Source organism: Streptomyces sp. NPDC057486, assembly GCF_042802415.1.
GTDB lineage: Bacteria > Actinomycetota > Actinomycetes > Streptomycetales > Streptomycetaceae > Streptomyces > Streptomyces yanii.
In genome coordinates this window covers 20,086-77,756 of sequence record NZ_JBHVEE010000015.1, presented here as the reverse complement: position 1 = coordinate 77,756, position 57,671 = coordinate 20,086, and the positions used below count along the sequence as shown (strand labels likewise).

Here is a 57,671-nt window from a genome sequence, read left to right as displayed (position 1 = left end):
CAGCGGCGGACCTTCGTCGACCTCACGCACCACCAGCCCGGCCGCACCGAGTTCGGTCAGCCGGTCCGAGAGCATGCGCTCACTGATACCGGGAATCGCCCGACGCAGATCCGCGAAGTACACCGGCTGCTGCAGAAGCACGGAGACGATCGGGCCCGTCCAGCGCTTCCCGAACAGCTCGAAGACGCGCGTGATGCTCACGTCGACCCGTCGACACGCCTGCTCACCGTGGTCCGCCATGCACCCAGGGTACTGCGTCGCAGTGAGGTGCTTATGATTAGTAAGCCCCTATGTTATTACTAGGTGCGTACGAAAAAGTTGCCCTGCGTCCCTGGCCGGGCACAACCCTCTAGATATCCGTGGAGATCCCCCATGGCCACGCTTCTGCACCTCGACTCCGCCGTCTTCCCGCAGGGCTCCGCATCGCGCGAGGTCACCGCCACCTTCGTCAAGACCTGGCTCGAGCAGCACCCGGACGGACAGGTCGTCTACCGCGACCTTGCCGCGAACCCGCTGCCCCACCTGGACGCCACAGCGGCAGCCGCCGGCGCCGGGGACCCGCTGCGCAGCGAGCTCGCCGCCGAGCTGGAAGCCGCGGATGCCGTCCTGATCGGCGCCCCGATGTACAACTTCAGCATTCCGTCGACCCTGAAGGCCTGGCTCGACCAGGTGATCATCGTCGGCCGCAACGTGGGTCCCGACAGCCCGGTGGCGGGCACCCCGATCACCGTCGTCGCCAGCCGCGGCGGCTCGTACGCCCCCGGCACCCCGCGCGAGGACTCCGAGTTCGTCCAGAACTACCTGGAGAAGCTGCTGACGAGCATGTTCGGCGCCGAGGTCGACTTCATCGTCCCGGAGCTGACGCTGGCCCACTCCCAGCCCGCGATGGCCGAGCTCATCCCGCTCGCCGAGGCCTCCCGCGCCAGGGCGTTCACCGAGGCCGCGGAGAAGGCCAAGGCTCTCGCCACGCGCCTCGCCGCCTGAGTCGCGGCACGACGCAAAATCGGCCGGGGCTCGCGGGAATCGGACACTCCCGCGAGCCCTGGCCCGTCGTCGCATGGGGGCACACAAACAACCCGCCTCACAGAAACGTCCCGCTGTACCGAACGCCCCGAATCGGACGTTTCACGTGAAACACATCCTGGCGTTCCAGAGCCTCCAGAACGAGCCCACGGCACGCCTACAGCCCCGCATCCCTCGCCAACAGCGCAGCCTGCACCCGGTTCTCGCACCCCAGCTTCGCCAGGATCCGGCTCACATAGGTCTTCACAGTTGCCTTGCTCATGTGCAGCCGCCTGCCGGCGTCCGCGTTGGACAGCCCCTCGCCGAGCAGGACCAGCACCTCGCGCTCCCGCCCGCTGAGTTCCGCCACCCGCCGCCGCGCCCCTTCGCCCCGCTTGGCCGCCCGTCCCATGGCCGGCTGATCGACCACATGCCGAGTGGCACCGGGCGAGAGATAGGCATCACCGGCCGCTGCCGCCCGAACCACCTGGATCAGCTCGGCCGGCGCGGTGTCCTTGAGCAGGAATCCGGCGCCCCCTTGCTCCAGCGTCCGCAGGACGTTCTCCCGCTCCCCGAACGTCGTGAGTACGCATTGGTCAGTGCCTCCTGGACGATGCAGTAGCCGCATGGTCCGAGGCAGCCGCGAGCGCCCGGCGCTCTCCCGTGCGACGGAGCTCCACAGCACTTCCAGCGGCCCGCGCCGCCTGCGTCAGCTCCTCGATGCCCGCGGTCCCCCGCGCCGCCCGCTGCCCGTCCTCGCCACCGCGCCCGGGTCCCGCGACGTCGTCCCGCAGAATCCCGACGACTTCCCGCAACTCGTGCATGGCATGGACCGAGGCACCGCGCAGCACACCGACCACCTCGCGCTGCCGCACCGTCAGCTCCGGGTCGACCTCCAGTGCCCCCGTATGGACAGAGATCAGCGCCAGTTGGTGACCGAGGCTGTCGTGCATGTCCTGAGCGATCCGCCGGCGCTCCATGAGCCGGGCCTGCCCCACGATCATGGCCCGCTCCCGGATCAGCTGTGCATTGCGTTCCTGGAGGGCGTGCAGCAGGGTCCGGCGCTGCGTCCAGTACCGACTGGCGAGACCGGGCACGAGCGTCGTCGCCAAAAAGTAGAGGGTGGCGAACAACACCTGGGTCAGCGGCCGCAGCCCGGACCAGGTCATCGCAACGGTCACACCCACGTAGAGGATGTGCGAGGCGGTGAACGCCCCCAGCGCCCGTCCTGCTCCGGCGATCCGACGCCCGGAACTCCACGCCACCATCATCAGCAGCAACACGAATCCGCCGGAGAGCCCGGCCAGGGCGGACGTCACCACCAGCACGCTCACGGGCAGCCGGCGCCTGAGCAGCGACAGCACCACGACCATGGACGGCACCACCCACAGCCGCAGTTCCCCGCCGCGCAGCAGCTCTTCCGTCCCCGCAGCCAGCAGCCCGAGCACCACGGCCAGCACGGCCTCCCCGGCCGTCCTGCGGCGGGACCACAGCTCCGGCGCCGCACACCACTGCCACCCGGCCCGGAGTTTCGATATCGCGTACACGCCCCGCACCCTGGGCAGCCCTTCGCACACGCGACGCCTTTCTTTCGTTGTGCCCGCGCACGACGAAAGTCGCCCCGCCGCCGATCCCCTCGTCCGGGAACGAAGAAGCCCCACAGACCGTTGGCCTGTGGGGCTTCTCTCTTGTGCGCGAGGGGGGATTTGAACCCCCACGTCCCTAAGGACACTGGCACCTGAAGCCAGCGCGTCTGCCGTTCCGCCACTCGCGCATGAGTGGTGTTTCCAGACTCTCTCACCTGTTGGTGCGAGCGCCTGGCGACATCCGGAAGATTAGCACGCTGGACAGGGTGGATTCACATCCGTTGTTTTGGCGGGCGGATGACGGGAAGCGGCAACGCGATGCGGTCACCCCCACTCCTCCTCAGCACACCGCAGGTGCGGGACACTGTGAGGAGCGGTCACCTCTACGATCCGTGTGAGGGGTGACACTCATCCACTGGGCAGACAAGGGGAACCAGCCGATTTCCCGACGCGTGGATACGATCAGTAAGCAGTACAGGGACGAGAACACCGGAGGAGGTGCCCCATGGGAGTCATGAAGCGTTTCGAGCAGCGTCTCGAAGGTCTGGTCAACGGCACCTTCGCCAAAGTGTTCAAGTCCGAGGTCCAGCCGGTCGAGATCGCGGGTGCCCTCCAGCGTGAGTGCGACAACAACGCAACAATCTGGAACCGCGAGCGGACCGTCGTCCCCAACGACTTCATCGTCGAGCTCAGCGCCCCGGACTACGAGCGCCTGAGCCCGTACTCCGGCCAGCTCGGCGACGAGCTCTCCGGTCTGGTCCGGGACTACGCCAAGCAGCAGCGCTACACCTTCATGGGACCGATCAAGGTTCATCTGGAGAAGGCGGAGGACCTCGACACCGGGCTCTACCGCGTGCGCAGCCGCACCCTTGCCTCGAGCTCCTCGCAGCAGGGCCAGCAGGCCCCTCAGGGCCACCCCGGACAGCCCGGCCACGGGCGCTCCGCCGCCCCGCAGCCCACCGGCGGCTACGGCTATCCGCCCAGCTCCGTCCCGCCCATGCCCGCGGCCCCGCCGCCGGGCAGCGGCCGTCCCGGAGCACCCACTGCCGACCGGCGCCCGCCGGCCGCGCCCGGCCCCATGCCGAGCGCGCAGGTACGGCGCTGGATCGAGATCAACGGCACCCGCCATCAGATCTCCCGCCCGACGCTGGTGCTGGGACGCAGCACCGACGCCGACGTGCGGATCGACGACCCCGGCGTATCGCGCCGGCACTGTGAGATCCGGACCGGAACGCCCTCGACGATCCAGGATCTCGGGTCTACCAACGGCATCGTGGTAGACGGGCAGCACACCACCCGCGCTACGCTCCGCGACGGCTCGCGGATCGTCGTGGGCAGTACCACCATCGTTTACCGGCAAGCCGAAGGGTGAAGCGGGGGCAATGTCAGAGCTGACCCTGACGGTCATGCGGCTAGGTTTCCTGGCTGTTCTGTGGCTGTTCGTCATCGTGGCCGTTCAGGTCATCCGCAGCGACCTGTTCGGAACGCGCGTCACGCAGCGCGGCTCACGCCGCAACGCGGGCGACACGCGACCGCAACAGGCACGCCAGACCGCCGCGGCACCGCCGCAGCAACGCCAGCAGCCCGGCCGCCAGCGCCGTGGGGCACCCACAAAGCTGGTCGTCTCCGAGGGCACCCTCACCGGCACCACGGTGGCGCTCCAGGGACAGACCATCACGCTGGGCCGGGCCCACGATTCAACGATCGTGCTGGACGACGACTACGCGTCCAGCAGGCATGCCAGGATCTACCCCGACCGTGACGGCCAGTGGATCGTCGAGGATCTCGGGTCCACCAATGGCACGTATCTCGACCGGACCCGGCTCACCACCCCGACGCCTGTTCCGCTGGGCGCGCCGATCCGGATCGGCAAGACCGTCATCGAGCTGCGGAAGTAGTACGACAATGAGCGAGCGGAGCGAGGGGGCCGTAGCGGTCCGGGCAACGGACCCGGTCCTGCTCCCGACCGGAGGGTGGGCAGTGTGGCGCGAGACCGGCTGTACCCCGAGCCGACGGGCGAGGTGCGCATGAGTCTGTCCCTGCGCTTCGCCGCCGGATCGCACAAGGGCATGATCCGGGAGGGCAACGAGGACTCCGGCTACGCCGGTCCGCGCCTTCTCGCCATCGCCGACGGCATGGGCGGCCAGGCGGCCGGTGAGGTCGCCAGCTCCGAGGTGATCTCGACGCTCGTTCAGCTCGACGACGACGTGCCCGGCTCGGACATCCTCACCTCGCTCGGCACGGCGGTCCAGCGGGCCAACGACCAACTGCGCATGATGGTCGAGGAGGACCCCCAGCTGGAGGGCATGGGCACCACGCTCACCGCTCTGCTCTGGACCGGTCAGCGCCTCGGCCTGGTCCACGTCGGCGACTCACGCGCGTACCTGCTGCGCGACGGCGTGCTGACCCAGATCACGCAGGACCACACCTGGGTCCAGCGGCTGGTCGACGAGGGCCGCATCACCGAGGAAGAAGCCACTACCCACCCGCAGCGCTCTCTGCTGATGCGCGCGCTGGGCAGCGGCGACCACGTCGAACCCGACCTCTCCATCCGTGAGGTCCGGGCCGGCGACCGCTATCTGATCTGCTCCGACGGGCTCTCCGGCGTCGTCTCGCACCAGACGATGGAGGAGACCCTCGCCAGCTACCAGGGCCCGCAGGAGACGATCCAGGAGCTCATCCAGCTCGCCCTGCGCGGCGGCGGCCCGGACAACATCACCTGCATCGTCGCCGACGTCCTCGACGTGGACAGCAACGACACCCTGGCCGGGCAGCTCAACGACACCCCGGTCATCGTCGGCGCGGTCGCCGAGAACCAGTCCGCCCAGCTGAACGACGGTGCCGCCATGACCACCCCGGCCGGCCGCGCGGCCGGTCTCGGCCGCCCCGTCCCGCCGCCTGCGGGCGGCTTCGGCCCGCCCGGCAGCGGCGACGGCGTCGGCTACGGCGGAATGCCGGACGGCTCCTTCGACGCGTACACCGACGACGACTTCGTCAAGCCCGGCGGCGGTCGCAAGTGGCTGAAGCGGTCGTTCTACATCGTGCTCGCGCTGGCCGTCATCGGCGGTGGTGTGTACGGCGGTTACCGCTGGACCCAGAACCAGTTCTTCGTAGGCGCGAAGAACGACCACGTCGCGCTGTACCGCGGCATCAGCCAGGACCTCGCATGGGTCTCGCTCTCGAAGGTCGAGAAGGACCACCCCGAGATCGAACTCAAGTACCTCCCGTCCTACCAGCGCAAGCAGGTCGAGGTGACCATCGCCGAGGGCAACCTGGCCGACGCCCGCGAGAAGATCAGCGAGCTCTCGACCCAGGCGTCCGCCTGCAAGAAGGACGCACAGCGCCGCGCGGCCGAGGCAGAGAGCAAGCCCCGCACCGGCGAGGGTGAAGCCGGTGGCACGGGCTCGGACCTCTCGAAGACGTCCACCGAGTCCGGCTCCACGTCCACCACCAGCAAGACCAAGCCGACCACCGCGACTCCCACTCCCGGCCCCAGCCTCTCGGAGGAAGAGACGAAGCTGGTCCCGCAGTGCGGTAAGCAGTAAAGCCGTAGGGGGCCTTCAGCACCATGAGCGTTGTCACCAATACCACCACGATCGGCGCGATCGACGCACCGAGCCGTCGCAACACCGAGCTCGCCCTGATGGTCTTCGCCATCGCCATCTCGGTGTTCGCGTACGCCAATGTGGGCCTTGCCATGGACGGCACGCTGCCTTCCGGCATGCTCGGATACGGGTTCGGCCTGATCCTGCTCGGCGGCGTCGCCCACCTCGTGGTGCGCAAGTTCGCTCCGTACGCGGATCCGCTGCTGCTGCCACTGGCGACTCTGCTCAACGGGCTGGGGCTGGTACTGATCTGGCGCTTGGACCAGTCGCCCCGGCTGATCGCGACAGCCAAGTACCAGTACGGCGTCTTCACCCCCTCCGCCCCCAGACAGTTGCTGTACTCGGCGGTCGGCATCGCTCTGTTCGTCGCCGTCCTGTTCCTGCTCAAGGACCACCGCATCCTGCAGCGCTACACCTACATCTCCATGGTGGGGGCGCTGGTCCTGCTGATCCTGCCAATGTTCTTCCCGGGCAAGTTCGGCGCCAAGATCTGGATCACGATCGCCGGCTTCTCCATCCAGCCCGGCGAGTTCGCAAAGATCATCATCGCGATCTTCTTCGCCGGCTATCTGATGGTCAAACGCGATGCGCTGGCCCTCGCCAGCCGCCGCTTCATGGGCCTCTATCTGCCCCGTGGCCGTGACCTCGGACCGATCCTCGTCATCTGGGCGATGTCGATCCTGATCCTGGTCTTCGAGACCGACCTCGGTACGTCGCTGCTGTTCTTCGGCCTCTTCGTGATCATGCTGTACGTCGCGACGGAGCGGACCAGCTGGATCGTCTTCGGTCTGCTGATGTCGGCGGTCGGCGCAGTCGGCGTCGCCACGTTCGAGCCGCATGTCCAGCAGCGGGTCGACGCCTGGCTGGACCCCTTCGGGGAAAAGACCATGGCCCATTCCGACCAGATCGCCCAGGCCCTGATGTCCTTCGGCTCCGGCGGCACCCTCGGCACCGGACTCGGTCAGGGCCACTCCGACCTGATCGGCTTCGCCGCCAACGCCGACTTCATCCTCTCCACCGTCGGTGAGGAGCTCGGTCTTGCCGGAATGATGGCCGTCCTGCTGATCTACGGTCTGATCGTCGAGCGCGGTGTCCGCACCGCGCTCGCCGCCCGCGACCCGTTCGGCAAGCTCCTCGCGATCGGTCTCTCCGGCGCCTTCGCGATCCAGGTCTTCGTCGTCGCCGGCGGTGTCATGGGTCTCATCCCGCTGACCGGTATGACGATGCCGTTCCTCGCGGCCGGTGGTTCGTCCGTGATCGCCAACTGGGCCCTGATCGGCATCCTGATCCGGATCAGCGACACCGCACGCCGCCCCGCGCCGGCCCCCGCCCCGTCCTCCGACGCCGAGATGACCCAGGTGGTCCGACCGTGAACAAGCCCCTGCGCCGGATCGCGATCTTCTGCGGCGTGCTCATCCTCGCCCTGCTCGTGCGGACCAACTACCTCCAGTACGTCCGCGCCGACGAGCTGAACACCCGCGACGAGAACCGCCGCGTCCGCATCGAGCGGTACGCCCACGAACGCGGAAACATCATCGTCGACGGCAACCCGGTGACCACCTCGGTCGAGACCAAGGGCAGCGACTTCAAGTACAAGCGGGCCTGGAAGAACGGCCCCATGTGGGCGCCCGTCACCGGCTATTCGTCGCAGGCCTTCGACGCCTCGCAGCTCGAGAGCCTTGAGGACGGCATCCTCACCGGCAACGACGACCAGCTCTTCTTCAACCGCACCCTGTCGATGTTCACGGGCGAGAAGAAGCAGGGCGGCAACGTCGTCACCACCCTCAACGCCGCCGCTCAGAAGGCAGCCTTCCAGGGGCTGGGCGACAAGAAGGGTGCCGTCGCCGCGCTCGACCCGCAGACCGGCGCCATCCTGGCCCTCGCCAGCACCCCCTCGTACGACCCCTCGACCTTCGCGGGCAACTCCGACAAGGACACCAAGGCCTGGAAGAAGCTCCTGAAGGACAAGGACAAGCCGATGCTCAACCGGGCATTGCGCGAGACCTACCCGCCCGGCTCGACGTTCAAGGTCGTCACCGCCGCCGCGGCCCTGGAGAACGGCCTCTACACCGACATCGACGGCAAGACGGACTCACCGCTGCCGTACAAGCTCCCGCAGACGACCACCGTCCTGCAGAACGAGGGCAACATCCCCTGCGAGAACGCCTCGCTCCGGGAAGCGCTGCGGATGTCCTGCAACACCGTCTTCGGCAAGATCAGCGACGACCTGGGCAACCAGAAGATGATGGACGAGGCCGCCAAGTTCGGCTTCAACAAGGAGATCTTCACCCCGGTCCGCGCCGACGCGAGCGTCTACCCGAAGGACAACCGGCCGCAGAACGCCATGGCGGGCATCGGCCAGGCCTCCAACCGCGCCACCCCGCTCCAGATGGCCATGGTCGCCGCCGCAGTCGCCAACGACGGCAAGCTCATGCAGCCGTACATGGTCGCCGAGCGGAAGGCGCCCAACCTCGACGTGATCTACACCCACGAGAAGGAGGAGCTCAGCCAGCCCCTCTCGGGTGAGAACGCGCAGAAGCTCCAGCAGATGATGGAGACCGTCGTCAAGAGCGGCACGGGAACCAAGGCCCTCATCGACGGCGTCACAGTCGGCGGCAAGACCGGTACCGCCCAGCACGGTCTGAACAACAGCGAGAAGCCGTATGCCTGGTTCATCTCGTACGCCAAGACCAGCAGCGGCTCGCCCGTCGCCGTGGCGGTCGTGGTCGAGGACAGCAGCGCCAACCGGGACGATGTCTCCGGCGGTGGTCTGGCCGCTCCGATCGCCAAGGCCGTGATGGAGGCGGTTATCAACAAGAGGTGACGCCCATCACATCGGGGGCCATACCTGCACATTGGGATACCGGTCAGATATCAGCTCACGGCTGTGGGCCGATGAGGTAGTGCGTGGCCGGTACCGTATGCGCGAGCAGCACACCGCCGGACCACACACCGGTGCGGTCGGGACTGACGGAGAGGGCTGGAACAGTTATGGAAGAGCCGCGTCGCCTCGGCGGCCGGTACGAGCTGGGCTCGGTGCTCGGCCGTGGTGGCATGGCCGAGGTCTACCTCGCGCACGACACCCGGCTCGGCCGCACCGTCGCTGTGAAGACGCTGCGGACCGATCTCGCCCGCGACCCGTCCTTCCAGGCCCGGTTCCGCCGTGAGGCCCAGTCCGCCGCCTCGCTCAATCACCCGGCGATCGTCGCTGTCTACGACACCGGCGAGGACTACGTCGACGGTGTCTCCATCCCGTACATCGTGATGGAGTACGTCGACGGGTCGACGCTCAGAGAACTTCTGCACTCCGGCCGCAAACTGCTGCCCGAGCGCACCCTCGAAATGACGGTCGGCATCCTCCAGGCGCTGGAGTACTCGCACCGCGCAGGCATCGTCCACCGCGACATCAAGCCGGCGAACGTCATGCTGACGCGCACCGGCCAGGTCAAGGTCATGGACTTCGGTATCGCCCGCGCCATGGGCGACTCCGGCATGACGATGACCCAGACCTCGGCCGTCATCGGCACCGCCCAGTACCTCTCCCCGGAGCAGGCCAAGGGCGAGCAGGTCGATGCGCGCTCCGACCTGTACTCGACCGGCTGTCTGCTCTACGAGCTGCTGACCGTCCGGCCGCCGTTCGTCGGCGACTCGCCCGTCGCGGTCGCCTACCAACACGTGCGGGAAGAGCCGCAGCCCCCCAGCAGCTTCGACCCCGAGATCACGCCCGAAATGGACGCGATCGTGTTGAAGGCCCTGGTCAAGGACCCGGACTATCGCTACCAGTCGGCCGACGAGATGCGTGCCGACATCGAGGCCTGTCTCGACGGCCAGCCGGTAGCCGCTACCGCGGCGATGGGCACGGCCGGTTACGGGGGATACGACGGGTACGGCAACGACCAGCCCACCACCGCGCTGCGCGCAGCCGACCCGAACGGCGCCCAGACCTCCATGCTGCCCCCGGTCAATCCGGACGACGGCGGCTACGGATACGACGAGCGCCCGGACCGCCGCCGCCAGAAGAAGAACAACACCTCGACGATCCTCCTGGTCGTCGCGGGCGTCCTGGTGCTGATCGGCGCGATCCTGATCGGCAAGTCCGTCTTCGGCGGCGACAACAGCGACAACGGCAGGGTCGACGTGCCGAACATGGTCGGTTCGACCGTGGATGAGGCGAAGGATCTCGCGAGGAACGCCGGTGTCCTCGTCAAGGTCGGCTCACGCGAACCCTGCGAGGACCAGGACAAGGGCAAGATCTGCAGCCAGACGCCCAAGGACGGCAAGATGGCGGAGAACGAGACCGTCACGGTCGTCGTCTCCACCGGTGCGCCGAAGGTCGAGGTCCCGGACGTCACGGAGAAGTCCGAGGAGAACGCCCGCAAGCTCCTGGAGGAAAAGGGCTTCTCGGTGAAGGTCGTCACGACCGAGTCCTCCACCGCGGATCCCGGCACCGTGCTCGACCAGAACCCCAAGGGCAACACGAAGGCCGAGCGGGAGTCCGAGGTCAAGATCACGGTCGCCAGGCAGTCCACCCAGAACGTCCCCGACGTCAGGGGCAAGCAGTACGACGCTGCGGTGGCCCAGCTCAACGGCGTCGGCTTCCAGAACGTCTCGCGAACCGACGAAGACTCGGACAAGCCGGTGGGTGAGGTCATTGATCAGACCCCGGCACCAGGCGGCAAGGAGCCGAAGGACACCCAGATCGTCCTGAAGGTCTCCAAGGGCCCGACGCAGCCGGCGACGGTCCCGGTCCCCGAAGTCAGGGGTAGCACAGTCGCCCAGGCCAAGCAGGCCCTGGCCGCGCAGGGCTTCACTCAAATCCAGTTCGCGCAGGGCAGCTCGGACGACGACAACGCCAGGGTCGCCAACATCGATCCGCAGCCGGGCACCCAGGCCGACCCCGCGACCACCGTCATCACCCTCACCACGGTGGGCGGCAAGGGCAACGGGGACGGCAATATCTTCGGCGGCCCATCGGGCTCGCAGAACTGAGCCCCACCGCACACACGCGAAGGGCCCCGATCACCGCCTCGGTGATCGGGGCCCTTCGCTGTGCCTGCCGCACCGCGCATCCCGCATACCGCACATGCGGCCGCAAAACGATCGTGTCTTCATATGTGCCGACTCGTTGATCGAATGAGGTGACGTGGGGGGATCAAACCACCTCATTCACGGCGATTGTGGATGAGCCGAAAGGACATGAGCGTGATCAACGATGCAGTACTGCTGGAGTCGAGATCTCTACGAGCAAGTGTCGTGGAGCAGACGGACGCGTTGGACAAGGTCAAGGTGCTGTCGCTTCTGCCGGGCGGCATGCATGTGACGACGGCGATGGTGGCGGCGTACTTCCGGGTCGGAATCAAGGCCATCCGGTCGCTGGTACTGGACCATAGGGACGAACTGGAGGCCAGCGGCTACCGCGTTCTGACAGGTACAGAACTGAGCTCCTTCAAGGAGCTCAGTGGGATCCAGTCGCGCACCCGCACCCTCGCGCTTTTCAGTCGCCGCGCCGTCCTCAACGTCGCCATGCTCCTCCGGGACAGCGAAGTCGCACGTCAGGTGCGTACGTACTTGCTCGACAGGGAGTACGTGGCGCGGACTCAGCCTGTGGATAACTGTGTCCACAGTGAGCCCGAGTCCCTCGACGAGCGTATCGACCGACGCATCACCCACATTCTCGGCAAGACTGTCGTCCCCATGTTCAACGCCCTCATCGAGACCTCCGGTGAGCAGCACAAGGAGCTGATCTCCCTCCGGGACGACGTCAAGAAGATCGAGCGGAAGCTCCGCGACCACCACCACCGGCTCAGGCGCCTCGAACAGGCCCGGGGCCCACGCCCCTACACCGGAATCATGGCGTCGATCGACGCCATGAACTGGAGAGAGTTCGAGCACCACGTCGCCGTCCTGCTGCGACGCGACGGCTGCACCGACATCGTCGTCCACGGCGGTCCCGGCGACCGCGGAGTAGACGTCACCGCGCTGACCGCGGACGGTCGCAGTGTCGTCGTGCAGTGCAAGAGCTTCGCCCCTTACCGTCCGGTGTGGAGTGGCGAATTGCAGAAGTTCCTCGGAGCCGCCAGGGTCCAGCACCAGGCGGACGTGGCTCTCTTCGTGGCGACAACCTCCTTCACACCTGATGCACGCGCCATAGCCGAGACCCACGGCATCACGGTCGTGGACCGAGGCCACCTCGAGAAATGGAGCGCCGGGGTACCGCTCCCGATCCTGCAAGCCGACTGAGAGCCCACCGGGCGCAGAAAGGCCCGAAGTCGCAAGAGCAAGTTGCGGCTTCGGGCCTTCGCCATCCTAGGGTCAGCTCAGCTCCGCCGGCTTCGTGCGGTCCTTGTCGACCTTCTCCGTACGCACCAGTTCGCCCCACACGATGTAGCGGTACTTGGACGTGTAGACCGGCGTGCAGGTCGTCAGCGTGATGTAGCGGCCGGGCTTCTTCACGCCCGACTCCTTGGGGACCGGCTGGAGCACCTTGACGTTGTACTTCGACGTCTCGGGAAGCTCCTTGAAGACCTTGTAGACGTACCAGGTGTCCTTGGTCTCGAAGACGACGGCGTCGCCCGTCTTCACCTTGTCGATGTTGTGGAACTTCGCCCCGTGCCCGTCGCGGTGCGCCGCCAGCGTGAAGTTGCCCTGCTTGTCCCAGGGGAGAGCCGACTTCACCGGGTCCGTGTAGTAGCCGGCGATGCCGTCGTTGAGGTTCTTGGTGTCGGTGCCCTTCTTGACGAGCACCTCGCCGTTCTTCATCGCGGGTACGTGCAGGAAGCCGATGCCGTCCTTGGTGTCGAGGGCCCCGGGTCCCTCGGCCCAGCGGTCGCGGACGGTGTGCCCCTGCTTCTCGGCCTCGCGGTCGGCGAGCACATTCGTCCACCACAGGGAGTAGACGACGAAGAGGCCCAGCACCAGGCCCGCGGTGATCAGCAGCTCGCCGAAGAGACTGACCGCGGTCGCGACGGGATGGCGGTCCCTGCTCCGCACCGGGGGCGCGGACTCGTCGGTCTGTTCTTCCTGCTGGGTCCTCGCTGCCACCGCACCCGTCCCTGTCGTGATGAAGTTCAGCCGACGAGCGCGTCGGGCTTCCCCTTGCTGCGCGGCCGTTCGTCGACCATCTTGCCCCAGACGATCAGCCGGTACGTACTTGTGAATTCAGGCGTACAGGTCGTCAGAGTGATGTAGCGGCCGGGCTTCGTGAAGCCCGAACCGGGCGGCACCGGGGTGATCACCGAGACATTGGACGGCGACGTCTGAGGAAGGACGCTGGTCATCTCGTACGTGTAGTACGCGTCCTGCGTCTCGACCACGATCGGGTCACCCCTGCGCAGCCGGTTGATGTAGCGGAACGGTTCGCCGTGGGTGTTCCGGTGGCCGGCCAGCGCGAAGTTGCCCTGCGCGGCCGACGGCATCGCCGTCTTGAGCGCGCCCTGCCCGTAGTGACCGACCATGCCGCGGTCCAGGACCTTCTCCTTGCTGATGCCCTCGGCGATCGGGGCGACCACATCCAGCTTCGGGATGTGGATGATGGCGAAGCCCTGCCCCGGCTCGAACGCCCCGGGCTTGCGGCCCTTCGCCCAGTCGTCCTGAATCTTGTGCGTCTCGCTCCCGGCGATCTGGTCGGCACGCACATTCGTCCACCACAGCTGGTACGTGACGAACAGCAGCATCAGCACGCCGAGCGAGATGAACAGTTCGCCGACGACCCGGCTGGCGACGACGGCCGGGCTGTCCTTGGCCGCGCGGGCGGCCCGCCGCGCCTCGACGCGGGAGAGCGGACGCCCCTCCGGCGTCGCCGCCGACCGGCTCTGCGGTTCGGCGCGACGGCGGCCGCGCCCCTTGGCGGCGCGCCGACGCTCGGCCCGGCCCCCGGTGGACGGTTCCGTACGCGGTTCGAGTTCTGCGGTCTCCGGTCCGGGATCCGGAACCGGGGCGGGCTCCTCGTCGTACTTCGGCTCTGCTTGCGGTATCGGAGCTGTCACCGCCCGGCCGGCCTGGCGTCGGGTGTCCGCCGTCCGCAGACCGATCGTCTCGTCGATGCGGGGGAGCGGCGGCGGTGGCGGAGGCGCCACGACAGGCTCCTGGTGCCCGTACCAGTCCCGCTCGTACCCTTCCGGGTCGTACCACTCGCGCGGCGTCCCCTGGGGCCCCTGTGCCCCGTGTGAGGCCTGCGACCGGCCTTCCGGCCGCCGACCCTGCGCCACCCCGATCTCCGCCGTCTCCGCCGGAATGCTCTCCGCCCGGAACCACGGCGAGGCGTGCTGCCCCGGCAGCGGATCGTTCAGCGGGTCCGCCAGCTGGTCGACTGCCGCCTCGAACGCGCCCGTGGCCTCGTACGCTCGTTGCTCGTACGGGCCTTCCTCACCGGTGTCGTGCTCGGGGCGGAGTGCGGTCACGCGACAGCCTTGCCCACCACCGGCGCGAGCCCCTCCGACCTCGCGACGGCTCCCGTGTCACCGCATCGCACCAGCCAGTTGGCCAGCATCAGATGGCCGTACTCGGTCAGGACCGACTCCGGATGGAACTGCACACCCTCCACCGGCAGTTCACGGTGGCGCAGCCCCATGATGATGCCGTCGGCCGTGCGCGCCGTGACCTCCAACTCCTGCGGGATCGTCTCCGGTTCGGCGGCGAGCGAGTGGTAACGGGTCGCGGTGAAGGGGGACGGCAGCCCGGCGAAAACTCCCTTGCCCTCGTGCGTCACCGGCGACGTCTTGCCGTGCAGCAGCTCGGGGGCGCGGTCCACCACCCCGCCGTACGCCACGGCCATCGACTGCATGCCGAGGCAGACGCCGAAGACCGGGACGCCGGTCGCCGCGCAGTGGCGCACCATGTCGACACAGACGCCCGCCTGCTCGGGAGTGCCGGGGCCGGGCGAGAGCAGAACGCCGTCGAAGCCGTCCTGGGCGTGTGCCGTGGTCACCTCGTCGTTGCGCAGGACCTCGCACTCGGCGCCGAGCTGGTAGAGGTACTGGACGAGGTTGAAGACGAAGCTGTCGTAGTTGTCGACGACAAGGATGCGGGCGCTCACTGGCCGGCCCCCGTTCCGCTCGTGCCGTCGACCGTCACGTCGCCGAACGGAAGCAGCGGCTCGGCCCACGGGAAGACGTACTGGAAAAGCACATAGACGACGGCGAGTGCCAGCACGAGCGAGATGAGCCCGCGCACCCACGCATTGCCCGGCAGATGCCGCCAGATCCAGCCGTACATGCTGTCCCCTTCATTCGGTACGGGACCAGACTAAAGGGCCGGGGCAGGGGCGTGGGTCAGCTGTGGAAAGCTGCCGGCTTGCCGTCGGTCACAGGCTGCGTCGCGTCGAGATGCGCCCAGGCGATGAGCCGGTGGCTGCTGCCCCATTCGGGATCGCAGGTGGTCAGCGTCAGATAGCGACCGGGTCCGTCGAAGCCGGACTTGCGGGGGACGGCGTCGATGACACCGGTGTCGCTCGGCACGGTGCGGTACGGCTTCTTCTCGATGCGGTACGTGAACCACGTCGTCCCGTCCGTCAGCACCACCGCGTCGCCGCGGCGCAGCGTCGGAAAGTCCTTGAAAGGATCCCCGTAGGTGCGACGGTGTCCGGCCACCGCGAAATTGCCGACGCCGCCGAGGGGGGCGGTTCCGCGGTAGTGGCCGAGCCCTTTCTTCAAGGTTCCGACCTCGGTGTTCTCCAGGACGGGCCACTGCCAGCTCTTGCCGAAGCGGGGGATGTACAGCATCGCGAACGGCTTCCCCTCGCGGTACGCGGCGTGGGCGTGCGATGGCGTGGGTGCGGGCGACGGCGAGGTCGAGGGCGCCGGCGTGCCTGCCGCGTTCGGCCCGGGTACGGACACCGCACCACGCGCCCACTGGTTCTGCAGGGTGTCGATCTGCCCCTCGGTGGCACCGGCGGCCTTCACCCCGGTCCAGAACAGCACGTACACCACAAAGAGGATGATCAAGGCGCCCACGGCGATGCACAGTTCGCTGAAGGTCCTGACGATCAGTCGCACCGACACCGGTCGGCCTCCCCGGAACTGCTCGCTACTTCACCGGCTTCGCATAGTGGAGATCCACTGTGCCCGAGTAGCCGGGAAGAGTCACCGCCTCGTGCTCGTCGACTTTCCAGCCGAGCCCGTACGCCTTCACGTACAGCAGGTAGTTCCGGATCGAGGAGGAGTTGTCGAGGGCCTTCTTGAGCCGGTCGGGGTCACCGACCGCGGTGATCTTGTACGGCGGGGAGTAGACCCGGCCCTGGAGAATCAGTGTGTTGCCGACGCAGCGCACCGCGCTGGTGGAGATCAGCCGCTGGTCCATGACCTGGATGCCGCGGGCACCGCCCTGCCAGAGAGCATTGACGACGGCCTGCAGGTCCTGCTGGTGGATGACCAGGTCGTTGGGTTGCGGGTCGGGGTAGCCGGGGTTCGCGGTGGCGTTCGGCGGGGCGTCGTCGAGCGTGACGGCGACGGACCTGCCGGAGAGCTTCTTGGCACCCGCGGCCCGCTCCAGCCCCTTGAGCTTGACGTCCTCCGCCTCGGTGCTGCCGTCGTCGCGCTGGGCGAGGGCGTCGATGTCCTCGCGTACGGACGCGTTGGAGTCGTCGAGCCCCGCGTTCTTCTCGCTGCGCTGCTGAATGAGGTCGGAGAGCTTCAGCAGCGACGAGTCGGTGCGGATGTTGGTGCCCTTGGCCGTGTTGGCGCTGGTGACGAAGATCAGCCCGGCAAGGGCGAAAACGGCAGCGGTGAGCACGCGGACCGGGTGCCGGAAGGTGCGCCGGACCGGCCCTTGGGGAGAGTCGGCAGAATTGCTCAACGTACCCTTATCTCCTTCGGAGCCACGGAAGCACTACGCTAACGGACGCCCGAGGGAGTCAGCATTCCCCCTCGCGCCCCGCCCCGGCGCCAGCCACAGTTCCCTGCGCGGTCACGCAGCGCATCGACAGGAGAGTTCCTCGTGCCGAAGTCACGTATCCGCAAGAAGGCCGACTTCACGCCGCCTCCGGCGAAGCAGACGACCAACATAAAGCTGACCAACCGCAGTTGGGTGGCGCCGGTGATGCTGGCGTTCTTCCTGATCGGTCTGGCCTGGATCGTCGTGTTCTACGTGACCGACGGTGATCTGCCCATCAAGACGCTGGGAAACTGGAACATCGTCGTGGGCTTCGGCTTCATCGCCGGTGGCTTCGGCGTCTCCACGCAGTGGAAGTAGCCGGACAGCAGCCGTAGGACCACAGTCGGTCCCGGTACCGCAACCCTTGCCCTGAGTTACCCACAGCGTTATCCACAGGCGGGGGAAAAGGTCAGACGATCTGTGGATAACTCCCCGGCTGTTGACGCCGGTGTGACTGCAGTCTCCCCCGTCGAGGGGTGGCACGCCCCTTGTCTCCGCTGGAAAAACCCAGCTCAGCGACAAGGGGCACAGTTGTACCCACAGAATGCACAAGATCGTGCACCCGCTGTGGACAACTGCCGGGAGAAACCCCCTGGCGCCTGTGATCAGGTCAGTGCGGCTGTTCTGGCAACCACGACGAGGACCACCGCCGCCAGGACCAGCGCACAGGTGCCGTACTGCACCAGCGTCCGCCGTTCACGCGGGGCGTGCACCATCGCGATGGCGATGAGCGTGCCCGCGATCAGACCGCCGACATGCGCCTGCCAGGCGATTCCGCCCCAGGGGTTGAACGTGAAGAGCAGGTTCAGCGCGAGGAGGACGAGGACCGGCCGCATGTCGTAGTTCAGCCGACGCATGAGCACGGCGGTGGCGCCCAGCAGACCGAAGATGGCGCCGGAGGCACCGAGCGAGCCCTGGGTCGGTGCGGCGAGCCAATAGGTGAGCGCGCTCCCCGCCAGGCCGGAGAGCAGGTAGAGCGCGAGGTAGCGGGCGCGGCCGAGCGCCGCCTCCAGGGGACCGCCGAGCCACCAGAGTCCCAGCATGTTGAAGGCGATGTGCCACACCTCCTGGTGCAGGAACATCGACGTCACCAGCCGGTACCACTGGCCTTCCGCGACCCCTTCCACTGGACCGCCCTGGTAGTAGGTGGCCTGTCCCAGCAGTGTCAGGTCGTCGAGCAGTGACACCTTCACATGTACCGCGATGAACAGGACGACATTGATGGCGAGCAGGATCTTGGTGACCAGCCGCGGGTCGGCGGCGACGGTGCCGCCGGCCAGGGTGCGCGGCTGATTGGCAGCCGGGCCGTGCCCCGTACCTGAACCCTGACGGACGCAGTCCGGGCACTGGAAGCCGACCGAGGCGCTGACCATGCACTCGGTGCAGATCGGACGCTCGCAGCGCGTGCAGCGGATCCCCGTCTCGCGGCCGGGGTGGCGGTAGCAGCTGAATGGGCTGCGGGCATCGGCGGACTGGTCCCGGGCGCCGGGCGGCTGCTCGTCCATCGGTCCCATCACTTGCTGGCCCCCTCGGGTCATGTCGTGGGCGTCAGCGCGCATGATGCCGCCCTGCTCGTCCGCTATGTAACCAAGTACGGACAAGCAGGGCGGTTGGTTCCCGAGACGGCCAATCAGAGAGTGATCACACCATGACCGCAGGCGATCATCGGGTCTCGACGACGACCGACTCGATCACCACGTCCTGCACCGGACGGTCGGTGCGTGCGTTGGTCTGGGTGCTCGCGATGGCGTCCACGACCTTCTTGCTGGCCTCGTCGGCCACCTCACCGAAGATGGTGTGCTTGCCGGTCAGCCACGCGGTGGGCGAGACGGTCACGAAGAACTGTGAGCCGTTGGTGCCGGGGCCGGCGTTGGCCATGGCCAGGAGGTACGGCTTGTTGAAGCTGAGGTCCGGGTGGAACTCGTCGCCGAACTCGTAGCCCGGGCCGCCGGTGCCGTTGCCCAGCGGGTCCCCGCCCTGGATCATGAAGCCGCTGATGACCCGGTGGAAGACGGTCCCGTCGTACAGCCTGTCCGTGGACTTCTTGCCGGTCGCGGGGTGGGTCCACTCCCGCTCGCCCGTGGCGAGCTCGACGAAGTTCTTGACCGTCTTGGGCGCGTGGTTCGGCAGAAGCCGGATCTCGATGTCGCCTTGGTTGGTCTTCAAGGTGGCGTAAAGCTGCTCGGCCACGATCTGCCTTCCGTAAGTCTTCGCTGACGTCCACCGATCCTCGCACGGACCATCCGTCGCACGGCCTTCCTGCGGCTCCCCGCAGGAACAAAAGAGGCCAAGTGCGTGACGAACCGGCGCGTGCTGAACCGAACCGTGGCATTGTCGTCGGCAAGCTCCCCTTGCACCGTATTGCCCATAACATCACTTATGGCTGTTTTGTACAGCCGTCTCTCTTGCCCCGGATGCCCGCCCCACATGCCGCACACGCCATCGCGGGGCATGATTTCGAAATGGGTGGAAAGGCGGAGTACCTACCCGCCACCAAGGAGGAGGATCCCGTGACCCGCATCGACAGCGTGCGCGCCGCAACCGACTCGGCGAAGGACAGCGTGCAGCACGCCGCGGAAGTGGTGGCGCCCTACGCCGACTCGGCCAAGGACCAGGCGGCACACTATGCGCACGAGGCCCGTACGCGGCTCGCGCCGAGGGTGTCGAAGGCAGCCCAGCAGGCCCGCGTCCAGTACGACGCACATCTCGCACCACGTATCGAACTGGCTCGCGCGCATGTGCCGCCCAAGGTCGACGAGGCCGCCCAGCGCGCCGCACTCCGCACCCGTCAGGCGGCCAGGAGCGCCGCGGAGTACACCGTGCCCCGAGTCGAGCAGGCGATGGCCGCCGCCCAGCCCGTCGCCGAGGAAGCCACGGCCCGCAGCGCCGCGGCACTGGCCGCACTGCGCGGGCAGGTCACGGCGAAGGAAATCAGGAAGCTGGCCAGAAAACACGAGCGGCGGGCCAAGGCCGGACGCGTGCTCAAGGTGGTGGCCGTGGTCTCCGTCCTGGCGGGCGGCGCCTACGCCGCGTGGCGATGGTGGGACAAGCAGGCCAATCCGGACTGGCTGGTCGAGCCCCCCGCCCCCACGGAGGTCGCCGACCGTACGCCGCTGACCTCGGTCGACGGCAGCGGACCGACAGCTGTGGACCCCGAGGTCCGCGCCAAGCAGGCCGAGTCGGACAGGGCGGATGAGGTGGACGGCACCGACCTCGACGACGGCCGCTGAGCCGCCACAGCCTCCCGGCCCACGACAGACACACAAGAGAGCCCCTCTGACCTGCGTTTCCACAGGTCAGAGGGGCTCTTGACGTGGAGCCTAGGAGATTCGAACTCCTGACATCTGCCTTGCAAAGGCAGCGCTCTACCAACTGAGCTAAGGCCCCGAAAAAGAGGACAGCACCAGACACATCAGCGTCTTGGTCACCGCCGCAGACCAGACTACCGGGTGACCCCCTGAATCTTCCAAAAAGATTGGGACTCCCGGTCGGCAACCACTCTCCGTAAGATGCTGGACGAGGTTCGCAGCAGCGAAGCCTCAGCGAAGGGGAGACGCCATGGATGCAGTTCAGCAGGAAGCAACGGCAAGAGCCAGGGAACTTCAGCGCAGCTGGTACGGGGAACCGCTGGGCGCGCTGTTCCGTCGGCTCATCGACGATCTCGGTCTGAACCAGGCCAGGCTCGCCGCCGTACTCGGGCTGTCCGCACCCATGCTGTCCCAGCTGATGAGCGGTCAGCGGGCGAAGATCGGCAACCCCGCGGTCGTACAGCGTGTCCAGGCTCTGCAGGAGCTGGCCAGCCAGGTCGCCGACGGCAGTGTCAGCGCGGGCGAGGCCACCGACCGCATGGAGGAGATCAAGAAGTCCCAGGGCGGTTCCGTCCTCACCGGCACCGGCCAGACCACGACCAGCGGTGGGGCACCCACCGTCCGTCGCGTGGTCCGTGAGATCCAGTCGCTGCTGCGGTCGGTCGCGGCCGCCGGTGACATCATCGATGCCGCCGACTCCCTCGCCCCGACCCACCCGGAACTGGCAGAGTTCCTCAGGGTGTACGGCGCCGGCCGCACCGCGGACGCGGTCGCGCACTACGAAGGACACCAGAACTAGGACCTTTTTTCGGTTCGGGCCGGATTCAGGGGACGGAAGCGGGTACGTGCGGCTGCCAGGCGAAGGAGGGAAACAGCGCCGGGCGTTGTGGACCGACGCCGAAGCGGCGGATGCGCGTACCGGACCCCACGGGCTCAACCGAATGAAAGAACCTGGTGCACTACCCCCGAGAGCCGGGCACGAGCCGAAACAGGGACTGGGAGCGGGCACAGCGCAATGGGTGAGGTCTTCGCTGGTCGGTACGAGCTGATCGATCCGATCGGACGTGGTGGCGTCGGCGCCGTCTGGCGAGCCTGGGACCACCGGCGCCGCCGGTACGTGGCGGCCAAGGTGCTTCAGCAGAGCGACGCACACACGCTGCTGCGCTTCGTCCGCGAGCAGGCCCTGCGGATCGAGCATCCTCATGTGCTCGCCCCGGCCAGTTGGGCCGCGGACGACGACAAGGTCCTGTTCACCATGGATCTGGTGAGCGGCGGCTCGCTTGCGCATGTCATCGGCGACTACGGACCGCTGCCCCCGCGCTTCGTCTGCACGCTGCTCGACCAGTTGCTGTCCGGACTGTCGACGGTGCATGCGGAAGGCGTGGTGCACCGCGACATCAAGCCCGCCAACATTCTGATGGAGGCCACCGGCACGGGTCGGCCGCACCTGCGGCTCTCCGACTTCGGCATCTCCATGCGCAAGGGCGAGCCCCGCCTGACCGAGACCAACTATGTGGTGGGAACGCCGGGTTACTTCGCGCCCGAGCAGATGATGGGGGCGGAGCCCGACTTCCCCGCGGACCTCTTCGCCGTGGGGCTTGTCGCGCTCTATCTGCTGCAGGGGAAGAAGCCGGACGCCCGGGCCCTCGTCGAACACTTCGCCTCGCACGGCACCCCCAGCGCCCCGCAAGGCATCCCGGAGCCGCTGTGGCAGGTCCTCGCCGGTCTTCTGCAGCCGGATCCGCAGGCCCGGTTCCGCACGGCCACCGGCGCGCGCAAGGCGCTGACGGCCGCGGTCGAGATGCTGCCGGAGCCGGACATCGACGACGAACCGGTGGAGGTCTTCGACCAACTCGGCCCGCTGCCCGCCCGTTTCGGCCCCGAAGGCCCGATCGCCACCCCCAGGGCGCCCTCCCCGGCCGACCACACCGCACACGCGGGCCAGGCCGCGCAGCAGCCACACACCTCGCCCCCCTCCTCGATGTCGGAAACAGGCAGCTTCCACCTCGCCCCGCCTCCGCAGCAGCCGCCCACACCGCTGCCCCAGTCGGCCCAGCCTGCCCCTGCCTCCACTCCGCTCCCGGCACATACGGGTTCCCCCTTCCCTGCCGCCCCACCGGATCTCTCCCAGGCCCCGACATCCGCAGTGCGGCACGAACCGTCTCCTACTCGTGCATACACCGCCGAGCGGCAGCAGGTTCCGCATCCCGGGGCGGGAATGTCCCCGAACTTCGCTCCGGCAGCACCTCCGGCCCACCCCATGGCCGCCGCTCCCGCACAGGCAACGCAGAAGCGTCCGGGACCGCCCCCGAAGGTGGCGATCCCGGTCCTGCTGGTGGCGCTGATCTGTTTCGCTGTCGGAATCTGGGCACTCACCCAGGCCTGAGGACCGGTGGCTGCAGCCGCTGTCACCAGGCCTGAGGCGGCCCTCCGTACGGCTGCTGCCCGCCCGCGGCGGCGGCGGTACGGCGACGCGCAAGCAGCGTCCACGCCCCGAGGCCGAGCACCAGCACGGCGCCTGCGCCGATCCCGGCCGCGCCCACCATCTTCATCGTGGTGCTCTTGTCTGCCTCGGGCGTCACACCGAAGATTCCGGCGGACCCTTCGTACGGCGACGTTGTCGCGGCGTTCTCGACCTGCACCTTGAGAGTCATCGGGATCGCCTTGTTCCCGTAGGCCTTCGCGACCTCCGGGCTGAGCGACACCGACAGGTAGTACCAGCCCGCGAACCGCATGGCGCTCTCGTCGGCACTGAACGTGAACCGGTTCTCGTACCGCACCGGGGGCAGCGGATCGAGCGACACCGAGGCAGGCTTGCCGGAGTACGACAGCGGCGAGGCGTCCACATGGCCGCGCGCCGGATTGTCCAGGGACAGTGCGAGCGCGTTGCCGACGTACTCGTTCGAGCCACCGACACTGTTGCCGAGGTCGACGGTGGCGAAGATCTGCTGTCCCCAGTCCACCGGTACCCGGTAGAAGAGGGTCTGACCCGGCTCGATGCCGTCCCTCCAAGTGCCGGTCTCCAGGCTGGTGGCGTCGTAATAGCTCGTGCCGCCGGGCCGTTCCCCCTTCTTGGCCTGCGTGGGCGGTGTCGGCGACGCCGAGGGCCAGTCCTCCGGCGCCTCGGTCGGTGCCGTACCACCCTTCTTCAGCTTCGGCTCCGACTCGTAACGGAGCTCCAGGTCCCAGGCATCGGGCGTCGAGGTGGCTTTGCTCTCCCGCTCGATCAGGACGTTGTACGTGCCGGCGTCCTGGCAGGTGTTGCTGTCCTTGTCCGTGACCCGGTAGGCGTACGCGGCGATCGGATGCGGGAACTCCGCCGCCTGGAAGCGGGCGGCCTCGGAACTGCACTGCAGGTCCGTGCTGTCCCTGACGCTGACCGTGATGCCGTCCCCGTACGCGACCTTGCCACCGGCCTTGGGTACGACCACCGCCGAGACGTACGCGTTCGTGGCGGCGTCGAGTTCGAGACGGTAGTAGAGCTTCTCGCCCGGCTTGATCGAGCTCCTGTAGACGGACCCTGGCTTCAGGGCCGACGCGTCGGTGCTGACCTCCGCGCCCCGGACCGTCTGCGCCGCGGGGTCGAAGGCGTACGCAGCAGGCTCACCGGCCGCGTAAGCCTGCCCCGGCAGCGCCGCCACCGCGCACATCGCCGCGGTCGCGGCCAGCGCCGCCCGGCCCCTGTTGCGCTGCCTCATCACGCGCTCCCCCTCGTCGTCTGTGTGGCCGACCTGCGGCGGCTGCGTACGAACACGAGCCCGACGATCACCACCACGGCGCCCGCCCCGGCAGCGGCCGCAACGCCGGTCCATCCTGCCCCGCCCGTACCTCCGCTGTCTCCGGCCGCAGCCGAATTGCCCTTCTTGTCGGCCCTCTTGCCCTCTCCCCTGTCCGGTTTCCCGGCGAGGACGGCGGCATGGTGCTTCGGGGCCGGCCCACTCGTCCCCGAGCACTCGAAGCGGTTGGTCCAGGCGGCCGGCGCCGAACCCATCCTGATCACGGCCGGACGGCCGCTGCACCGGGCCGACGAGGTGAACTCGCCACCGCCGCCGACCGGGAAGCGGGCCGGGTCCGTGCAGCCCTGGGGCCGGGCGGCGTCGCACGCCGGCAGACCGGTCGGGCAGCCGTCGGGAGGACCGTCCACGACGGTGCCCCCAGCGGTACCCGAGAGGTCGTGTCGGGGGGCTGCAGATGCGCCGTCGGCCGCCGTGGCGGGCATCGCACCCGCGACCGGGGCGAGCGGCGCTCCGCCGTTCCATGGCCCCGCTGCTGAAGTACGGCGATGGTTCCGTGCTCTCACGCGTGTCCCCTCGACCGACCTACCAGCCTCTTTGCTCTCGCAATCCATTGATTTGCGTAGGTGAATTCAAGAGCACAGGCGTCACGGTCCCGCAACAGCACGAAGCCCCGGTCGCTCAGCGACCGGGGCTCGCACAAGGCTGTTCTGTCTCAGACACCCGAACCTGCGGGCACGGAGTCAGTCGCCTCCGTCCACAGATCCTGCTCGGCGCGATCCGCCTGGATCTGGCGGTACACGAGGAGCCCGCCGATGGCGGCCAGTGCGACCAGGAGAAGCTTCTTCACCGCGCGACCTCGTCTTTCCTTGACGTAGGGGACTTCTGCCGCCCGACTATACACACCGACCGATACCGATCGGTGACCTACCTGCGACCCGGCCGCCTCCCGGACAAAAGCGACCATCCATCCCTGCCCCACACCGATCCGTCCGGCCCGGTTGCACCATACGAGTGGTGTTCATCTGAAGATCGGCGGATCCATGGCGTCGGTCACCGAAATCGCGAGCCACATCCACATCATCAGAAAGGTAAGCAAACCGGACCACCCGAAAGCGAGGGGCCATGAGCACCTTCAAGGCCAAGAGCATCTGGACCGCCTTCATCACCGCCTTCTTCGCGCTTCTCGCGTCGATGGGGCTCATCAGCACCCCCGCCAAGGCCGCGCAGCCGAAGGCCACGAATCAGGAGCACACGGGTGCGACCGCGGCAACCGCGACCACCCCGTCGGTGCGATGGACCCTTCCGCGTGACAGGTCGCTGCCACCCACGATGAAGCAGCGCATCCGCGCCGAGGCACACGGCTCCTCACCGGCCACCAGGCAGCTGCCGACGGACATGAGGGACACCATGGGCGCCACAGACACCACCGGCGCCGCCCGCACCGCCCACGGAGCCCCGGCGGGGGACGCATCCCTCCTGCCACCGTGAGAGCGGCGCCACTGACGCACGGGGCCCCTGGTCCGGTTCACACCGGACGGGGGCTTTCTCGTGCGCCGGGCAACCAGGGGCCGGCTTCGTGCCCACCATGGCAGTGGCGGACGGACTCGCAGTTCGCGCAGCCCTGCTCCAGGGTTCCCGATCACGCGATCGCCCGCGCCGACAGAGCCGTTCCCGCCCCCCGCGCTCCGACGCCCGGGACCGTGCAGCCCTCGCCGCGGAACCCTGCACACCCCTGCCGCGCGCGCATCCCCGTACAACCCCACGCACAACCTCGGAGCAGGGCTGCATGATCGACCCTGTGGGCTTCTCCCGCAGCTTCGAGCGTCACGTGACCGGATCGGCATGAACAGGACGCCCGTACGCACGTGGTCGGCTCCGAAGATCGGGAAGCCGTCGCGATGCTCGCCGAGTTGCCGCAAGACCCACTGCTCATCGGCTGATGTCAGCCGTAGATGCCAAAGACCCCCAACCATGATTGGTCGGGGGTCTTTGTACTGGTGGGGCTAACAGGATTTGAACCTGTGGCCTCATCCTTATCAGGGATGCGCTCTAACCAACTGAGCTATAGCCCCGCCGCGCTGCGCGCTGACTTCTGAAGATTAGCGCACGTCGGGGCCAGTCCCAAAATCGATACCCGCAGCGCTACTCGTCCTCGGCCAGCGTGAGCTCGACACCGCCCACGAAACCGGCCGACAAGTTGTAGATGAAGGAGCCCAGCGTCGCCAGCGCGGTCGCCAGAACGACGTCGATCACCGCGATGACCGACGTGAAGATGAGGACCCGCGGAAGCGACAGGAACGACTGCACATCGAAGCCGTTGCTGTCGTTGGAACCGGTCGCCTCGCTGATGGTGCCGCCCACGGTGGAGAAGACGCCCATGGCGTCCATCACCAGCCACAGGACCGCGGCCGCCACGACCGTGCAGATGCCGAGCGCGATGGAGAGCAGGAAGCTGACCTTCATCACCGACCACGGGTCGGCCTTCGCCACCCGCAGCCGCGCCTTGCGGGTACGCGGAGTGGTCCGCGCCCCCGTCCGCGGTCGACGGGCCGCCTGCGCGGCACTGACGCCGTGCTGCGCGCCCTGGGGCGGGCCGCCCTGCGTCCCGCCCGCGGGCGAGGGGTACGCCTGCGGCGGGTGGTAAGGCCCACCTGCCTGCCCCGGCGCGTGCTCACGCTCACCGGGCAGTGGCCCGGCCGCGTATCCCTCGTACTGGGGCTGAGGCCCCCGGGTGTCCGTCACAGTGCCCCCTTGGGAGTCCGTGGCAGGGCCACGGGCACCGTTCGCTCCAGCTCCGGAAGCGGCCGAACCGGCGCCCGTGGCTCCACTCACGCTCTACTCCTCGTGCTCCCCGGCCGAAGGCGACGTGCCTTCGACAGTGCCCTCGACGGTGTTCTCTGCGGTCGCCTCGGCATCCGCATCTCCGTCAACCTCTTCGGCCTCGCGGCCGGCCTCGGCGTTACGTGCGATGCCGACGACCGCGTCACGCTTGCCCAGATTGATCAGTTGGACGCCCATGGTGTCACGGCCCGTCTCCCTGACTTCATTGACTCGCGTACGAATCACACCGCCGCCGAGCGTGATGGCGAGGATTTCATCCGTCTCCTCGACCACCAGCGCGCCGACCAGCGAGCCCCGGTCCTCCACGATCTTGGCGGCCTTGATACCCAGGCCGCCACGACCCTGAACGCGGTACTCGTCGACGGGGGTCCGCTTCGCGTACCCACCATCGGTGGCTGTGAACACGAACGTACCCGGCCTGACGACATTCATCGAGAGCAGTTCGTCGCCTTCGCGGAAACTCATGCCCTTGACGCCCGAGGTCGCACGGCCCATCGGGCGCAGTGCATCGTCCGTCGCAGTGAACCTGATGGACTGGGCCTTCTTGCTGATGAGCAGCAGATCATCCTCGGCCGAGACCAGCTCCGCACCGATGAGCTCGTCGTCGCTGCCGTCCTCCGTCTCGCGGAGGTTGATCGCGATGACACCGCCGGAACGCGGGGAGTCGTAGTCCTTCAGCGCGGTCTTCTTCACCAGGCCACCCTTGGTGGCGAGGATCAGATAGGGCGCGGCCTCGTAGTCCCGGATCGCCAGGATCTCGGCGATCTGCTCGTCCGGCTGGAAGGCCAGCAGGTTGGCGACGTGCTGGCCGCGTGCGTCCCGGCCGGCGTCCGGAAGCTCGTACGCCTTGGCCCGGTAGACGCGACCCTTGTTGGTGAAGAACAGCAGCCAGTGGTGGGTCGTCGACACGAAGAAGTGGTCGACGATGTCGTCTTCCTTGAGCTTCGTACCGCGGACGCCCTTGCCGCCGCGCTTCTGCGAGCGGTAGTCGTCCGTCCTCGTACGCTTCACATAGCCGCCGCGCGAGATGGTGACGACGATGTCCTCCTCGGCGATCAGGTCCTCGATGGACATGTCACCGTCGAAGGGCACCAGCTTGGAGCGCCGGTCGTCGCCGAACTTCTCGACGATCGCCGCCAGCTCCTCGCTGACGATCTGCCGCTGCCGCACCGGCGACGCCAGGATCTCGTTGTACTCGTTGATCTTCGCCTGGAGCTCGTCGTGCTCGGCCGTGATCTTCTGGTGCTCCAGCGCGGCCAGTCGGCGCAGCTGCATCTCCAGAATCGCGTTCGCCTGGATCTCGTCGATCTCCAGCAGGCCCATCAGGCCCTCACGCGCGATCTCGACCGTCTGGCTGCGCCGGATGAGGGCGATGACCTCGTCGATCGCGTCGAGTGCCTTGAGCAGACCGCGCAGGATGTGCGCCCGCTCCTCCGCCTTGCGCAGGCGGAACCTCGTACGCCGGACGATGACCTCGATCTGGTGTGTCACCCAGTGACGGATGAACGCGTCGATCGACAGCGTGCGCGGCACCCCGTCGACCAGCGCCAGCATGTTCGCGCCGAAGTTCGTCTGGAGATCGGTGTGCTTGTACAGGTTGTTGAGTACGACCTTGGCGACCGCATCCCGCTTCAGCACGACCACGAGGCGCTGGCCGGTGCGCGAGGACGTCTCGTCGCGGACGTCCGCGATGCCGCCGACCTTGCCGTCCTTGACCAGGTCGGCGATCTTCTGCGCGAGGTTGTCGGGGTTGGTCTGGTACGGAAGCTCCGTGACGACCAGGCACTGCCGGTTCTGGATCTCCTCGACCGCGACGACCGCGCGCATCGTGATGGAGCCACGGCCCGTGCGGTACGCCTCCTCAATGCCCTTGCGGCCGACGACGAGCGCTCCGGTCGGGAAGTCCGGGCCCTTGATCCGCTCGATCAGTGCGTCCAGCAGCTCCTCGTGCGAGGCCTCCGGGTGCTCCAGGTACCACTGGGCACCGGCCGCGACCTCGCGCAGGTTGTGCGGCGGGATGTTGGTCGCCATGCCGACCGCGATGCCTGCGGAGCCGTTGACCAGCAGGTTCGGGAAGCGCGCCGGCAGAACCGTCGGCTCCTGGTTGCGGCCGTCGTAGTTGTCCTGGAAGTCGACGGTCTCCTCGTCGATGTCCCGGACCATCTCCATGGACTGCGGCATCATCTTGCACTCGGTGTACCGCATGGCTGCGGCCGGGTCGTTGCCCGGAGAACCGAAGTTGCCGTTGGAGTCGACCAGCGGCATGCGCATCGACCAGTGCTGCGCCAGTCGCACGAGCGCGTCGTAGATCGAGGAGTCGCCGTGCGGGTGGTACGTACCCATGACGTCACCGACGACACGGGCGCACTTGTAGAAGCCCTTCTCGGGCCGGTACCCGCCGTCGTACATGGCGTACAGCACACGGCGATGGACGGGCTTGAGGCCGTCCCGTACGTCCGGCAGCGCACGCGACACGATGACGGACATCGCGTAGTCGAGGTAGGAGCGCTGCATCTCCGTCTCGAGCCCCACGGGCTCGACACGCATACCCACACCCGCGACTGCGGGTTCCTCTTCAGGGGTGACAGGGGTGTTCTCGTCGGCCATTGCTGGTCAAAGTCCTTTCGAGCTGCGGCTTGCTTGGTACGGCCGACTCAGATGTCGAGGAAGCGGACGTCCTTGGCGTTGCGCTGGATGAACGAGCGCCGTGCCTCGACGTCCTCACCCATCAGCACCGAGAAGAGGTCGTCGGCCTGCGCCGCGTCGTCCAGCGTGACCTGGCCGAGCACGCGGTGGTCGACGTCCATCGTCGTGATGCGCAGCTCCTCGGCGTTCATCTCGCCGAGACCCTTGAAGCGCTGGATCGAGTCTTCCTTGATCCGCTTGCCGTTCTGCTTGCCGAGCTCGACCAGGGCGTCGCGCTCGCGGTCCGAGTACGCGTACTCGAAGTCGTCGCGACCCCACTTGATCTTGTAGAGCGGCGGGCGGGAGAGGTAGACATGGCCGGCCTCGACCAGCGGCCGCATGAAGCGGAAGAGGAACGTCAGCAGCAGCGTGTTGATGTGCTGACCGTCGACGTCGGCGTCCGCCATCAGAATGATCTTGTGATAGCGGAGCTTCTCGATGTCGAAGTCCTCGTGGACTCCGGTACCGAAGGCCGAGATCAGCGCCTGGACCTCGGTGTTCTGCAGGATCTTGTCGACCCGGGCCTTCTCGACGTTCAGGATCTTGCCTCGGATCGGCAGGATGGCCTGGTACATCGGGTTACGGCCGGACTTCGCCGAACCACCGGCGGAGTCACCCTCGACGATGAAGATCTCGCACTTCGTCGGGTCGTTCGACTGGCAGTCGCTCAGCTTGCCCGGCAGCGAGGCGCTCTCCAGGAGCCCCTTGCGACGGGTCAGGTCGCGCGCCTTCCGGGCGGCGACGCGGGCCGTGGCCGCCGCGATGCCCTTGCGGATGATGTCCGCGGCCTCGTTCGGGTTCCGGTCGAACCAGTCCGTGAGGTGCTCGTGGACCACCTTCTGGACGAAGGTCTTCGCCTCCGTGTTGCCCAGCTTGGTCTTCGTCTGGCCCTCGAACTGCGGCTCGCCCAGCTTCACCGAGATGATCGCCGTCAGACCCTCACGGATGTCGTCACCGGTGAGGTTGTCGTCCTTCTCGCGCAGCAGCTTCTTGTCCCGCGCGTACTTGTTGACCAGCGTGGTCAGCGCCGCACGGAAGCCCTCCTCGTGCGTACCGCCCTCATGCGTGTGGATCGTGTTGGCGAAGGAGTAGACACCCTCGCTGTACTGCGTGTTCCACTGCATCGCGATCTCGGCCGAGAGGAGTCGCTCCTTGTCCTCGGCCTCGATGTCGATCACCGACTGGTGAATGACGTCGCCCTTGCGGGAGTTGAGGTACTTCACGAAGTCGACGATGCCGCCCTCGTAGTGGTACGTGACCGTCCGGGCCGCTTCCTCCTCGGCGACCTCGACCGCCTCGGCGACATCCGCGCCCGCCGTCGCCTTCGCCGACTCACGCTCGTCCGTGAGCCTGATCGTCAGGCCCTTGTTGAGGAACGCCATCTCCTGGAAGCGGCGCGACAGCGTCTCGAAGGAGTACTCGACGGTCTCGAAGATGTCGCCGTCGGCCCAGAAGGTGACGGTCGTACCGGTCCTGTCGGTGGCCTCGTTACGGGCCAGCGGCGCCGTGGGCACACCGAGCTTGTAGTCCTGGGTCCAGCGGTAGCCGTCCCTCTTGACCTCGACGGAGACGCGCGTCGACAGGGCGTTCACGACGGAGACACCGACACCGTGCAGACCGCCGGAGACGGCATATCCGCCGCCGCCGAACTTGCCGCCGGCGTGCAGCACCGTCAGCACGACCTCGACCGCGGGCTTCTTCTCCGACGGCACGATGTCGACGGGGATACCGCGACCGTTGTCGATCACTCGGACCCCGCCGTCGGCAAGGATCGTGACGTCGATGGTGTCCGCATGCCCGGCCAGGGCTTCATCGACCGAGTTGTCGACGACCTCTTGCACAAGGTGGTGAAGTCCACGCTCACCGGTCGAGCCGATGTACATGCCAGGTCGCTTGCGGACCGCGTCCAGGCCCTCGAGGACGGTGATCGCGCTGGCGTCGTACGAGGCAGCCGCCTCGCCGCCCTCACCGGGTGTGGACGGAATGTTCTCGTTGGGGTTGCCGGAATCGGCCACGAAGCGCCCTTTCTGGCACAGCACAGGCCGTTCTCCGGGCAAGCGGGAGCGGCTGCGTCGTTCGGCTTGTATCGACGACTCCCGCAAGGATGCGGGATTGTTCACCAGTCTACCGGTAGCGCCGACACGAATGGGGGTTTGCCGGTACCTGAGTCCGCATGTGCCGCCCTGAATGAGCGCCTGACGACTCCCCATATTCGGGATGGGGCCCCAAGAGGCTCACGCGGGCATTGAGCGCTTCGGCCTGTCAACCTCTCGCTACGGTGAGGGACGCCCCTGCCGCACCGCAGGGTTTCAACCTGCACAGACCCGTACATCACGGAAGCAGCGGACAACACCGCAGAGAAGGCAGCACACCACCGCAGCCGAACTTCTCAGGACTGCGGAACGGCAGCGGCCGACATCGGGCACAGAACCGCGCAGGGAGAGAAAAGCGCAGGTCAGCCGTATGTGTCGCCCGGGCCGGTGCTTCCCGGCGCACGCAGCGGACCGAATCTGCGCTGTGGACCACCCGGCCCCAAAACCTTGATCAACTTCACGGTTCCGTGCCCCAGATCCGCGTTCAGCCGGGCGACCAGCTGCGGCGCCAGCAGCCGCAGCTGCGTCGCCCAGGCCGTCGAATCGCACTGCACCGTGAGCACCCGCTCCTCGGGGGCCTCGTCGTACCGCAGCGGCACACAATGATTGGCCAGATCCTCACCGACGATCTGCGGCCAGCGGCCCATCACACCGCCCACCGCCGCGGGGGTCTCCCAGCCGCGCTCGGTGATCAGACGATTGATCGCGGCGCCCAACGGCAACGGATCGCGCCCGTCCGCCCGCGCGCCGGAACGCAGCCCACCACCCCGTCTGGCCTGTTTCTTCTGTTGCGCCGCAGCCCCGCGCGCCCGAGCCTGCTCCTTCGCGGCACGCAGGGCGACCCGCGCCAGATCGACACCGGACGCCTCCGGCTGCTTCGCCTCGCCCAACGGCTCCTGCGGACCGCCGGCAGAGCCCTTCGCCGGATCGACGGAGCCGCTCATATCCGCTTCACCTCGCCCGCCGACACCGCATACCGGGTTCCCGCCAGCACACCCGGAACGTCATCGTCCACCGCCGCCGTCACCAGCACCTGCTCACCCGGAGCGACCAGCTCCGCCAGCCGCTCCCGGCGCCGCGCATCCAGCTCGGCGAAGACATCGTCCAGCACGAGCACCGGCTCATTGCCCTCGGTGCGCAGCAGATCGTACGAGGCAAGCCGCAGCGCCAGCGCGTACGACCAGGACTCGCCATGGCTCGCGTACCCCTTGGCGGGCATCCCGCGCAGTCCCAGCAGCAGATCGTCACGGTGCGGACCGACCAGCGTCACGCCCCGCTCGATCTCCTGCTTGCGGACCTCCCCGAGTGCAGCGAGCAGCTGCTCGTACAGCTCGTCACGGGTACGGGCCGGCCCCACGCCCGCACCGACCGAACTGCGGTACTCCAGCGTCACCGGGCCACCACCGGGCGCGACATCCGCGTACGCCTTGTCCGTCAGCGGCTGCAGGGTCGCGATCAGATCCAGCCGCTGCGCCAGCAGCTCCGCGCCCACCCGGCCCAGATGCTGGTCCCACACGTCGAGGGTGGACAGATCCATCGACCGGCCGCCGTGCCTGCGCGCCATCGCCGCGGACTTCAGCAGGGTGTTGCGCTGCTTCAGCACCCGCTCGTAGTCCGAACGGACCCCGGCCATCCGCGGCGAACGCGCAGTGATCAGCTCGTCGAGGAAGCGCCGACGCTCCCCGGGATCGCCCTTGACGAGCGCCAGATCCTCCGGCGCGAACAGCACAGTCCGTACGATCCCCAGTACGTCACGGGGCCTGACCTGCGACGATCGATTGATCCGGGCGCGATTGGCCCTGCCCGGATTGAGCTCCAGCTCGATCAGCTGCGCGCGCTCGCCCTGGGTGACGGCGGCCCGGATGACAGCCCGGTCCGCGCCCATCCGCACCAGCGGCGCATCGGAGGAGACACGATGGCTACCGAGCGTCGCGAGGTAGCCGACGGCCTCGACCAGATTCGTCTTGCCCTGACCATTCGCCCCCACGAACGCGGTGACGCCCGGGTCGAGAGGTACCTCGATCCGGGCGTACGAGCGGAAGTCGGCCAGCGAGAGATGCGTGACATGCATGGGTGTATGCCGACCTTCCCGGCTTCCTGCTCCGTGCTCCGCAGCGCGGGCCGGTGATGTGGGTCCGGCCCGCCCTCGGTGCGGTTACTTCTTGTTCTCGACCGCGTGGCCACCGAACTGGTTGCGCAGCGCGGCGATCATCTTCATCTGCGGGGAGTCGTCCTGACGCGAGGCGAATCGCGCGAAGAGCGACGCGGTGATCGCGGGCAGCGGCACCGCGTTGTCGATCGCGGCCTCCACCGTCCACCGGCCCTCACCGGAGTCGGCGGCGAAGCCACGGAGCTTGTCGAGGTGCTCGTCGTCGTCCAGCGCGTTGACCGCCAGGTCGAGCAGCCAGGAACGGATGACCGTGCCCTCCTGCCAGGAGCGGAAGACCTCGCGCACATCGGTGACGGAGTCGACCTTCTCCAGCAGCTCCCAGCCCTCGGCGTAGGCCTGCATCATGGCGTACTCGATGCCGTTGTGGACCATCTTCGCGAAGTGGCCGGCGCCGACCTTGCCCGCATGGACGGACCCGAAGTCGCCCTCCGGCTTGAGCGCGTCGAAGACCGGCTGGACCTTCGCCACGTTCTCGGCGTCGCCGCCGTACATCAGCGCGTAGCCGTTCTCCAGGCCCCAGACGCCGCCCGAGACACCGCAGTCGACGAAGCCGATGCCCTTGATGCCCAGCTCGACCGCGTGCTTCTCGTCGTCCGTCCAGCGGGAGTTCCCGCCGTCCACGACGATGTCACCGGGCGAGAGCAGCGCGGCCAGCTCGTCGATCGTGGACTGGGTCGCGGCACCGGCCGGGACCATCACCCAGATGACCCGTGGGCCCTTCAGCTTGCCCACAAGCTCTTCGAGGCTGTGGACATCGGAGACGTCCGGGTTGCGGTCGTAACCGATGACGGTGTGGCCTGCGCGGCGGATGCGCTCGCGCATGTTGCCGCCCATCTTGCCGAGGCCGACGAGACCGAGCTCCATCAGAGATTCCTTAAGCGTTGTGCCGATTCGTACCCAAGGCCGAGCCTACGCCCGGCCGGGGACAGACCGACGGGCATGCTCGGCTCTGAGCGTGCCCGTCGGAAGCTGCCGTGACAGGACCGGTGGCCGGATCAGCCGGAGAGGCGGACCGGCATGATCAGGTACTTGTACGCGTCGTCCGCCTCGGCATCCACAGCCGGCCGGCCGCTGAGCAGCGCGGGCTTGGTGGACGTCGTGAAGGAGAGCTGGGCGACCGGGGAGTCGATCGCGCTGAGCCCGTCGAGCAGGAAGGTCGGGTTGAAGGCGATCGAGATGTCGTCACCGTCCAGCACGGCGTCGACGCGCTCCACAGCCTGTGCATCGTCGCTGGATCCGGCTTCGAGGATCAGCACACCCTGCTCGAAGCTGAGCCGCACCGGGGTGTTCCGCTCGGCGACGAGGGCCACACGCTTGACGGCCTCGACGAACGGGGCGGTCTCGATGACGGCGACCGAGTTGAACTCGGTGGGGAACAGCGTCCGGTACTTCGGCAGGTCGCCTTCGAGCAGTCGCGTGGTCGTACGCCGACCCGCGCCCTCGAAACCGATCAGACCTTCACCGGCACCGGAGCCGGACAGTGCCAACGTCACCGTGTCACCGCTGGTCAGGGCCTTGGCCGTGTCCAGCAGCGTCTTGGCGGGCACCAGGGCGACGGCCGAGGCGTCCGGGTTCTCCGGCTTCCACAGGAACTCGCGGACCGCGAAGCGGTAGCGGTCGGTGGACGCCAGGGTGACGGTGTCGCCCTCGATCTCGATCCGCACACCGGTCAGGACGGGCAGCGTGTCGTCGCGGCCCGCGGCAATGGCGACCTGGGCGGCGGCCGAGGCGAAGACCTCGCCGGGGACCGTGCCTGTCGCCGTCGGCATCTGCGGCAGCGCCGGGTACTCCTCCACAGGAAGGGTGTGGAGTGTGAATCGCGAGGAGCCGCAGACCACGGTGGCCCGTACACCGTCGGTGGAAATCTCCACCGGTCGGTTGGGGAGGGCGCGGCAGATGTCGGCGAGCAGCCGGCCGGAGACCAGCACCGTGCCGTCCTCCTCGACCTCGGCGTCCACCGAGACCCGGGCCGAGACCTCGTAGTCGAAGCTGGAGAAGCTGAGCGCGCCGTCCTCGGCCCTCAGAAGAAGGCCCGCAAGAACGGGCGCCGGCGGACGGGCCGGGAGGCTGCGGGCCACCCAGGCCACCGCCTCCGCGAGTACATCGCGCTCCACCCGGATCTTCACCGGAACCGCCTCCTGCTGTTGCTCGCTCGCCCTGCTGGCCTTCGTCGTCTGGTCGGGGTCGCTTCGCCGATGGCAGGCGGAGGACGTCCGGGGACCAGTCTGACGTACGGCACCGACACTCGGTGCTGCTCGGGGTCAAGTCGCGACAAGAGGTTCGGAGAGCTCCGGCGCCGAGTTGTGCACAGCACCCACTTCGAAGCGGAATCCGAGCTAACTCTATGTGGCAGTAGTAGTAGGTCCTGTGGAAACCGTGGATAACGTCGTTTTCGCAGGTCAGGCCGGGTTTTTTATCCACTGGTCCTGTGGGTGGCACCGGTGGACAACCCGGCGCTTCTGTGGACACACAAAAGTTCTGCACACCCGATGCACAGGACAGGGGTGGTTCTCCCCAGGGCTGTCCCCAGCTTTACCCAGGTTCCCCACAGCCCAACCGGGCTCCCTGGTGTGACGCCTTTCACTCCGCGCGGTGAAAGCGGGTGTTGTGTTGCCGAACAGTGGACAGGGGTGTGGAGAAGCTGGGGACAACATGGCCCGCCCTGTGGGCCGCCGGTGGACAACATCGGAGGGCCTCTGTGGACGAATATTTTGTCCACAGGCTGTGGATCACTGTTGACCACAAATCCCCAGCCCCTTGACCTGGCCTGATGGAGTATCGACAGTCGCCCCTGTGGAAGCAATATGGACAACTTCGCGATCCCCAGGCTGTGGAGAGGAAATTTTCCCCAGATCTGTGGAGAACCGCAGGTCCGCGGCATGTATTCGAACACCGGGGCCGGGGCGGAGGCGTGCGGATGGCGTCGGGACTGGCTCCGGGAGGGCATTGGAAGCTCCGCCGAGCTGCCTTGGCAGCCCCGCGGAGGCGTTCCGGAGGCCCGCAGAAGTGCCGCCGGCGGTCGGCAGGAACGCTCCAGGACCACGCCGGGGCATGCTCCGGACCCGTGGATGTGGGCAGGAAACGACGAAGGGCGCCCCTGCCGGACTTGTGTGGAAGCCAGGCAGGGGCGCCCTCGGCGCCGTGCATGAAGTCGTGCCAGAAGCCGTACCGGCGCTCTGTCAGCCGTTCTTGATGCGGTTGGTGAGCTCGGTGACCTGGTTGTAGATGGAGCGGCGCTCCGCCATCAGCGCACGGATCTTGCGGTCCGCGTGCATCACCGTCGTGTGGTCGCGGCCGCCGAACTGTGCGCCGATCTTGGGCAGTGAGAGATCCGTCAGCTCACGGCAGAGATACATTGCGATCTGGCGAGCCGTCACCAGCACCCGGCTGCGTGAGGATCCACAGAGATCCTCCACGGTCAGACCGAAGTAGTCGGCGGTCGCCGCCATGATGGCCGTCGCCGTGATCTCCGGAGCCAAGTCCTCGCCACCCGGGATCAGGTCCTTCAGCACGATCTCGGTCAGCCCGAGATCCACCGGCTGGCGGTTGAGGCTGGCGAAGGCCGTCACCCGGATCAACGCTCCCTCAAGCTCCCGGATGTTGCGGGAGATACGGGAGGCGATGAACTCCAGGACCTCCGGCGGGGCGTTGAGCTGCTCCTGCACCGCCTTCTTACGGAGGATCGCGATGCGCGTCTCCAGCTCCGGCGGCTGCACATCGGTGGTCAGACCCCACTCGAAACGGTTCCGCAGCCGGTCCTCCAGGGTGACCAGCTGCTTGGGCGGCCGGTCCGAGGACAGCACGATCTGCTTGTTGGCGTTGTGGAGCGTGTTGAAGGTGTGGAAGAACTCCTCCTGCGTCGACTCCTTGCTCGCCAGGAACTGGATGTCGTCGACCAGCAGGATGTCCACGTCTCGGTACCGCTTGCGGAAGGTGTCGCCCTTGCCGTCGCGGATCGAGTTGATGAACTCGTTGGTGAACTCCTCGGAGCTCACGTAGCGCACCCGGGTGCCCGGGTAGAGACTGCGCGCGTAGTGCCCGATGGCATGCAGCAGGTGGGTCTTGCCGAGCCCCGACTCCCCATAGATGAAGAGGGGGTTGTACGCCTTCGCGGGCGCCTCGGCGACGGCGACGGCGGCGGCGTGCGCGAACCGGTTGGACGCACCGATGACAAAGGTGTCGAAGAGGTACTTCGGATTCAGCCGGGCATGGGGCTCGCCGGGACCGGGGGCGGGTGCGGGCTGTGCACCCATCGGTCCGGTGGCGCCGCCGGGGCGTCCGGTGCCGGGACCGCCCTGTCGGTGCTGGGGCTGGGGGTCCGGCATGTCATGGCGCTCGGGGCGCTGCTGCTCGTAACCCTGGCGCTCGGGCGGCTGGGACCGGTAGTCGTGCTGCTGCGGACGGTAGTCGTGCTGCGGCTCACGCCACTGCTCCGCGGACGCGTCGCGCTCCTGGAATCCGCCGAGCCGGGGCTGCTGCCAGGAGAGGTCCTCCTGGGTGCGCGGCCAGGCTCCTGGCTCGGGGCGCTGCTGCTGGTAGTCGGGGTAGGCGGGGCGGGCCGTCGGCATGCCGTCGTCCGAGGGCCGGTGGCCGTATCCGTCGTAGGCGTCGCCGTGCTGCCGCTCGTCGTGCTGGGGTCCCTGGTAGCGGTGCTGCTGCGGCTGCTGGGACTGGTGCATCGGGGGTGCCGGCGGGGTCGGCGGCTCGCCCGCCGAGTCGTCGACGGTGATCGCGATCCGGATCGGGCGTCCGCATTCGCGGCTCAGGGTCTCGCTGATGAGCGGCGCAAGCCGTCCCTCGAGAACGCGCTTGCCCCATTCGTTGGGCACGGCGAGCAGCGCGGTGTCGGCGACCAGCGCGAGCGGCTGGCAGCGCTCGATCCACTGCTTGTCCTTCGGCTCGATGCCCTGCTGGCCCTCCGCGAGGAGCTGCTCCAGCACTCGTGGCCACACTGCGGCAAGATCGGCAGGTACGTCAGCCACAAGGCACGCTTTCTCGCTGGTCCCACGAATGTGTGGTTCTCGGGACGGGATGGGTCGGGACGGGTGAGGCCCGGCAGGCGGGAAGAAAAAGAACCGCAGTCCAACCACGGTAGTCAGGCCGACCCGCGAGGTTCAAGTCGTTGTCCACAGGCTGTGTACAGCGCGGGTCGTCGCGGGGCGGGTTTGACCGGATGGCGTAGCCGCGCGTACCGTGACCAGGTCGAGTTGTCGATGGCTGCTGCCGCCTGCCTCCGATGGGCAAAGATCACGATCTGTGATTGTGAAGCGGTGCACTAAGGCGTATACGCGAGTCTCTCGTGGGCGCACGGTGACAGCCAGGCGATGTCCCGCCAACACACAATCATTTCTGGAGCCCCCGAGTGAGCAAGCGCACCTTCCAGCCGAACAACCGTCGTCGCGCGAAGACCCACGGCTTCCGGCTGCGTATGCGCACCCGTGCCGGCCGCGCGATTCTCGCGTCCCGCCGTGGCAAGGGTCGCGCCAACCTGTCCGCCTGATCGCGTACAGGTCATGACGTGCTGCCTACCGAGAATCGGCTGAGGCGGCGCGAGGACTTCGCGACCGCAGTACGTCGAGGACGCCGGGCCGGACGCCCGCTACTCGTCGTCCATCTACGTAGCGGTGCAACGGACCCGCACGTGACTGGGGAGAGTGCTCCCCCGCCGCGTGCGGGTTTCGTTGTCAGCAAAGCCGTGGGTGGCGCGGTCGTGCGCACAGCGGTGAAGCGGAGGCTTCGTCACCTGGTCCGCGATCGTCTGGCCATGCTGCCCCCCGGTAGCCTGGTTGTCGTACGAGCGCTGCCCGGATCGGGCGACGCCGACCATGAACAGCTGGCCCGAGACCTGGACGCCGCCCTTCAGCGGCTGCTGGGAGGGGGCGCGCGATGAAGTACCCGCTGCTGGCTCTGATCAAGCTGTACCAGTGGACGATCAGCCCACTCCTCGGGCCTGTCTGCCGTTACTACCCGTCGTGTTCCCACTATGGATATACGGCGATCGACCGGCACGGAGCGATCAAGGGAACCGCGCTGACCGCATGGCGCATCCTGCGGTGCAATCCGTGGTCACCCGGCGGCGTGGACTATGTTCCGCCACGCAAACGTCCGCGTTGGCACGAACTGCTGCGTAATGCACTGCGTGGCAGCAAGGGCGGGGACTCCGCCGCTGATGTGCCTCCCGGGGGGACGGCCTCCGAACCCCCGAGCCCGGCCGCAGAGACTTCGCCCAATGCTCAAGGAGCCTGATTAGTGGACACGATTGCCAGTCTGTTCAGCTTTATCACTTACCCCGTTTCGTGGGTCATCGTCCAGTTCCACACGCTGTACGGAGCGATCTTCGGCGATGACACGGGTTGGGCCTGGGGCCTGTCCATCGTGTCCCTTGTGGTGCTGATCCGGATCTGTCTGATCCCGCTTTTCGTTAAGCAGATCAAGTCGACCCGGAACATGCAGGTGCTCCAGCCGAAGATGAAGGCGATCCAGGAGCGCTACAAGAGCGACAAGCAGCGTCAGTCCGAAGAGATGATGAAGCTGTACAAGGAGACGGGTACCAACCCGCTCTCCTCGTGCCTTCCCATCCTGGCGCAGTCGCCGTTCTTCTTCGCCCTGTATCACGTGCTCTCGGCCATCGCCTCGGGCAAGACGATCGGTGTCATCGACCAGCCGCTGCTCGACAGCGCCCGGCAGGCACACATCTTCGGTGCTCCGCTGGCCGCCAAGTTCATGGACAGCTCGGCCAAGGTCGAAGCGCTCGGCGCCTCGCTGACCGACGTCCGCGTCGTCACCGCGGTCATGATCGTCATGATGTCGGCGTCGCAGTTCTTCACGCAGCGCCAGCTCATGACGAAGAACGTCGACCTGACGGTCAAGACGCCGTACATGCAGCAGCAGAAGATGCTGATGTACATCTTCCCGCTGATCTTCGCCGTCATGGGTATCAACTTCCCCGTCGGTGTCCTCGTCTACTGGCTGACCACGAACGTCTGGACCATGGGTCAGCAGATGTACGTGATCAACCAGAACCCGACCCCGGGCAGCAAGGCGCAGAACCAGTACCTGGAGCGTCTGCTGAAGAGCGTCACCACCCACGGGGAGGTGCGCGGCCGGACCAGGCGCAACACGGTCAAGCGGATCGTGGCCAAGGGCTCTGACCGCAACGACATCGAGCGGAAGTTCATCACCGGACTGGCCAAACTCGGCCTTGCCGCACAGGAGAACGGCACGGTGACGAAGAGCGACACCGCTCTTGCCGAGGCCGAAGGCGGATCCGCACAGAAGCGCCAGCAGCCCAAGCGCCAGACGAAGGCGAAGCGTCAGAGCGGTACGACTCAGACCGGTGCTGCTCAGCCCGGTGCGGCGAAGGAGACCCACTCCACCGAGTCGGAGGCCAAGACCTCGCTGCAGAAGCAGGACGACAAGCCGGCGGGCAAGCCCGCGTCCGGCTCCTCACGCCAAGCCAAGTCCGGACAGCGCAGGGGCCCGCAGCGGCCCAAGCACCCGTCCAAGAAGTAAGAAGGAGTCCATCCGTGACGGAAGGCACCACCTCCACGGCCGCTGAGGGCAGCGACACCTTGACCCGCCTTGAGCAGGAAGGGGAGATCGCAGCCGATTACCTCGAGGGCCTGCTCGACATCGCCGACCTCGACGGTGACATCGACATGGACGTCGAGGCGGACCGGGCCGCGGTTTCGATCATCAGCGACTCGGCACGTGAACTGCAGAAGCTCGTGGGCCGCGACGGTGAGGTGCTGGAGGCGCTCCAGGAGCTGACGCGGCTGGCTGTGCACCGGGAGACCGGTGACCGCAGCCGTCTGATGCTGGACATCGCAGGCTTCCGGGCCAAGAAGCGCGCGGTCCTGGCCGAGCTGGGTGCCAAGGCCGCGGATGAGGTCAAGAAGACCGGTGAGCCGGTGAAGCTGGACCCGATGACGCCGTTCGAGCGCAAGGTTGTGCATGATGCGGTTGCGGCCGCAGGTCTGCGCAGCGAGTCGGAGGGCGAGGAGCCGCAGCGCTTCGTCGTCGTTCTCCCGGCCTGACCGGACCCTTGTTCCGACGGCCCCGTCTGTTCGCAGGCGGGGCCGATCTTTGTCAGCCTGATAGTCAGCCACCCACAGCGCGGTAGTGCGGTATGGAAGGACGGTTCCCGTGACGGCGGAAGTAGAGCTTCCCCAGGCGCCTGAAGAGGCGCGGGCGGTTTTCGGTGAGTTCTTCCCGGAGGCTGTCCGGTACGCGGAACTCCTTGCCGATGCCGGGGTCAAGCGCGGTCTGATCGGTCCCCGCGAAGTACCCCGGCTGTGGGAACGGCATCTGCTGAACTGCGCGGTGCTCTCCGAAGTGGTGCCCGAAGGTGTCACCGTCTGCGACGTGGGCTCCGGTGCGGGTCTCCCGGGGATTCCACTGGCGTTGGTGCGTCCCGACTTGAAGATCACCTTGCTGGAGCCGTTGCTTCGGCGGACGAACTTTCTCCAGGAAGTCGTCGAATTGCTCGGGCTGGACCATGTGACCGTGGTCCGCGGCCGGGCCGAGGAAGTCCTCGGGACGCTCCAGCCGGTGCATGTCGTCACAGCCCGTGCCGTGGCACCGCTCGATCGACTCGCCGGCTGGGGTGTGCCACTGCTCCGCCCCTACGGGGAGATGCTGGCGCTCAAGGGCGACACCGCCGAGGAGGAGATCAACGGTGCGAGGGCCGCTCTGAGCAAGCTCGGAGTGGTGGAGACCGAGGTGCTGCACGTCGGGGAGGGCGTGGTCGAGCCGATGTCCACCGTGGTGCGCGTGGTGGTGGGTGAGAGCCCGGGCGGTGTGAGGTTCGCCGCAAAGAGGGCCAAGGCCGCAAGGGTGAGCCGCACGCGACGGCGGCGCTGAGTCCGGGTAGTTACGCTGCGGAATCGATCATTACGTACGGTTCGTACCGCCTATCAGTAATGTTCCGCACAAGCAGTCATACGCACTCTGTGCGGAGTGTCGTGCCCCTGTAGCTAGGCTGCAGGGGCATCGTGTTTCACGTGAAACGTCGCTCTCTGCTGCATGGAATCATCGGCCGCGGCCGTAAGGCTGCCGCTCCGCGCCATCGCAGGCCCGTAAGGGCTACGGAGTTGTCCACAGAAGTGGATTCATCCACAGAAGAGCGGGCCTCGCTGGTTCACGACCCCGAAAACATGGCAGGCTCTGCTCATTGCGAGCCTGAAGTCGAGGAGAGTGAATCCTTGCGGTCCGACGCCAACATCGCGGGACCGATGACCGATCCGGTCCCCGGTCCCCGAACCGAATCGTCGGGGGACGGTGTTTCACGTGAAACACCGCCGCCGATGGATGACACACCCATCGGTCGTGCGGCCCAGCTGGCGGTCGAGGCCCTCGGCCGCGCCGGTGAGGGGCTGCCCCGCCCTGACCAGACACGCGTCATGGTGGTGGCCAACCAGAAGGGCGGAGTGGGTAAGACGACCACGACGGTGAACCTTGCCGCGTCGCTCGCACTCCACGGTGCACGTGTTCTGGTGGTCGACCTCGACCCGCAGGGAAACGCCTCCACAGCCCTGGGCATCGACCACCATGCCGAAGTTCCCTCTATCTATGACGTCCTGGTGGAGAGCAAGCCGCTCTCCGACGTGGTGCAGCCCGTACCGGACGTCGAAGGCCTCTTCTGCGCCCCCGCCACCATCGATCTCGCCGGTGCGGAGATCGAACTGGTGTCGCTGGTGGCGCGGGAGAGTCGACTGCAGCGAGCGATCCAGGCGTATGAGCAGCCGCTGGACTACATCCTTATTGACTGCCCGCCTTCGCTCGGTCTGCTGACGGTCAACGCCCTGGTCGCGGGCGCCGAGGTGCTGATCCCCATTCAGTGCGAGTACTACGCGCTGGAAGGACTGGGACAGCTGCTGAGGAACGTCGATCTTGTCCGAGGACACCTGAACCCCGATCTGCATGTGTCGACGATCCTTCTCACCATGTACGACGGCAGGACCCGGCTCGCTTCCCAGGTGGCGGAGGAGGTGCGCAGCCACTTCGGCAAGGAGGTGCTGCGCACGAGCATCCCCCGGTCCGTGCGCATCTCGGAGGCGCCGAGTTACGGGCAGACCGTGCTGACCTACGACCCGGGTTCCAGCGGATCCTTGTCGTATCTCGAAGCAGCTCGTGAGATTGCCCTGCGAGGGGTCGGGGTGCACTACGAGGCCCAGCATGCCCACTCGGGCAGCCAGAACAGCCAGCAGAACATTTCGGAGGGGATCCAGTGAGTGAGCGTCGTAGAGGATTGGGGCGTGGGCTCGGCGCACTGATTCCCGCTGCCCCGCAGGAGCGTCAGGTACCGGCCTCCGAGCCGGGCGCGGCTTCACAGGGCGCGATCCCGGTGATGACAGCCGAGCGAGGGGTGGCCGCGGCGAAGGTGACCACGCTCGCGGCTGCTCCCGCTGTACCGGGGCCGAGTGTGCCCGTCTCGCAGCCTGAAGCCTCCACCGAGGCGACGGACGCTGCGGGAGCGTACTTCGCCGAGCTTCTCCTCGGCTCCATCACTCCGAACCCCCGGCAGCCTCGTGAGGTGTTCGACGAGGACGCGCTTGCGGAGCTGGTCACCTCCATCAAGGAGGTCGGTCTCCTCCAGCCTGTCGTCGTGCGGAAGCTGGGACCGGAGCGCTACGAGCTCATCATGGGCGAGAGGCGCTGGAGGGCCTGCCGTGAGGCGGGTCTGGAGCGCATCCCGGCCATCGTGCGGGCCACGGGCGACGAGAAGCTGCTCCTGGATGCACTCCTGGAGAACCTCCACCGGGCTCAGCTGAACCCATTGGAGGAGGCAGCCGCGTACGACCAGCTGCTCAAGGACTTCAAGTGCACGCATGACCAGCTGGCCGACCGGATCGGGCGGTCGCGTCCGCAGGTGTCGAACACGCTGCGTTTGCTGCGGCTCTCTCCGCCTGTGCAGCGTAGGGTCGCTGCCGGGGTGCTGTCGGCCGGTCATGCCAGAGCGCTGTTGTCCGTGGACGACTCCGAGGAGCAGGATCGACTGGCCCATCGCATCGTGGCCGAAGGCCTCTCGGTGCGTGCGGTCGAGGAGATCGTGACCCTGATGGGTTCTCGGACCACCAGTACCCCGAAGGCCAAGGGGCCCCGGGCCGGCGGTCGGCTGTCTCCCGCCCTCTCCGATCTCGCTTCCCGGCTCTCGGACCGCTTCGAGACCAGGGTGAAGGTCGACCTCGGGCAGAAGAAGGGAAAGATCGTCGTCGAGTTCGCCTCGATGGAAGACCTGGACCGCATTCTCGGCAGTCTGGCGCCGGGTGAGGGCCACGTGCTGGAGCGGCGTCTCTCCGAGGAGTCGGCCGAGGACGGCGAGGACGGCGAGGACGGCGAGGGCTGACACCCGCCGATTGAGCCGTGAGGCGGGCCGTGTTCGGGTGCTTACCGGAACACAGCCCGCCCTTTGCTTTCTCACGGTGTCGGCTTCATCTCGGGGTGGATACGATTCGTTCTGATATGGCACATCCAGCTTGATCCACCTCGGCGGAGGGAGGGCCATGCGATCAGTGAGCCGCGGCCGACTGGTGACAGTGGGGCTGGGCTTGGGAGCCGTCGGAGGGTTTGTCGGCGGCCTGCTCCGCGAACGGAGTGCACTGACCGCCGCACGTGATGCGGCGGGCGAAGGAAGCGAGGAACAGCCTTCATGGGACGGCGGCTCGTACCGCTCACACTGGACAACCTTTCCGATCTCCCCAAGCGGTGCCGCTCGTGTGTCTTCTGGGAGCTTGATCCGGTCAGTGGGGAAGCTGCGGTAAAGGCAGGCACTCCGGAGCTGGAAAAGGAAGCGTGGATCTCGGCTGTCCTGCTGGAGTGGGGATCGTGCGGCCGGGTCGTCTATGTGGACGACGTACCGGTCGGCTTCGTTCTCTATGCGCCACCGGCGTATGTGCCACGTTCGACGGCCTTTCCCACCAGTCCTGTGTCCCCGGATGCCGTGCAGTTGATGACCGCATGGATCATGCCCGGGTATCAGGGGCAGGGTCTGGGGCGGGTCATGGTGCAGACCGTCGCCAAGGACCTGCTGCGACGAGGATTCAAGGCGATCGAGGCGTTCGGTGATGCCCGGTGGAAGGAGCCGGCTTGTGTACTTCCGGCTGACCATCTGCTGGCGGTGGGCTTCAAGACCGTACGCCCGCACCCGGTGCATCCACGGCTGAGACTGGAGTTGCGCACGACGCTGTCGTGGAAGGAAGACGTGGAACTGGCACTGGATCGGTTGCTGGGTGTCGTGCAGAAGGAGCCGGCATTGCGCCCGCTGTGATCCGAGAGTTCGGGAGAATGCGAAACGGGTCCATCCCCTCAAGGGATGGACCCGTTTCACGTGGAACAGTGCACCGTGGTTCTACTCGGCGATGAAGCCTTCGAGGTCGCGGAGGATCGCGGCCTTCGGCTTGGCGCCGACGATGGTCTTGGCGACCTCGCCGCCCTGGTACACGTTCAGCGTCGGGATCGACATCACGCCGTACTTGGCAGCGGTCGCCGGGTTCTCGTCGATGTTGAGCTTGACGATCTCGATCTTGTCGCCGTGCTCGGCTGCGATTGCCTCCAGGGAGGGAGCGATCTGGCGGCACGGGCCGCACCAGGCTGCCCAGAAGTCCACCAGTACGGGCTTCTCGCTCTTCAGGACGTCCTCGTCAAAGGAGTCGTCGGTCACGTTCTTCAGGGCGCCGGCCACGGCGGCCTCCTTAACTTCGCGGGGGTGTGGGGTGAGAGAGGCGTGGATCAGACGGCTGCCGCAGCGGCCTTTTCTTCGTCGGCGAGCACGGCAAGGAAGCGCTCGGCGTCGAGGGCGGCGGAGCAGCCGGTGCCGGCAGCGGTGATGGCCTGTCGGTACGTGTGGTCGACGACATCGCCGGCGCCGAAGACGCCGGTCAGGTTGGTGCGTGTCGAGGGAGCGTCGACCTTGAGGTAGCCCTCGTCATCGAGGTCGAGCTGCCCCTTGAAGAGCTCGGTGCGCGGGTCATGGCCGACGGCGATGAACAGACCGGTCACCGCAAGCTCGGACGTCTCACCGGTCTTGGTGTTGCGCAGGGTCAGACCGGAGAGCTTCTGCTCGCCCTGTACCCCGGCGACTTCGCTGTCCCAGGCGAACTTGATCTTCGGGTCGGCGAAGGCGCGCTCCTGCATGGCCTTGGAGGCGCGCAGTGAGTCGCGGCGGTGGACGATCGTGACCGACTTGGCGAAGCGGGAGAGGAACGTCGCCTCTTCCATGGCTGTGTCGCCGCCGCCGACCACGGCGATGTCCTGGTCCTTGAAAAAGAAGCCGTCACAGGTGGCGCACCAGGAGACGCCGCGTCCGGAGAGCGCGTCCTCGTTGGGCAGACCGAGCTTGCGGTGCTGGGAGCCGGTGGTGACGATGACAGCCTTGGCGCGGTGCACTGTACCGGCTGTGTCGGTGACGGTCTTGATGTCACCAGTGAGGTCGACGGCGATCACATCGTCGGGAATGAGCTCGGCTCCGAAGCGCTCCGCCTGGGCGCGCATGTTGTCCATGAGCTCGGGGCCCATGATCCCGTCCTGGAATCCGGGGAAGTTCTCCACGTCGGTGGTGTTCATCAGCGCGCCACCTGCGGTGACGGCGCCCTCGAAAACCAGGGGCTTCAGCGACGCGCGCGCGGTGTAAAGGGCGGCGGTGTAACCCGCGGGGCCGGAGCCGATGATGATCACATTACGGACGTCGCTCACGGGTTTCTTCCTCGTCTCTGCAGACTGCCTACTGTCCACGCCTACTGGGGTCGGTTCAACGACTCTCACCCCACCCAACGGATCCTACGGGGGATGCATTCCCGACGTGCCGGAGCGCCGTTCGGCGCCATTCTCAGGGGCGAGCGTAGGTGCGGGTCAGAAGAAGATCGCCCTTGCCTGCAGGGTCTGTGCGGACGCAGCTCGCATCGATGACATAGGCCTGGACGAGGGCGGCGTCGGTCTCGTGCGGCAGAACAACGAGGAAGGCGTTGGTGCCCTCGTAAGTGCCTTCCTCGACGGCGAGTGCGGCAGCCTTTCGTCCGGTGCTCAGCTGTACGCAGGCGGGGACGGATGCGACGGGAGCACGCAGCGGTGTGTCGGAGGCTGAGGCAGCAGGAGGCTCGCCCCCCGGGGTCGACCGGACATCGACGGACGGCGCCTGCTTCTCAGCGTTGGGATGCTTGGGAGGGGACGCCTCGACATTGCTCAGGAGGGCGTGTACGCGCTGGCTGAGCGGAGAGCCCGAAAATGTGCTCTCTCCCGCCTTCGAGGCACTGGCGCCCATGTCTGCCGCCTTGGACCCTGAGGAGTCCTGGGACGTCTGGACCATCTGGAGCATGAGGACGCTTATGCCCACTGCCGCAGCCCCGAGCGCTGTGCCGAGGACGATGCGGCGGCGACGCCGTGCCGACCGGCGGCCGGGGCCGGCGGCGGCCCCGGGGTGCCCTGAGGGGCGGTCCGCAACGTTGGATCGAGTTGCCCTGTTCTCGGCTTCCAGGCCCCGCGTCCCTTGGTCTCCCGCTTTCTGACCCTGTACTGCGGCGGCTTCTGTTTCACGTGAAACATCGGCCTCGGCGGCCAGCGCGGCATCGATACGGTCTGCGACATCATTGGGCATGGGCACCGGAGCGGGCAGAGTGCCGAGCAGTCCGCGGATTTCTTCGAGAGCGGATCGGACGTCGCCACAGAGTGCGCAGTCATCCACGTGGCGGCTCACTTCCGCCGTGCGGGACGGCGAGAGTAGCCCTTCGGTGAGCTCGGAGATCTCCGAGACGTCCGGGTGCTGGGTCGTGTCGGTCGTTGATGTCATGTGCGCCCACCTCCGCCCTTCACTCCAGCAGGATCACTGGTCTCTGCATCCCTTGGCCCCGATGGGGGTGGGACGGATGCCTTCTGCGTCCGGTTCCTTGCCGTGCGGAGTTCACCGCTCTCTCCGACTTCACCACGGAGGTGGGCAAGGAGGGGGGCCAGCCGAGCTCGGCCCCGTGCACAGCGGCTTTTCACAGTGCCGGTCGGCACCTCGAGGATGCGGGCGGCCTCCGCCACGGGATAGCCCTGCATGTCCACGAGAACCAGTGCGGCCCGTTGTTCGGCGGGAAGCGTGCCGAGCGCCGTCAGAAGTTCGCGGTGCAGATCCTGACGCTCGGCCGGCGCCTCAGCGGACTCGTGGGGCTCCAGGAGCTGTTCGAGCCGCTCGGTGTCGTCGACGGGCGAGGTCTTGCGTGACGCTGCCTTGCGAACCCGGTCGAGGCAGGCGTTGACCGTGATGCGATGCAGCCAGGTGGTGACGGCAGATTGGCCGCGGAAGGTATGAGCGGCTCGGAAGGCCGAGACCAGGGCGTCCTGAACCGCGTCGGCCGCTTCCTCGCGGTCTCCCAGAGTTCGCAGTGCCACGGCCCAGAGCCGGTCCCGGTGGCGTCGTACAAGCTCACCGAAGGCGTCCGGTTCACCGGCTACGTGACGAGCGAGGAGGTCTGAGTCGCTGAGTGGCTCTGAAGGCTCGGCGGCCACCTCCCCTCCCCTCCCTCTGTGCGTCAGGTCCGTCTGTCTATCACGATTCAGGCGAGCTGGGTCAGAGAGATGAGGAAGCTCGGCCCGACGAGTGCTGCGGTCATTCGTTACTGCTCGCCCAGCAGGCCGACGGGCGGGATGCGTTCCCGTCGGCCTGTGCCGTCAGCCGAGAACGGAGATCTCCGAGATGCCGCCGCGGAAGAGGCTCGCTGACCCATCCGGCGGAAGCTCGGTGATGTGGATCAGGATGTAGCGGGTTCGCACCGGTTCATCGAGGTCCTTCTCCAGGCTGTTCCCTGCCGTAGCGAGCTTCGTGAGGCGCTGCGAGAAGTCGGCAAGGGACGACGGCGCGGATGCGCTCTCGTCGGCGGCCAGCACTTCCGCCTTCTGACCGCTGCGGTACATCTCGATCTTGATGCCTCTCACGTCCTGCACACTGCCGAGGTCAACGACTATGCCGCTGCCCTGCTTGCGGTTCGCGAGGTTGCCGAAATTTGCGTAGCCCTTGTACTGAGGGGTGACCCAGGCGGTGTCCGACTTGCCGTCCACGGCATAGGGCACGTCCTCCTGCTTTATCCCCGAGCCGCCGGGCATGAACTCCGTCGCTTCGACGATCCGTAGCGGCTTGGTCGGAGCGGGAACGTGCTTGTCACCGTTCTCCGGGTTGGTCTGTGTGCTGCCGGGGTTTCCCGGGTCGTTGTCGCGGTCGAGGAGCGTCTCTGCGAGCTGCCAGCTGCCGAGGCCCAGGGCCGCGATCAGCAATGCGGACACGGCCCACTTGAGGACCTTGCCGGTGCGGCTCTGGAGCGGCGCCGGGGGTGCGGCCATCACGGGCTGAGTCACGGCAGCGCCGGGACGGGCGGACGGACGTCCGTAGGTGCCCTGCTGGTAGGTCGTCCGCTGGTACTCGGGCGGAGCCGTGAACGTGGGCTCGGGCGGGCGGATGCGCGGCATCGCCGCGACGGCCTTGGCGAGCTCGTCCGGAGTGGTGCACGGCTGTTCCTGCCGGGACGCGGTGGCGCCGTCGTTGGCCAAGGCGCGCATGGCGAGCTCGGAGAGACCGCGGTGTACGCCGGCCCGCACCTGGTCGGGGGCGATCAGCCCCACGCCCTTGGGCAGTCCGGAGAGACCGTACGCGTCGATCTCGTACGGCCAGCGCTGTGTCAGCGCGGCGTAGAGCAGGGCGCCGATCGCCTCCGTGTCCGTGCGCTGCGGACGCTCTGCGGTGATGCCCCGCAGGGCGGCGTTAACGGCGAGGCCACGGATCCGGTACTGACCGGTCGAGCTCTGCAGCACCGCTCCCGGGGTGAGCCTCAGATGCGCGAGGCCCTCGCGGTGCGCGGCCGCCATGGCCTGGGAGATCTGGCTGACCAGCTGGTACGCGTCGTGAGCCTCCATGGGGCCGGAGGCCAGCAGAGCCGTGAGCTCGGTGGCGTCAGGAAGCCATTCATGGACGACGTAGACAAGGTCGTCCTCCTCGACCGCGTCGAGGACCTGCACGAAGCGGGGGTCGCCGAGCAGGGCGGAGGACCGGGCCGCGGCCAGCACGGAGCGGGCTCGCGGGTGGTCCGCGGGGAGCAGATGGACGCCCACCGCGCGGCGCAGTTTTTCGTCGACAGCACGCCAGCTGCTGAATCCGTCCAGTCGGGTGACGCACTCTTCCAGTCGGTAGCGCTGGGCAAGTCTGTGGCCGCTGTGCAGATCAGGGGTCGCCGAGGCGGCCTCCGAGCTGCTTCGCTCATCGTCTGCGTCCTGGGGGCTGGTGCCCGCCGATTTCTGGGCTTCTGCCGTCCCGTCGGTCGTGGCCTCGTCCGCCTTGGCGGCCAGCGGCTCATCACCGCTGTTGTCGGCCACGTCGACGGCAGCCGTGCTACGTTCCGCCACCGTCGTTCCTGCCTCCCCATCCGTTGCGCGATGCCAGCCAGCTCTGCACAGTCACGCCAATTGTGCCCACACTCCAGCGCTATGCACGACACACGGAGGCCGGCGATGGTTGTGCGGGCGGGTTGATCCTCAGCGTCCGAGCCGTCCCCGGACCATTCCGACCAGGCCGTTGATCTCCTCGATCCGCATGCGCTTCGCCGCGATGAAGAAGACCCCCATCAGCACGGTCCCACCGCAGAGCAGGGCGATCAGCGAACCGAAGGCACCCTCGCCCAGGCCCCGGAGCAGTGCGAAGCCCACGCCACCGCCGAGAATTGCCGCAGGGATCGCCGCGAGACACAGGCGGGCGTAGGTACGGACGACGTGTGCGCCGTCCAGGTCGCCGCCCAGCCGGTTGCGCAGTCGGCGCCAGGCGATGCCCACGCCGACGGCATAGGCCAGCCCGTACGAAGCCGCCATGCCGACGACCGCCCACTGGGCCGGAAGCATCGCGTAGCAGAGAGCGGAAGCGGCGGCGTTGACCCCGGCGACGATGACCGTGTTGTAGAAGGGCGTGCGGGTGTCCTCGTAGGCGTAGAAGCCGCGGAGCACCACGTACTGCACGGAGTACGGGATCAGACCGAGGGCGAACGCCATCAGGATGAAGCCCATGGACCTGGCGGCCTCGGTGCCGCTGGAGGAGTACAGCAGCGTGCACATCGGCACGCCCAGCGCGAGGAACGCGAAGGCGACCGGCACGATTGCCACGGCGGAGTTGCGCAGCCCCTGCGAGATGTCGTCGCGGACCGCGCCGGGGTCGTCGTCGTGGGCGGCCCGGGAGATACGGGGCAGCAGGGCTGCCATGACCGAGACGGTGATGATCGCTTGAGGCATGCCCCAAATCAGCTGTGCATTGGAGTAGGCGAGAAATCCCGTGCCGTTCCTGTCGGAAGCCTTACCGGCGGCGGTTGCGAGCTGCGTGACGACCAGCACGCCGGCCTGGTTGGCGAAGACGAACAGAACGGTCCACTTGGCCAGCTTGACCGTCTTGCCGAGTCCGTGGCCCTTCCAGTCGAAGCGCGGACGGAAGCGGAAGCCGGCCTCGCGCAGATACGGAAGCATCGCCAGGGCTTGGACGACAAGGCCGAGCAGCGTGCCGATACCTAGCAGCCGGACGCCCTCCGGCGGAATCGTCTGCACACCCATGTGGGATTCGGCGGAGGTGCCGTACACCCAGATGAACATGCCGAACGTGAAGATCATGACGATGTTGTTGAGGACCGGGGTCCACATCATCGCGCCGAACTTTCCACGGGCGTTGAGGATCTGGCCCATCACCACGTGCACACCCATGAAGAAGATGGTCGGCAGGCAGTACCGGGCGAAGGTGGTGGCCACATTGTCGGCCGCCGGATCGTTCGCGATCGTGCTCGACATCAGATGGATCAGCAGGGGAGCAGCGAAGACCGCGATCGCGACGATCACGCCGAGCGCGACCATGACGAGCGTGAGCAGGCGGTTGGCGTACGCCTCGCCGCCGTCCTCGTCGTCCTTCATGGAACGGACGAGCTGAGGAACGAAAACCGAGTTGAGCCCGCCGCCCACGGTGAGGATGTAGATCATCGTCGGCAGCGTGTAGGCGATGGTGAAGCTGTCACCGAGCAGCGCCGCGCCCAGCGCGGCGGTGATCACCAGGCTGCGGACGAAGCCGGTAAGACGGGACACGAGTGTGCCGGCCGCCATCACCGCGCTGGACTTCAGCAGGCCCGAGGCCCGGCCGCCGGTCTTCGGCGGGGCGGGTGACGGGGCCGGAGCCGGTTCTGGCTCGGACGGAGCGGGGGAGCCGGCCGGGCCCTCCTGATCCCGGAACAGGTGAGCGAATGCGTCCGGTTGCTCGTGGTGCTCGGACGCCTGGGTGACGAGGTCGTCCACACCGACGAATTGCGTGGTCGCCGCGTCGTCCCCGTACGGCAGGTACCGGGACGGGCCGTCGGGCTCGGGCGGGGGGGTCTGCGCCCAGATGCGCGGATCGGGGGCGTACTGCGCCGCAGGCGGCTGCTGGTAGAGCGGCTGCGGCGGCTGGTACGTGCCAGGGGCTGGCGGCGGGTGGGCGGCGCGGTCGTACAGTGCCTCGGTCACCGGGTCCTGGGCGGAGAGATCCTGAGCGCGGTAAGGGTCGCGGTCGTACGCGTCCTGGAGGTACGGGTCGGGAGGCAGCGGCACCTGGCCCGGGCCGGGTGGCATCGGGGGGCCACCGGAAGAACCATCTCCGCCCGCACCCTGACCACGGTCACCGTCGTACGGCGCGTTCATCGAAACCCCACCTCATCGTCCCCGGCCGACCGGCCACGACAGACATCGCTCAACGGTCTACTTTCTCACCCGTGCCTGACGGCCCCCCGCTTTCCGGACCGGTGTCCGGCGTCGGGTCACTCGGCTGCTCGGGTTCACCGCCGCCATTTCCGGCCGGGTCGCTTGCGTTGGCACGCTTGCGATGGGTGTACATCCTGATGCCTGCGAGGACCAGCAGCAGCAGCCCGCCGGCGATCACCAGCAACACGGTCGGTGTGACCTCGGAGACCTTTACCGTGAAGGTCATCTTTTCGCCGTACGGCATGCCGTCCTCGGTGTACAGCTGCGCCACAACCTGTACCTGGCCGTTGGCATTCGCAGCTGCGTCGAACTTCACGGACTGGCTGTGGCCACCGGCGATTCGGATCGGCTGCTCGGCCACCGCGCCGCCGTTGTTCAGCCTGAGCCGTGTCGGATTCTCCGACTTCAGCCGGAGCTCCAGATGATCAACACCCTGCAAGAGCCTGTTCTGCACGGTCACCGGGATCGTGGCGCTGCGGCCGGACAACGTGACGTCCGACTTCGAAATGAGCTGCACCTCGTTGATGAGGCCCTGCAGATATGTGCGTACCGAGTCCCGGTACTGCTGTGCCGCCAGTGGCCTGCCGCGCCACGACGTCGACATGGCCCGGTTGATCGCGTTGCCGAAGGGGGTCACCACCCGCTCCGGCTGAGTGAGGATGACCTGGAAGCTGCCCAGCGAGACCTGGGTGGACTTGATGTCCTGGAAGGCTTGGGTGGGCAGCTCCTGGCTACGAAGCCGCTTCGGGTACTGGGAGGTCCCGGGGACCCTCGTCGTCGCCTGGGCGTCGGGCTCGGCCTCGGCCGCGCCCACGAGGTCGAGAGGCTGCGTCCACCGTTCGTCGTCGAGGGCGTGCAGGGCGCGTGCCATCGACGACGCCTGAGCAGCGGTCGGCATCCGTTGTGGTGCGACGACGATGCTGCGCTCGGTGTCCGTGTCCTGCTCGGTCAGCGCGAGGGTCGTGGCGAGGAACTTCTGAACGGCGAGAGTGGAATCCTCCGCATGCGACATGTCTCCCTCGAAGGCCTTGGAGAGCCGGGAGTCAGCCACGACGGCGGTGGTACCGCCACCGATCGGCCGGGCCGCGGTCGGTGTGTACCGCAGTTTCCCTGTTTCCTGGAGGCTGTCGCTGCGGGCGATCACGTTGTGGGCACCGGCCGACGTGGCGACATCGACGATCGAAGGATCGATCGCGCCGTCGACCGGCCATGCGAAGTCGGTGGACGGCTTCACGTGCAGGATCGTCTCCACCGTCGTGCCGGCCACCTCGGTGGCGGTCTGCAGGTGGCTGAGGGTCCCGGAGACGTTCTTGCCGCGGTGCGCGATGGACGCAAGATCCGGATCGGCGAAAGGCAGCGCCACGACCTTGCCGTCCGCCACTGCCTTCTCCAGTGAGCTGAGCCACTGCTTGGCAACGGCCTGGTTCTTCCCGGGCACGGTGGTGTCGCCGACCTTGACGCGGTAGCCCCTCGCCATCGCATCGACGCCGGCCAGCAGATCCGGGTCGATCACCCAGGTGACGGGCAGCTGGCTGCCCAGCGAGACCATCTGGTCCAGGCGACCGCCCGGAGCGATCTCGGCCGCCAGGTCGTCATCGGCGAAGACCGGTGTCTGCTGCTCGTCCGAGCCGGTCTCGGCAGTGACGTGGGCGGATGCGATCAGCGGCCAGAGATAGGTGACATGGGTCTTGGAATCGCTCTCCTCCGCCTGCCAGGGAAGGAAGGTGCGCTGGATTCCGAGCACCTGCTCGTACGGGGCGCGGGCGGTCCGCCCGGTCAGGGAGACACCGAATTGGTAGACACCTGCGCCGTCGAGCTCCAGCTTGTCGACGGGCACGGACAGCGTGAAGTCCTGGCTGATACCCGAAGGGAGCTTCGCGAATTCCACCGTGTACTTACCGCCGACGGCTGCCGGATCGCTGCCGGGCACGTACCCGGTGCGCTCCGCGGCAGCGTCGATGGATGTCCTGCCGAAGAGCCTCGGCCCGACACGCAGATCGACCCGGGCGTCGGTGACCGATTCCTTGCTTCTGTTGGTCAGCGTGCCGGAGACGGTGAGTGTGTCCCCCTTGACCGGTGCGCTGGGAGTCAGGGTGTCCAGGGACACATCGACGGTGCTGGAGCCGGTGGGAGCCTTGCTCACCACGTCGGCCTGCGCTGTGGGCGCGGCCGTGCCGGCCAGCAGCGCTGCCACGAGCGGCGCTGCGACCACCAAGGATGCTGTGCGCCGCAGCCACCGGCGGGCAGGAGAAGGACTGATCCCCTGGATGTCTGCCGCCTCGGCCACGCGCCTACCTGTCCCTCGTCGTCGTCAGCTGCTGTCGATGGTTGTCGGTTGCTGCGTCCCCGCATGGTAACGATGTGCGCGGGGACTAAGTGCTCGGGTGTGCGCAACATGATCGGGAGAGTCTTGCAGGGCGAGGAGAAACGATGACGCCCGGGCCGGTCCGGGCACGTACCCTTTTCTGTTGTGCCGAACGCCAATGAAGAGAATTCCAGTGCCCTGACCCAGGTGCAGCATCGCGCAGTCAGTGAACTGCTGCGGGTCTCCCCGGTCGCCGACGACCTTGCCCGCCGATTCCAGGATGCCGGATTCAGTCTGGCCCTGGTCGGTGGCTCGGTCCGGGACGCGCTTCTCGGCAGGCTCGGGAACGACCTGGACTTCACCACAGACGCCCGGCCCGAGGACGTACTGAAGATCGTGCGCCCATGGGCCGACTCGGTGTGGGAGGTCGGTATCGCCTTCGGCACAGTGGGCTGCCAGAAGAACGGCTACCAGATCGAAGTCACCACGTACCGGTCGGAGGCGTACGACAGGACTTCGCGCAAGCCCGAGGTCTCCTACGGCGACTCCATCGAGGAGGACCTCGTACGCCGCGACTTCACGGTCAACGCCATGGCCGTCGCGCTGCCGGAAAAGGAATTCATCGACCCGCACGGCGGTCTGGAGGACCTGGCGGAGCGAGTGCTGCGCACCCCCGGGACACCCGAGGAGTCCTTCTCCGACGACCCCCTGCGCATGTTGCGTGCCGCGCGCTTCGCAGCGCAGCTGGACTTCGAGGTTGCTTCTGATGTCATCACTGCGATGACGGAGATGGCTGGCCGTATCGAGATCGTCTCCGCCGAGCGGGTCCGTGAGGAACTCAACAAGCTGCTGCTCTCCGCGCATGTCCGTAAGGGACTGGCACTCCTGGTCGATACGGGACTGGCGCAGCAGGTGCTGCCGGAGCTGCCCGCGCTGCGGCTGGAGAGTGACGAGCATCACCGTCACAAGGACGTCTACGAGCACTCGCTGACCGTGCTGGAGCAGGCGATCGATCTGGAGGAAGACGGTCCCGACCTGACTCTGCGGCTTGCCGCGCTGCTCCATGACATCGGTAAGCCGCGGACCCGGCGCTTCGAGAAGGACGGACGCGTCTCGTTCCATCACCACGAGGTGGTGGGCGCCAAGATGGTCAAGAGGCGCATGACGGAGCTCAAGTACTCCAATGACACGGTCAAGGACGTCGCGAAGCTGGTGGAGCTGCATCTGCGCTTCCACGGCTACGGCGACGGCGAGTGGACCGACTCCGCCGTCCGCCGGTATGTGCGGGATGCGGGCCCGCTGCTGGAGCGGCTGCACAAGCTGACGCGCTCGGACTGCACGACGCGGAACAAGCGCAAGGCCGGCGCCCTCTCGCGTACCTATGACGCGCTTGAGGAGCGCATCGCGCAGTTGAAGGAACAGGAGGAGCTGGACGCCATCCGGCCCGACCTGGACGGCAACGAGATCATGAAGACGCTGGGCGTCGGCCCTGGACCGGTGATCGGCAAGGCGTACGCGTTCCTGCTGGAAATGCGACTGGAGAATGGCCCGATGGGGCATGACGTGGCCGTCTCGGAGCTCAGGAAGTGGTGGGCCGAGCAGAGCTGAGGGTGGAACCGCGGTCATGTTTCACGTGAAACAAGACCGCGACCGGATGTGCAGAGGGGGGGTTTTTGAAGTGTAACAAAGCCCCCCCGTGGGGCAGTAGGGTTATTTACGCGGAGAACGACAGCCCGGAGACGAAATAGGGG

At 67.4% G+C, this 57,671-nt stretch carries 51 protein-coding genes, 3 tRNA genes and 1 pseudogene (1 of these 55 running past the window's edge); 23 read left to right on the top strand and 32 right to left on the bottom strand.

Annotated elements, in window-relative coordinates:
• Positions 1 to 240, bottom strand: the 5' portion of a protein-coding gene (locus ACFU6I_RS10435) for a winged helix-turn-helix transcriptional regulator (RefSeq protein WP_384363684.1). 108 nt of this gene lie to the left of the window's left edge; 240 of the gene's 348 nt are visible here — the first part of the coding sequence; its start codon is at positions 238 to 240; the stop codon falls past the left edge of the window.
• Positions 241 to 372: 132 nt separating this feature from the next.
• Between ACFU6I_RS10435 and ACFU6I_RS10430 the strand changes: the two genes are divergently transcribed.
• Entirely contained in the window at positions 373 to 984 is a 612-nt protein-coding gene (locus tag ACFU6I_RS10430) for an FMN-dependent NADH-azoreductase (protein WP_384363682.1), read from the top strand.
• A 196-nt stretch (positions 985 to 1,180) separates the two neighbouring features.
• Here ACFU6I_RS10430 and ACFU6I_RS10425 read toward each other — a convergent pair.
• The 3 genes and pseudogenes from ACFU6I_RS10425 to ACFU6I_RS10415 form a co-directional block, all read right to left on the bottom strand.
• A pseudogene (locus tag ACFU6I_RS10425) lies at positions 1,181 to 1,591 on the bottom strand (DNA-binding response regulator); the annotation flags it as partial.
• Between the two features lie 7 nt (positions 1,592 to 1,598).
• Positions 1,599 to 2,549 carry a histidine kinase gene (locus ACFU6I_RS10420; RefSeq protein ID WP_384363680.1) on the bottom strand — a complete coding sequence of 317 codons (951 nt, stop codon included), beginning with the start codon at positions 2,547 to 2,549 and terminating at the stop codon, positions 1,599 to 1,601.
• A gap of 144 nt (positions 2,550 to 2,693) precedes the next feature.
• Positions 2,694 to 2,776: transfer RNA gene (locus ACFU6I_RS10415), tRNA-Leu, on the bottom strand.
• A gap of 317 nt (positions 2,777 to 3,093) precedes the next feature.
• Here ACFU6I_RS10415 and ACFU6I_RS10410 point away from each other — a divergent pair.
• From ACFU6I_RS10410 to ACFU6I_RS10380, 7 genes are all read left to right on the top strand, one after another.
• The gene (locus ACFU6I_RS10410; protein WP_345517209.1) at positions 3,094 to 3,960 is read left to right on the top strand and encodes an FhaA domain-containing protein; all 867 of its coding nucleotides are present in this window, start codon (positions 3,094 to 3,096) and stop codon (positions 3,958 to 3,960) included.
• 10 nt (positions 3,961 to 3,970) lie between these two features.
• Entirely contained in the window at positions 3,971 to 4,486 is a 516-nt protein-coding gene (locus ACFU6I_RS10405; RefSeq protein WP_037702017.1) for an FHA domain-containing protein, read from the top strand.
• A 129-nt stretch (positions 4,487 to 4,615) separates the two neighbouring features.
• Entirely contained in the window at positions 4,616 to 6,133 is a 1,518-nt protein-coding gene (locus ACFU6I_RS10400; protein ID WP_384363678.1) for a Stp1/IreP family PP2C-type Ser/Thr phosphatase, read from the top strand.
• Between the two features lie 23 nt (positions 6,134 to 6,156).
• Positions 6,157 to 7,566, top strand: coding sequence for an FtsW/RodA/SpoVE family cell cycle protein (locus tag ACFU6I_RS10395; RefSeq protein ID WP_327245425.1), 1,410 nt, complete (start codon positions 6,157 to 6,159; stop codon positions 7,564 to 7,566).
• Positions 7,563 to 9,017, top strand: a complete 1,455-nt coding sequence (locus ACFU6I_RS10390) for a peptidoglycan D,D-transpeptidase FtsI family protein (RefSeq protein ID WP_384363675.1) — start codon at positions 7,563 to 7,565, stop codon at positions 9,015 to 9,017. Before ACFU6I_RS10395 ends, ACFU6I_RS10390 begins: the two co-directional genes overlap by 4 nt.
• Positions 9,018 to 9,184: 167 nt before the next feature.
• Positions 9,185 to 11,182 (top strand): Stk1 family PASTA domain-containing Ser/Thr kinase, encoded by a 1,998-nt coding sequence (pknB, locus tag ACFU6I_RS10385; protein ID WP_384363673.1) that lies wholly within the window; start codon positions 9,185 to 9,187, stop codon positions 11,180 to 11,182.
• 207 nt (positions 11,183 to 11,389) lie between these two features.
• Positions 11,390 to 12,433 (top strand): restriction endonuclease, encoded by a 1,044-nt coding sequence (locus tag ACFU6I_RS10380; RefSeq protein WP_384363671.1) that lies wholly within the window; start codon positions 11,390 to 11,392, stop codon positions 12,431 to 12,433.
• Between the two features lie 72 nt (positions 12,434 to 12,505).
• Here the strand turns inward: ACFU6I_RS10380 and ACFU6I_RS10375 are convergent, their stop codons facing one another.
• Genes ACFU6I_RS10375 through ACFU6I_RS10350 form a run of 6 tightly spaced genes read right to left on the bottom strand, consistent with a single transcriptional unit; the run spans position 12,506 to position 16,984 of the window.
• The gene (locus ACFU6I_RS10375; RefSeq protein WP_384032591.1) at positions 12,506 to 13,234 is read right to left on the bottom strand and encodes a class E sortase; all 729 of its coding nucleotides are present in this window, start codon (positions 13,232 to 13,234) and stop codon (positions 12,506 to 12,508) included.
• A 26-nt stretch (positions 13,235 to 13,260) separates the two neighbouring features.
• The gene (locus tag ACFU6I_RS10370; protein WP_384363669.1) at positions 13,261 to 14,592 is read right to left on the bottom strand and encodes a class E sortase; all 1,332 of its coding nucleotides are present in this window, start codon (positions 14,590 to 14,592) and stop codon (positions 13,261 to 13,263) included.
• Entirely contained in the window at positions 14,589 to 15,227 is a 639-nt protein-coding gene (locus ACFU6I_RS10365) for an aminodeoxychorismate/anthranilate synthase component II (RefSeq protein ID WP_345512726.1), read from the bottom strand. Before ACFU6I_RS10365 ends, ACFU6I_RS10370 begins: the two co-directional genes overlap by 4 nt.
• A complete protein-coding gene (locus ACFU6I_RS10360) occupies positions 15,224 to 15,406 on the bottom strand; it encodes a hypothetical protein (protein ID WP_037702041.1) in 183 nt (60 codons plus the stop codon). The genes ACFU6I_RS10365 and ACFU6I_RS10360 overlap by 4 nt, the downstream gene beginning before the upstream one ends.
• Positions 15,407 to 15,462: 56 nt before the next feature.
• A complete protein-coding gene (locus tag ACFU6I_RS10355; RefSeq protein ID WP_384363667.1) occupies positions 15,463 to 16,191 on the bottom strand; it encodes a class E sortase in 729 nt (242 codons plus the stop codon).
• A 25-nt stretch (positions 16,192 to 16,216) separates the two neighbouring features.
• Complete coding sequence (locus ACFU6I_RS10350) at positions 16,217 to 16,984, bottom strand: DUF881 domain-containing protein (RefSeq protein ID WP_384363665.1); 768 nt, start codon at positions 16,982 to 16,984, stop codon at positions 16,217 to 16,219.
• A gap of 141 nt (positions 16,985 to 17,125) precedes the next feature.
• Here ACFU6I_RS10350 and crgA point away from each other — a divergent pair, with 141 nt between their 5' ends.
• Positions 17,126 to 17,380 (top strand): cell division protein CrgA, encoded by a 255-nt coding sequence (gene crgA, locus ACFU6I_RS10345; RefSeq protein ID WP_266983757.1) that lies wholly within the window; start codon positions 17,126 to 17,128, stop codon positions 17,378 to 17,380.
• Positions 17,381 to 17,667: 287 nt separating this feature from the next.
• On the opposite strand, the gene ACFU6I_RS10340 is transcribed toward crgA, so the two are convergent.
• Both ACFU6I_RS10340 and ACFU6I_RS10335 read right to left on the bottom strand, forming a co-directional pair.
• Positions 17,668 to 18,567 carry a rhomboid family intramembrane serine protease gene (locus ACFU6I_RS10340; protein WP_384363732.1) on the bottom strand — a complete coding sequence of 300 codons (900 nt, stop codon included), beginning with the start codon at positions 18,565 to 18,567 and terminating at the stop codon, positions 17,668 to 17,670.
• 157 nt (positions 18,568 to 18,724) lie between these two features.
• The gene (locus ACFU6I_RS10335) at positions 18,725 to 19,252 is read right to left on the bottom strand and encodes a peptidylprolyl isomerase (protein ID WP_384363663.1); all 528 of its coding nucleotides are present in this window, start codon (positions 19,250 to 19,252) and stop codon (positions 18,725 to 18,727) included.
• A 320-nt stretch (positions 19,253 to 19,572) separates the two neighbouring features.
• On the opposite strand from ACFU6I_RS10335, the gene ACFU6I_RS10330 reads away from it, so the two are divergent.
• On the top strand, positions 19,573 to 20,292 hold the full coding sequence (locus ACFU6I_RS10330; protein ID WP_384363661.1) for a DUF5324 family protein: 720 nt from the start codon (positions 19,573 to 19,575) through the stop codon (positions 20,290 to 20,292).
• An 84-nt stretch (positions 20,293 to 20,376) separates the two neighbouring features.
• Here the strand turns inward: ACFU6I_RS10330 and ACFU6I_RS10325 are convergent.
• Positions 20,377 to 20,449: transfer RNA gene (locus tag ACFU6I_RS10325), tRNA-Ala, on the bottom strand.
• A gap of 171 nt (positions 20,450 to 20,620) precedes the next feature.
• Between ACFU6I_RS10325 and ACFU6I_RS10320 the strand changes: the two genes are divergently transcribed.
• Positions 20,621 to 21,169, top strand: a complete 549-nt coding sequence (locus ACFU6I_RS10320) for a helix-turn-helix domain-containing protein (RefSeq protein WP_384363659.1) — start codon at positions 20,621 to 20,623, stop codon at positions 21,167 to 21,169.
• A 216-nt stretch (positions 21,170 to 21,385) separates the two neighbouring features.
• Positions 21,386 to 22,756 (top strand): serine/threonine protein kinase, encoded by a 1,371-nt coding sequence (locus ACFU6I_RS10315; RefSeq protein WP_384363657.1) that lies wholly within the window; start codon positions 21,386 to 21,388, stop codon positions 22,754 to 22,756.
• A 22-nt stretch (positions 22,757 to 22,778) separates the two neighbouring features.
• On the opposite strand, the gene ACFU6I_RS10310 is transcribed toward ACFU6I_RS10315, so the two are convergent.
• The 3 genes from ACFU6I_RS10310 to ACFU6I_RS10300 all read right to left on the bottom strand — a co-directional run bounded on the left by ACFU6I_RS10310 (position 22,779) and on the right by ACFU6I_RS10300 (position 24,954).
• Positions 22,779 to 24,068, bottom strand: coding sequence for a hypothetical protein (locus ACFU6I_RS10310; protein ID WP_384363655.1), 1,290 nt, complete (start codon positions 24,066 to 24,068; stop codon positions 22,779 to 22,781).
• Entirely contained in the window at positions 24,068 to 24,514 is a 447-nt protein-coding gene (locus ACFU6I_RS10305) for a hypothetical protein (protein WP_384363653.1), read from the bottom strand. The genes ACFU6I_RS10310 and ACFU6I_RS10305 overlap by 1 nt, the downstream gene beginning before the upstream one ends.
• A gap of 305 nt (positions 24,515 to 24,819) precedes the next feature.
• Positions 24,820 to 24,954 carry a DLW-39 family protein gene (locus ACFU6I_RS10300; protein ID WP_003958712.1) on the bottom strand — a complete coding sequence of 45 codons (135 nt, stop codon included), beginning with the start codon at positions 24,952 to 24,954 and terminating at the stop codon, positions 24,820 to 24,822.
• A gap of 275 nt (positions 24,955 to 25,229) precedes the next feature.
• Between ACFU6I_RS10300 and ACFU6I_RS10295 the strand changes: the two genes are divergently transcribed.
• Positions 25,230 to 25,595 (top strand): DUF6344 domain-containing protein, encoded by a 366-nt coding sequence (locus ACFU6I_RS10295; RefSeq protein WP_384363651.1) that lies wholly within the window; start codon positions 25,230 to 25,232, stop codon positions 25,593 to 25,595.
• 507 nt (positions 25,596 to 26,102) lie between these two features.
• Here the strand turns inward: ACFU6I_RS10295 and ACFU6I_RS10290 are convergent.
• The 9 genes from ACFU6I_RS10290 to dnaA form a co-directional block, all read right to left on the bottom strand.
• Positions 26,103 to 26,179: transfer RNA gene (locus ACFU6I_RS10290), tRNA-Ile, on the bottom strand.
• 70 nt (positions 26,180 to 26,249) lie between these two features.
• Positions 26,250 to 26,849 (bottom strand): DUF3566 domain-containing protein, encoded by a 600-nt coding sequence (locus tag ACFU6I_RS10285; protein ID WP_384363649.1) that lies wholly within the window; start codon positions 26,847 to 26,849, stop codon positions 26,250 to 26,252.
• Positions 26,850 to 26,942: 93 nt separating this feature from the next.
• Complete coding sequence (gene gyrA, locus ACFU6I_RS10280) at positions 26,943 to 29,555, bottom strand: DNA gyrase subunit A (protein ID WP_384363647.1); 2,613 nt, start codon at positions 29,553 to 29,555, stop codon at positions 26,943 to 26,945.
• A gap of 47 nt (positions 29,556 to 29,602) precedes the next feature.
• Positions 29,603 to 31,672: a DNA topoisomerase (ATP-hydrolyzing) subunit B gene (gene gyrB / locus ACFU6I_RS10275; protein ID WP_384363645.1), complete on the bottom strand. Its 2,070-nt coding sequence runs from the start codon at positions 31,670 to 31,672 to the stop codon at positions 29,603 to 29,605.
• A 416-nt stretch (positions 31,673 to 32,088) separates the two neighbouring features.
• Positions 32,089 to 32,670, bottom strand: coding sequence for a DUF721 domain-containing protein (locus ACFU6I_RS10270; protein ID WP_384032611.1), 582 nt, complete (start codon positions 32,668 to 32,670; stop codon positions 32,089 to 32,091).
• A complete protein-coding gene (recF, locus tag ACFU6I_RS10265) occupies positions 32,667 to 33,797 on the bottom strand; it encodes a DNA replication/repair protein RecF (protein WP_384363642.1) in 1,131 nt (376 codons plus the stop codon). Before recF ends, ACFU6I_RS10270 begins: the two co-directional genes overlap by 4 nt.
• Before the next feature lie 84 nt (positions 33,798 to 33,881).
• Positions 33,882 to 34,760, bottom strand: coding sequence for a phosphogluconate dehydrogenase (NAD(+)-dependent, decarboxylating) (gene gnd / locus ACFU6I_RS10260; RefSeq protein ID WP_037702073.1), 879 nt, complete (start codon positions 34,758 to 34,760; stop codon positions 33,882 to 33,884).
• Positions 34,761 to 34,891: 131 nt separating this feature from the next.
• Positions 34,892 to 36,022 (bottom strand): DNA polymerase III subunit beta, encoded by a 1,131-nt coding sequence (dnaN, locus tag ACFU6I_RS10255; RefSeq protein ID WP_266983733.1) that lies wholly within the window; start codon positions 36,020 to 36,022, stop codon positions 34,892 to 34,894.
• A gap of 1,053 nt (positions 36,023 to 37,075) precedes the next feature.
• On the bottom strand, positions 37,076 to 38,878 hold the full coding sequence (dnaA, locus tag ACFU6I_RS10250) for a chromosomal replication initiator protein DnaA (RefSeq protein ID WP_384363640.1): 1,803 nt from the start codon (positions 38,876 to 38,878) through the stop codon (positions 37,076 to 37,078).
• A gap of 380 nt (positions 38,879 to 39,258) precedes the next feature.
• Here dnaA and rpmH point away from each other — a divergent pair, with 380 nt between their 5' ends.
• From rpmH to ACFU6I_RS10205, 9 genes are all read left to right on the top strand, one after another.
• Positions 39,259 to 39,396, top strand: a complete 138-nt coding sequence (rpmH, locus tag ACFU6I_RS10245) for a 50S ribosomal protein L34 (protein WP_030930485.1) — start codon at positions 39,259 to 39,261, stop codon at positions 39,394 to 39,396.
• Positions 39,397 to 39,414: 18 nt separating this feature from the next.
• Positions 39,415 to 39,786 (top strand): ribonuclease P protein component, encoded by a 372-nt coding sequence (gene rnpA / locus ACFU6I_RS10240; RefSeq protein ID WP_078840444.1) that lies wholly within the window; start codon positions 39,415 to 39,417, stop codon positions 39,784 to 39,786.
• The gene (gene yidD / locus ACFU6I_RS10235) at positions 39,783 to 40,142 is read left to right on the top strand and encodes a membrane protein insertion efficiency factor YidD (RefSeq protein ID WP_384363638.1); all 360 of its coding nucleotides are present in this window, start codon (positions 39,783 to 39,785) and stop codon (positions 40,140 to 40,142) included. Before rnpA ends, yidD begins: the two co-directional genes overlap by 4 nt.
• 3 nt (positions 40,143 to 40,145) lie before the next feature.
• The gene (yidC, locus tag ACFU6I_RS10230) at positions 40,146 to 41,408 is read left to right on the top strand and encodes a membrane protein insertase YidC (RefSeq protein WP_384363636.1); all 1,263 of its coding nucleotides are present in this window, start codon (positions 40,146 to 40,148) and stop codon (positions 41,406 to 41,408) included.
• A 14-nt stretch (positions 41,409 to 41,422) separates the two neighbouring features.
• Positions 41,423 to 41,932: a R3H domain-containing nucleic acid-binding protein gene (locus ACFU6I_RS10225; protein WP_030930494.1), complete on the top strand. Its 510-nt coding sequence runs from the start codon at positions 41,423 to 41,425 to the stop codon at positions 41,930 to 41,932.
• 109 nt (positions 41,933 to 42,041) lie between these two features.
• A complete protein-coding gene (gene rsmG, locus ACFU6I_RS10220; protein ID WP_356323429.1) occupies positions 42,042 to 42,758 on the top strand; it encodes a 16S rRNA (guanine(527)-N(7))-methyltransferase RsmG in 717 nt (238 codons plus the stop codon).
• A 293-nt stretch (positions 42,759 to 43,051) separates the two neighbouring features.
• Positions 43,052 to 44,128, top strand: coding sequence for a ParA family protein (locus ACFU6I_RS10215; RefSeq protein WP_384363633.1), 1,077 nt, complete (start codon positions 43,052 to 43,054; stop codon positions 44,126 to 44,128).
• On the top strand, positions 44,125 to 45,243 hold the full coding sequence (locus ACFU6I_RS10210; protein WP_384363631.1) for a ParB/RepB/Spo0J family partition protein: 1,119 nt from the start codon (positions 44,125 to 44,127) through the stop codon (positions 45,241 to 45,243). The genes ACFU6I_RS10215 and ACFU6I_RS10210 overlap by 4 nt, the downstream gene beginning before the upstream one ends.
• Before the next feature lie 303 nt (positions 45,244 to 45,546).
• Complete coding sequence (locus tag ACFU6I_RS10205; RefSeq protein WP_384363629.1) at positions 45,547 to 46,164, top strand: GNAT family N-acetyltransferase; 618 nt, start codon at positions 45,547 to 45,549, stop codon at positions 46,162 to 46,164.
• 81 nt (positions 46,165 to 46,245) lie between these two features.
• Here the strand turns inward: ACFU6I_RS10205 and trxA are convergent, their stop codons facing one another.
• The 7 genes from trxA to ACFU6I_RS10170 all read right to left on the bottom strand — a co-directional run bounded on the left by trxA (position 46,246) and on the right by ACFU6I_RS10170 (position 55,902).
• Positions 46,246 to 46,578 (bottom strand): thioredoxin, encoded by a 333-nt coding sequence (trxA, locus tag ACFU6I_RS10200; protein WP_030930508.1) that lies wholly within the window; start codon positions 46,576 to 46,578, stop codon positions 46,246 to 46,248.
• A gap of 47 nt (positions 46,579 to 46,625) precedes the next feature.
• Complete coding sequence (trxB, locus tag ACFU6I_RS10195; protein WP_384363627.1) at positions 46,626 to 47,588, bottom strand: thioredoxin-disulfide reductase; 963 nt, start codon at positions 47,586 to 47,588, stop codon at positions 46,626 to 46,628.
• Between the two features lie 133 nt (positions 47,589 to 47,721).
• A complete protein-coding gene (locus ACFU6I_RS10190; protein ID WP_384363625.1) occupies positions 47,722 to 48,153 on the bottom strand; it encodes a hypothetical protein in 432 nt (143 codons plus the stop codon).
• 521 nt (positions 48,154 to 48,674) lie between these two features.
• Positions 48,675 to 49,379, bottom strand: coding sequence for an RNA polymerase sigma factor SigM (sigM, locus tag ACFU6I_RS10185; protein ID WP_384363623.1), 705 nt, complete (start codon positions 49,377 to 49,379; stop codon positions 48,675 to 48,677).
• 162 nt (positions 49,380 to 49,541) lie between these two features.
• Positions 49,542 to 51,263 carry a serine/threonine protein kinase gene (locus ACFU6I_RS10180; protein WP_384363621.1) on the bottom strand — a complete coding sequence of 574 codons (1,722 nt, stop codon included), beginning with the start codon at positions 51,261 to 51,263 and terminating at the stop codon, positions 49,542 to 49,544.
• A gap of 129 nt (positions 51,264 to 51,392) precedes the next feature.
• Complete coding sequence (gene murJ / locus ACFU6I_RS10175; protein ID WP_384363619.1) at positions 51,393 to 53,555, bottom strand: murein biosynthesis integral membrane protein MurJ; 2,163 nt, start codon at positions 53,553 to 53,555, stop codon at positions 51,393 to 51,395.
• 49 nt (positions 53,556 to 53,604) lie between these two features.
• Complete coding sequence (locus ACFU6I_RS10170) at positions 53,605 to 55,902, bottom strand: DUF6049 family protein (RefSeq protein ID WP_384363617.1); 2,298 nt, start codon at positions 55,900 to 55,902, stop codon at positions 53,605 to 53,607.
• Positions 55,903 to 56,085: 183 nt separating this feature from the next.
• Here ACFU6I_RS10170 and ACFU6I_RS10165 point away from each other — a divergent pair, with 183 nt between their 5' ends.
• Positions 56,086 to 57,528 (top strand): CCA tRNA nucleotidyltransferase, encoded by a 1,443-nt coding sequence (locus ACFU6I_RS10165; RefSeq protein WP_384363615.1) that lies wholly within the window; start codon positions 56,086 to 56,088, stop codon positions 57,526 to 57,528.
• The last annotated feature ends 143 nt before the right edge of the window (positions 57,529 to 57,671 follow it).

Coding starts and splice junctions, on each gene's coding strand:
- ACFU6I_RS10430 (WP_384363682.1), top strand. CDS start 373: ATGGCCACGCTTCTGCACCTCGACTCCGCCGTCTTCCCGCAGGGCTCC.
- ACFU6I_RS10410 (WP_345517209.1), top strand. CDS start 3,094: ATGGGAGTCATGAAGCGTTTCGAGCAGCGTCTCGAAGGTCTGGTCAAC.
- ACFU6I_RS10405 (WP_037702017.1), top strand. CDS start 3,971: ATGTCAGAGCTGACCCTGACGGTCATGCGGCTAGGTTTCCTGGCTGTT.
- ACFU6I_RS10400 (WP_384363678.1), top strand. CDS start 4,616: ATGAGTCTGTCCCTGCGCTTCGCCGCCGGATCGCACAAGGGCATGATC.
- ACFU6I_RS10395 (WP_327245425.1), top strand. CDS start 6,157: ATGAGCGTTGTCACCAATACCACCACGATCGGCGCGATCGACGCACCG.
- pknB (WP_384363673.1), top strand. CDS start 9,185: ATGGAAGAGCCGCGTCGCCTCGGCGGCCGGTACGAGCTGGGCTCGGTG.
- ACFU6I_RS10380 (WP_384363671.1), top strand. CDS start 11,390: ATGAGCGTGATCAACGATGCAGTACTGCTGGAGTCGAGATCTCTACGA.
- ACFU6I_RS10360 (WP_037702041.1), bottom strand. CDS start 15,406: ATGTACGGCTGGATCTGGCGGCATCTGCCGGGCAATGCGTGGGTGCGC.
- ACFU6I_RS10340 (WP_384363732.1), bottom strand. CDS start 18,567: ATGGACGAGCAGCCGCCCGGCGCCCGGGACCAGTCCGCCGATGCCCGC.
- ACFU6I_RS10320 (WP_384363659.1), top strand. CDS start 20,621: ATGGATGCAGTTCAGCAGGAAGCAACGGCAAGAGCCAGGGAACTTCAG.
- ACFU6I_RS10315 (WP_384363657.1), top strand. CDS start 21,386: ATGGGTGAGGTCTTCGCTGGTCGGTACGAGCTGATCGATCCGATCGGA.
- ACFU6I_RS10310 (WP_384363655.1), bottom strand. CDS start 24,068: ATGAGGCAGCGCAACAGGGGCCGGGCGGCGCTGGCCGCGACCGCGGCG.
- ACFU6I_RS10295 (WP_384363651.1), top strand. CDS start 25,230: ATGAGCACCTTCAAGGCCAAGAGCATCTGGACCGCCTTCATCACCGCC.
- gyrA (WP_384363647.1), bottom strand. CDS start 29,555: ATGGCCGACGAGAACACCCCTGTCACCCCTGAAGAGGAACCCGCAGTC.
- ACFU6I_RS10270 (WP_384032611.1), bottom strand. CDS start 32,670: ATGAGCGGCTCCGTCGATCCGGCGAAGGGCTCTGCCGGCGGTCCGCAG.
- recF (WP_384363642.1), bottom strand. CDS start 33,797: ATGCATGTCACGCATCTCTCGCTGGCCGACTTCCGCTCGTACGCCCGG.
- gnd (WP_037702073.1), bottom strand. CDS start 34,760: ATGGAGCTCGGTCTCGTCGGCCTCGGCAAGATGGGCGGCAACATGCGC.
- yidD (WP_384363638.1), top strand. CDS start 39,783: ATGAAGTACCCGCTGCTGGCTCTGATCAAGCTGTACCAGTGGACGATC.
- ACFU6I_RS10215 (WP_384363633.1), top strand. CDS start 43,052: ATGGCAGGCTCTGCTCATTGCGAGCCTGAAGTCGAGGAGAGTGAATCC.
- ACFU6I_RS10205 (WP_384363629.1), top strand. CDS start 45,547: ATGGGACGGCGGCTCGTACCGCTCACACTGGACAACCTTTCCGATCTC.
- ACFU6I_RS10190 (WP_384363625.1), bottom strand. CDS start 48,153: ATGGGCGCCAGTGCCTCGAAGGCGGGAGAGAGCACATTTTCGGGCTCT.
- murJ (WP_384363619.1), bottom strand. CDS start 53,555: ATGAACGCGCCGTACGACGGTGACCGTGGTCAGGGTGCGGGCGGAGAT.